The following is a 56,629-nucleotide window of genomic DNA, read 5'->3' as shown; positions in this document are numbered from 1 at the left end:
TGTAGGCGTGGCCGAAGTAGATGTGCCGGTGGCGCAGGGCGGGGGCGCCGGGCCCGGCGGGGAGTTCCTTGAGGCCGAGGACGTACGCGTCGTCGGGGGCCTGTTCGTGCCAGGAGGCGGTGGGGGCGGTGGCGCAGCCGGCGGCGGTGTAGCCGCTGAGGGGGAAGGCGCGCTGGTCCGACTCCTCGACGGTGATCCGGATGCCGGCCGCGACGAGGCGGGCGGCGTCCTGGGGGGTGAGGGGGGCCCGGCGTTCGGTGGGGCGGGCCTCGTGCCGCATCCAGAGGTGAAGGGTGTCCGACATCGTACGGTTTGTCCTGTCTGAAGGCATAGGGGTGACCGACCCCCGGCCTGATCGCGGTCGCGGGGGCTGCGTCGGCTTCCGTCGGGGACGGCCCGCGCGCTAGAGGAGCGGGATCCGTGCGTTCGCCAGCGGGCGGTAGGCGGGGGTCGCGGTGGTGCCCAAGCCTGCCGCGCGCAGTTCGGTGACGACGGCGGTGGCGAGGGCCGTGGCGAGCTCCGCCCCCGGGCAGCGGTGGGCCGCCGCGCCGAAGGTGAAGACGGCCGGATTCACCCTGCCGGGGGTCAGCGCGTGCGGGTCCGGATTGACGGCGGGGTCGCGGTTGGCGGCGGCGAGGAGGACGAGTACCTGCTGTCCGGGCTCCACGGTGGAACCGGCGTGCGTGAAGGGTTCGGCCGCGAAGCGGCGGGTGTTCTGGATCGGGGCGTCATGGCGGACCACTTCGCGCACCAGCGCTTCCGTGTCCTGCCCGTCCGCTCCCCGGGCGAGGGCGACGAGGGTGTTGCCGATGAGCCCGGCGGTGGCGTCGTAGGTCTGGGAGAGGAAGCCGATGGCGTTGGACAGCAGTGGCCCCAGGTGCGGCCACCCGTCCCGCTCGGCGGCCGTGACCAGCTCCCGCAGCAGCCCCCGCGCCGGGGTCAGCGCCGGGCCGAGGAGTCCGCGCAGGCGCTCCGCGGCCACCGCGGCGGCCTTCTGCTGCTCGGGCGTCGCACCGGCGGGGATGCACTGGACGAAGTCGCCGATGGCACGGGCCGCCTCCCGGCCTGCCCCCTCGGTGAGGCCGCTGAGCTCGGCCACCACCCGGGCCGGCACGGCGAACATCAGCTCCTCGTACGGGACGTCACCGCCCGCCGCCAGGGCCTCACGGGTCAGGCGGGCCGCCAGCGAGGCCGCGTACGCGGTGTCCGCGCGGGCCAGCGCCCCGGCGACGATGCCCTTCAGCCGGGCGGCCGGGGCGCCGTCCGTCATCCGCACCAGCTCACCGAACACCTCCCCGGCGGCCGTACCCGCGATCCCGGCCGGGACCGGTTCCGCGACGGGCCTCACCCGCAGCGCGCCACTGCCCAGCACAGCGCGCACCGCCGCCGCGTCGGCGGCCACCCAGGCCCCGAGCGCCTCGTCCCGGGCGAAGGGGCGCTCGGCGACCAGGCGCGCGTAGTAGGGGTACGGGTCGGCGAGGCGGACGGCCTCGACAGGACTGCTGACGGTGGTGGTGCCCATGTAGAGAACTCCCTGCTGCACTGTTGGTACGGGCCGCCGGGTGCGCAAGAGCCCCGACCACGGCAGCCATCGATTGAGTAACCACGACGGCGAGCAGCCGGCTCCGCGAGAGCGGCGCCGGTTCAGGCGCAAAGAGGGGCCGCCGCGCGGGCCGCCCGACGCATGTCGAGGGATCCGGCGATGGCCATTCTCAGCACCTCGGACGTCCCCTCGTAGATCCGCAGCGAGCGGATCTGCCGGTACAGGCGCTCGGTGACCGAACCCTCCACGATGCCCGCCGCGCCCAGGAGTTGCACCGCGCCGTCGACGACGCCCTGCGCGGCCTCGGTCGCGTGGACCTTGGCGATGTTGGAGTGCCGGGCGAAGCGGCGGCTGCCGCGGTCGGTCTCCCAGGCGGCGCGCGCCACCAGCAGCGCGGCCGCGTTCAGCTGGACCTCCATGTCGGCGAGGGAGGCCTTGACCAGCTGGAGGTCGAAGAGCGTGGCCCCGTACGCCTCCCGCGCCAGCACGTGCGCGAGCGCCGCGTCGAAGGCCCGCCGGGCGAAACCGAGGGCCGCGGCCCCCACCGTGGTGCGGAACCGCTCCAGCAGGTCGACGGCGACGACGAACCCCTTCCCGGGCCGTCCGAGCACCGCGTCGGCCGGCAGCCGGCAGTCCTCGAAGGACAGGTGGGCGAAGGAGCGCGGGGCGATCGCGTCGATCCGCTCGGCCCGCAGTCCGGGGGCGCCGGCGGGTACCAGGAACGCCGACAGGCCCAGCGGCCCCGGGCCCTGACCGGTGCGGGCGATGACCACGAACACGTCGGCGATGGTGCCGTTGGCGATCCACGCCTTGCGGCCGTTCAGCACGTACGAGCCGTCCGCCTCGCGCACCGCTTCCAGCCCGACCGAGGCCAGGTCCGACCCGGCCTCCTTCTCGGAGACCGCGAAGGCCCCGATGAGGGTTCCGGCGGCCATGCCCGGCAGGTAGCGGCGGCGCTGCGCCTCGCTGCCGAAGCGCAGCAGCGGGGTCGCGGCCAGCGCCTGGATGGAGAAGGCGAAGTCGGCCAGGTCCTCGGTGTAGGCGAGGGCCTCGCGGCGCAGGCACACCGCGCGGAAGTCGTCCACGGGGGTGCCGCGGGGGTCGAGTTCGCTCAGCCAGCCCGCCGCGCCGAGGACGCGTACGAGGCGCCGTCCGGCCGCGTCGGGGCCGAGGGCGCGGATCTCCTCCCACAGCACCCGGTTGCTGTCGCACCAGGCGCCGGCCTCCGCGGCGAGGCGCCGGTGGGAGTCCTCGTAGAAGGGCAGGGCGAGTACCTCGGGGTCGAAACTCGTCGTCGGTTCCATCGGCTCGCTCCTCAGATGACCAGGTCGGCGGGGGTGGCGGCGGCCTCCGCGGCGGCCGCCGCGCGGACCCGCTTCACCAGGGCGTGCTCGACGAAGAAGGCGAAGGAGGCGTAGCCGCGCCAGATCCGCCGCCATTCGCGCTGGACGGCCTCTTCGCCGGACAGGTGGCGGACGTCGTCGAGGTAGGCGACGACGATGTCGGCGGACTGGCGGGCGTGGCCGGCGGAGAAGTTGTCGATGGACAGGTGGGCCTCTTCGTAGGAGACGTCGAGGCCGTGCCGGCGCAGTTTCTGGATCTCGTGCATCCGCATCGCGCCGAGGCCGAACATCTCGATGCCCAGGTTGTAGCCGAGGATCTCGTTGTAGAGGCTGTCGGGGAACAGCGACAGGCACAGCTGGTGGATGGAGAAGCCGTACAGGTGGTCGGGCAGGTCGCCCTGGTGCAGGAAGGCCTCCTGCCGGATGTGCGGCAGGTCCATGTCCATGCTGGCGAGGACCTTGTGGATGAGGGTGATGTGGTTCTTGTCCATGTCACCGCGGCCCATCTCGTCCGCGTAGATGGAGAAGAGCATGTCGTCGCTGCGCCGCCCGCGCCGGCCGAGGTTGCCGACGCGGTGCGCCCAGGCGCCGTCGATGAGGCTGCCGAGCGCGTACGTCGACTGCTCGAAGACGACCTCGTCGCGGGAGGGGATCTCGGTGAGCGGCTCGTACGGGTCCACGAGCTTGTCCCAGTAGATCCGTTCGACCCGCTCCAGCAGGGCCTCGGGCGTGTACGGGAACCAGGAGGCGTCGGTGAGCAGCCCGCCGGCGCCGTGCTCGAAGAGCAGCTCGGCCTCGGCGAGTCCGGCTTCGGCGCGGGCCCGGGCGGCGGGCAGGACGCCGGGGTGCCGCTCGAAGTTGACGAGTCGGTGGAAGAACCGGCGGTGGTCGCGGGTGTCGGCGAGGGCTTCGGGGCCGCGCACCAGGATGTCGGCGGGCCCGGCCGCGGCGAGCCGCTCGCTCCAGGCGCGGGCGGCGTCCTGCCCGGCGGTGGTGGGGACCAGGTCCGCGCCGGCGGGTTCGCCGTCGGCGACGGACCGCGCCCAGGCGCTGAGGACGGCGGCCTCCCGCTCGTCGAAGACGCCGAACATGGGGCCGCCGAACTTGATGGACTTCAGGAAGCGGCAGGGGCCGCCGTCGCGTGCGGGCCGGATCTGCCGGGCGGTGCGGAACTCTCGGACGAAGGCTGCGGCGTCGAGCTGCCCGTCGTCCAGCCAGTCGGTGAGCCTGCGGGTGCCCAGGCGGACCGCGCGGTGCTGGCGGCCGGCGTGCGGGGCGTGCCGTTCCACGATCCGGGCGACCTTGGCGTCCAGGGACAGTCCGTCGTGCCAGGCGGCGAGTTCGGCGAGGGCGGCGGTGTGCTCGCGCTCCATCCGCACGAGGAGGCGTACGGCGGCCAGGGCGCGGCGGCGGTCCTCGGGTCCGGTCGGGGAGTGGCGGGTGTGGGAGAGGTAGGCGGCGAGGAGGGGGCGTACGTCGCTCTCGGCGATCATCGGCTCGCCGCCGAGCAGGAGTTCGTCGAGGCCGAGGGCGTGGGCGGCGTAGTGGACGCCGACGACCTCGGGGAGGAAGGAGGCGGGCAGCCGGGACAGGGCGAGGTGGAAGGCGCCGTGCAGGGCTGTCAGGGGCAGGGCGCCGGCGTCGTCGAGGAAGGCGGCGGCCTCCACTCCGGGGAGGAAGACGCCCCGGGCGACCAGGGCCCGGCGGCGGCGGGCGGACAGTCCGGCCTCGGCGGTGCCCTCGCCCTGGAGCCGCCAGTGCTGGCCGAAGAGGCGGCCCACGATCTCGGCGGGCTGGGTGGCGGCCTGGGAGAGGGTGTCCAGCCAGCAGCCGCCGGTCAGCGCGAGGGGGGCGCGCTGGCGCAGGACGGCGGCGCGCACCTCGGGGTCGGGGTGGGTGCGCAACGGGTCGAGGACGGCGGCGAGTCCGGCGCGGGCGGCGAGCACCTCGGCGGCGACGGCATCGGCGTCGGCGTCGGCATCGATGTCGGCACCCGTGTCTGCCGCTTCGGCTCCGGCATCCGGTGCGGGGGGCAGGAAGGCGGCGAGCACCCGGCGGGCGGCGAGCAGGACGGCTTCGCTCTCCTGGTCCGAGATCAGCCGGCGGAAGAGGTCGGCGGGCGGCGCTGCGGTGATCCGGGCGGCTTCGGCGGCGCCGGCCGCCGAGGCCTCGAAGGGGCCCGCGGGCAGGGAGGTGGTCAGGTCGGGGAGGGTGAAGGCGGGGGCGTAGAAGCTCCGCGCCATGTCGAGGGAGGTCTCCTCGTCGGGGGTGATGGGCGCGGTCATGTCAGTGGTCCCCCAGATGTGCGGCGTCCGGGCCGGCGGCCGGTGCGGTGGGGTGCGGGAGCTTGCGCAGCAGGACGCCGATCCGCACGCCCGGGACGCTGGACGCCAGCAGGTAGTGCCCGTGGGCCTTGAGGGCTCCGGCGGTGCCGCGGTCGACGAGGTTGATGAGCGGGTCGGCGGCGAAGCAGTGGCCCACGCGCGGGATGTTGTCGAGGAAGAGCTGCTCGCGGGTGAAACCCGCCTGACGTTCCTTCAGGACGACCAGGGGCTTGTAGAGGTTGGCGTGGAGCACTCCGTGGATGTCGCCGATCTTCATGCCGGCCTCGTCGAGGATCCGCTCGTTGACCTCGCGGGCGAGGCCGGAGCTGATCTCGTTGGACCAGTCGAGTCCCGCGGGGTCCTGGGCGCCGGCGCCCGCGACGATCTCGTACGCGTCGTCGCCGAGGGGCTCGGCGCTGACCAGGCAGGAGGCGGCGCCGTCGGTGAAGAGGGCGAAGTTCTCCATGCGGACGGATTCGTCGGTGACCCGGTCGGCGGTGACGACCATGACCCGGCGGTGCATGCCGGAGGCCACGTACGCCTGGCCGGTGCGGATGCCCGCGAGGAGGTTGGCGCAGCGGCCGAGGGTGAGGCCGGTGAAGGCGGCGGCGCCGAGGCCGGTGGCGGCCATGACGTTCTCGACGAAGGCGCCGTGGGTGCGCGGGCCGCCGGGGAAGCGGGTGGAGCACAGGATGAGGCAGTCCACCTCCCCGGGGGAGATCCCGGCGCCGTCGAGGGTGGCGCCGGCGGTCTCGGCGGCGAGGGCCTCCAGGGTCTTGGCGGTGCGGTGGACGGTGCCCCAGCCCCACAGGTCGGCGCGGGGAGGCATCCCGAAGCCGCGGGCGCGCTCCAGGAGGCCCTCGACGGTGGTGTGGTCGGCCGCGGTCTCGCCGAGTACGTAGCGGGGCGCGGACAGGTGGACGGCGGGGGCCTCGGCCGGTGCGGAGGCGGCGGGTGACGCGTACGGAAGGCTCACGGTGCCGGATCGCTCTCTGGGTCGGCGGACGGGACGGGGGCGGCGGCCAGCAGGGCGTTGGCCTCGTCGTACGGGAGGGCGTCCGTGACGAAGCCGAAGGTGCCCGTCCCGGTGATCTCGCGGGCGGCGCGGGTGAGGGCGCCGAGCGCGGCGCGGGAGAGCGCGGAGCCGGTGCTGATCCGGCGTACGCCGAGGGCGCCGAGGTCGGCCACGGACAGCTTGAGGGCGGCGGTCATCAGGACGTTGACGGGCCGTTCGACGGCGGCGCAGACGGCGCGGACCGCGTCGGCGTCCGGCAGGGCCGGGGCGTAGAGCACGTCGGCGCCGGCGGCTTCGTACGCCTTGAGGCGGCGGATGGTGTCGTCGAGGTCGGGCCGGCCCTGGAAGAAGTTCTCGGCGCGGGCGGTGACGGTGAAGGGGAAGTCCAGCCCCTTGGCCGCCTCCACGGCGGCGGCGACCCGTTCGACGGCCTCCTCCAGGGGGCGTACGGGGTCCTCGTCGCGGCCCGTGGAGTCCTCGACGGAGCCACCGACCAGACCCGCGTCGGCGGCGAGCCGGATGGTCTCGGCGACGTCCTCGGGCCGCTCGCCGAAGCCGCTCTCCAGGTCGGCGGTGACGGGCAGTCCGGTGGCGTCGACGATGGCGGCGGCGTTGGCGAGGACCTCGGCGCGGCTGACCCGGCCGGCCCCGTCGGGGCGGCCGAGGCTGTGGGCGAGGCCGGCTCCGGTGGTGGCGAGGGCGGCGAAGCCGAAGGAGGCCAGGATGCGCGCGGTTCCCGCGTCCCAGGGGTTCGGGACGACGAAGGGCCGGGGACCGGCGTGCAGGTCCCGGAAGGCGACGGCGCGCCGGAGCCGGGCGGTGTGGTCGGTGCTCGGGGTGGTGGGGTGCATGGGGTTCCTCGCAGGGGTGCCGGCGTACGCGGCTGGGCGGGCTAGATCAGCTCAACGTACTCAGCGCCGGTACGGGTTGCTCCGGCGGCCGTGCGGGCCAGCGGGCGCAGGACGGAGGTGACGGCGTCCGGCCGGTCCTCGAAGTAGAAGTGGCCGCCGTCCGTCCAGTGCCGGTCGGGCGGTGCGGCGCACTCGCGGGACCACGCGTCGAGCGCGGCGGCGCTGACGTGCGGGTCCTCGGTGCCGTTGAGCAGGGTGACGGGCACGGCCAGCGGGGTGCCGGGCCGGTAGCGGTAACCGGCGACCATGCGGAAGTCGGCCTTGAGGTGCGGCAGGAGGAGTTCCTGCACGGCCTCGTCCTCCAGTACCTCGGGGGGCAGTCCGCCGAAGAAGCCGACGGCCTCGGTGAACGCGCGGCCGTCCAGCCGGGCCGCCTCGACCACGCGGGGGGTGGGCAGCAGGGAGGGGGCGCCGCACCCGGAGACGACGAGCCCGGCGAAGCCGCGTACGCCGTCGAGGCGGCGGGCCACCTCGAAGGCGAGGACCGCGCCGAAGCTGTGGCCGAAGAGCAGGAAGGGCCGGCCGTCGGCGGTGGCGGTGAGGGCGATGGCGGCGGCGGAGCCGTCGGCGAGCGCGGCGAGGGAGGCGGGGGCCGGTTCGCGGAAGCGGTGGCCGCGGCCGGGCGGGCAGACGGCGAGGACCTGCGCGTCGTCCGCCATGCCGGGCTGCCAGCCGAGGAAGGTGCGGGGGTTGCCGCCGGCGTGCGGGAAGCAGAAGACGCGGGTCGAGGGGCCGGGGACCGCGTCGTTCTCGGAGATCAGGAACCAGGGGGAGGCAACCACGAGGATCGGCCATTCCTTCGGCGGTGGGTCAGTGGCGGGAGGTGTGGCAGTGCAGTACGGGGCTCTGGCGGGGGATCAGTTCCAGCCAACGTCGTCGCCGGAGGAGGGCGTCGGCGTGGGGGTGGTGCCCGGCTGCGGGCCGTTCCAGCCGACGTCGTCGCCGTCACCGGCCACGACGTGCTGGTTCGCGACGTTCCAGCCGACGTCGCCGAGGCGCAGGTGACTGCCGGAGTCGGCGGGGAGGGCACCCTGGCCGGTGACGCCGGCGACCGCCGCACCCAGGCCGAGGGCGATGCCCGCGGTCGCGAGTACGACACGGCCGCGGATTCCCGAAACACGGCCTGCCGGACGAGTCACCATGTGGTTCTTCCCCATTTTTCCCAGTCCCCTCGAGTCGTTTCGCCTTTGGCCATTCCGGGAACGCCAAACCGAGGCGGTTTCCGGCGGTGCTGATCTCCGGTGCGCCTTCTCGGTGTTCGTTCCTGCGGTGAGACCAAATCTCTCCTGCCGACTCGAGACCAGGTAGACCTACGATGGCTCCGGTTTACGCATTGCGGGAACCCACGGGGTCTCAACCACCCCAAATGCCTGCATACCGGACAGACAGGGGTGGCAAGTGGACGTAGTCAAATACGTCAGAACCGCACAAAGCGGCGCACCTGAGGAGCTGTACTCGGCTGCGGCAGGGGAACCGCAGGCGTTCTTGCGGGAACTCGCAACGCACCTCGGCCTGCTGGCGCAGGAAGCCGCGCAGCAGGCGGCGGCACCCCCCGCCCCGGCCGCGGCGCCGCCGGCCGACGGGGAGGAGCTGGTCGGGCCCGGGGTCCGCTACCTGCACGGCCTGGGCAGCATCTCGACCGCGATCAACGACGCCCTCGCGTCGGTCCGGCGGGACATCCTCACCGCCCAGCCCGACGGGGCGCGGCCGAGCGCGGTGCTGAAGGAGGCCCTGGAATCCGTGCGGAGGCAGATCGCGGCGGGGATCGCCATGCGGACGCTGTACCAGCACACGACGAGATTCGACGAGGCGACCAAGGAATATGTCCGCACCGTAACGGAATACGGCGCTCAAGTACGGACGCTGGAAGAATTCTTCGACCGTTTGATCATTGTGGACGATGTCGCCTTCATTTCGGCAAACGAGGACCGTACCACGGCGATCTCGATTACCGAACCGACTATCGTACGATTTCTCAGAGACACGTTCGACAAGGCCTGGGACCGGGCGAAACCCTTTCCCTTCGTCCCGCTGCACGCGGCCAAGGCCGCGGACGAGGTGGTTCCGGCCATCCGCGAGTCCATCAGCCGGCTGCTCGTGGAGGGTTACTCCGACAAGGCCATCGCGCGCCGCATAGGAATCAGCGAACGCTCCCTCCAGGCCCACATCGCGGCCATCAAGCAGGACCTCGGCGCCCTGAACCGGCTCCAGCTCGGCTACCTGCTGGGCCGCAACGAAGCCACCTACGTCCTTTGACCGCTCTCCTCGGCGACCCAGGCCAGGTAGGCGGCCGATCCGCCGGCGACGGGCAGGACGATCCACTCGGGCACCTCGTAGGGATGGGTCCGCGCGACCCATTCGGCGAGGGCCGGCAGGCGGTCCCGGGTGGTCTTGTAGGAGACCCGCCACTCGGTGGCGGTCTCGACGCTCCCCTTCCACCTGTATACGGCGGTGAGGGGAGCGTCGACGTGCGCACAGGCGGCGAGCCGCTCCTCCACCGCGCCCCGGGCGAGCCCCCGCGCCCGCTCCTCGTCGTCGACGGTGGTCTGCGCGATCACGATGTCGGTCGCCACGGCTCTCCCTCTCTCCCGGTCCCGCCGACCCTAAGGGTCCCGCCCGGTCCGACGGGCGCGCGGCGCCGGGAAAGGCGGCGGGCAGGCTACGGAAGGTCCTTGACGAACACCAGCCCGTCGCTGCCGGCCAGGCGGGCGGGGTCGAAGGGGAAGTAGCCGAACCAGGCGGAGGCGCGCGGCGCGGGGGGCGGCGCGTCGCCGAACACGGCGGCCAGCCGCCGGGCGTCGACGAGGCAGCGGTCCTCCGGGAGCGCGTACAGGAGCCCTTCGAGGGAGTCCGGCTCCGGCTCCTCCACGCCCCGGTGCCGGATCGTGCCGAGGGCCGTGGGCACGAAGGCGTACTCCTCGCCGAGGCGGGCGTCCACCAGCGCACCGGCGCTCCACCACTCCAGCGGCTCCCCGCCCATCCGCATCGAACTCTTCTCGCGCTGGAGATGGGCGTTGTGGGCGTGGACGAACACCGGTCCCCGCTCGGCGAGGGCCAGCAGGTTACGGGCCATCATCTGGTCCCGGACCCCCACCAGACGGGCCATGCGGGCGGGCGAGTCGTCGGCCATCCAGTGGTGGTAGCGCAGCAGTCCCGTGGCCGTCCGCGCGTACAGGCGCGCCCGGTCCCAGCCGTCGCGCCCGGCGGCCGCGATCAGGTGCGGGGCCTGCTCCTCCACCAGCGCCGCCAAGTCGTCCGCGATCAGCCGCAGTCGGCCGGCGTCGGCCGACCTCCCCACGGACCGGGCCGGGTCCCTCATCGCGGCGGGTTCGGTCCACCGGCCGTCGGCGCCCAGCAGCCGGTCGAGGGTCTCCCCCGTGCAGGGCAGCAGGTCCGCGTCCACCCGGGCGGCGAGGTGGCCGTGGAGCGCGACCAGGGCCTGACGGGGGCTCGCGGCGCCGGTGGTCTCCAGCGGGCCGTCGAAACCGGCGAAGCGCACCCGCTCCCCGGCCGGCCGTCCCTCGTTGTGGGCGCGCATCCAGCGCACCAGCTCGCGGTTGGCCGCCGAGGCGCCCCAGCCGTGGCTGATGCCGTGCTCCACGACCTCGCCGAGGACGCCCTCGCCGGTGGTGACGTGGTCGTCCACGACGAGGCCCCTCAGGCAGTCGCTCTCGATCGCGATGGTCCGGTAGCCCTCCTCGACGAGCTGCCGGAAGAGCTCGTTGCGCAGGTGGAGCAGGGTGTCCTCGCCGTGGGTGGGCTCGCCCAGGGCGAGCAGCCGGGGCCGCTCCGGCAGCAGTCGCAGGACTGCGGCAGCGTCGACGGGATGAACGGTTTCCTTGATGCGGGTCGCCATGGCTTCAACGCTATCGTTGAACCTCCGGTTTAAACTTCTGCCGCTATTCTCGCCTCCCATGGGCCAGAACCTTAAAACCCCCCGGCAGCTGAGGCCGGTCGACCTGGCGCGTGGGCACGGTCTCTCCACCCAGGCGGTCAGGAACTACGAGGAGGCCGGCATCCTCCCGGCCGCCACCCGCTCGCCCCACGGCTACCGCGCCTACACCCCGCTGCACGCGGACGCCCTGCGCGCGTTCCTCGCCCTGGTGCCCGGTCACGGCCACCGGACGGCGGCGGCGATCATGCGGGCCGTGAACCGGGGGGCGGCCGAGGACGCCTTCCGCCTCGTCGACGAGAGCCACGCGCAGCTGCTCGAGGACCGCCGGACCCTCGGCGCCGTGGAGAGCGCCCTGCGCGACCTGGAGCCGGTCCCGCTCCCCGAGTCCGGCGGGACCTTCATCGGCCCGCTGGCGGCGAAGCTCGGGATCCGGCCCGCGACCCTGCGCAAGTGGGAGGACGCCGGGCTGGTACGCCCGCACCGCGATCCCCGTACGGGCTACCGCGTCTACGACGGGGCCGCCGTACGCGACGCCCGGCTGACCGGCCAACTCCGCCGGGGCGGTTACCTGCTGGAGCAGATCGCCCCGCTGATCGGCCGGGTGCGCGCGGCAGGCGGCGTGGAGCCCCTGGAGGCCGCCCTGCACGACTGGCACGGCCGGCTGTCCGCCCGGGGCCGGGCCCTGCTGGCCGGTGCCGCCGCACTGGACGCCTACCTCCGCGCCCGCGGATGACCGGGCGCGGCGCGCGGCCCCGCCCGGCCGGACCCGCTACTTCGCCGCCGCCGTGGCCGTGGCCGCCGTCGTCGTGCCCGCCGCCGTGGCCGCCCGCGCCGCCCGCTGGGGCCGGCGGCGCGAGACCGCGACTCCCCCGAGGCAGATCGCCCCGCCGAGCAGGGTCAGCGGGCCCGGGATCTCGTCCAGCAGCGCCCAGGCGATGAGGATCACCACGGCGGGCACCGCGTACGTCGTGGCGCCCATCTTCCCGGCGGTGGTCTTCGAGAGGGCGTACGTCCAGGTGGTGAAGGCGAGGGCGGTCGGGAAGAGGCCCAGGTAGACCATGTTGAGGGTGGCGGACAGGGGCGCCTCGGGCAACTGGCTCAGGAGCCGGCCGGCGAACGGCAGGGTGCAGACCGTGCCGACGAAGCAGCCGTACGTCGTCACCTGGAGCGGGTTCGCGTACCGCAGGGCGGGCTTCTGCCAGACCACCCCGGCGCCGTAGGCGAGGGCGGCGACCAGGCAGAGCAGCACACCGGTCAGCGACGAGGCGCCGCCCTTCGAGGTGGACATCCCCACGACGAGCGCCCCTGCGAAGGAGACGCCCATGCCGGCCAGCAGCATCGGCGGGAACCCTTCCTTCAGCATCCACCCGCTCAGCAGGGCGATGACGATGGGCCCGATGTTGACGACCATGGCGGCGGTACCGGCGTCCACCCCCTGCTCGCCCCAGTTCAGCGCCACCATGTACAGCCCGAACCACAGCACCCCGGAGGCCAGGATCCCGGGCCAGGCCTGACGCGGCGGCAGGGGCACCCGCTTGACGAGGAGTACGGCCCCCAGCGCGAGCGAAGCCGTCAGGAGCCGGCCCAGCGCGAGCGCCCCGGGACCGAAGTGCTCCGCCGAGGCACGGATGGAGACGAACGCGGAGGCCCACATCACGACGGTGACGGTGGCGGCCGCGAGGGCACGTCGGTCGATTGCGGTTCGGGAGGCACCAGCCGATTGGTCCATACGGGCCAACGTACCGGCGGGCACCGGCACTGCCCAGCAGGTCACGGGCGATCCGGCCGGGCGGCAAGAAGGCCGTCAGCGGGCCGGCAGACGGCTCTCAGCGGGCCGTCAGAACCGCCCGCGCGCGCTCGCCGCCCGGCACTCTCCGTGCACGGCTGCGGGGTCAGCCCGGCGCGGTGAACGCCGCCAGGTCCTCGGCCACCGCCCGGACCACGGCCTCGTGCTGCTCGGCCAGGTAGAAGTGCCCGCCGGGGAAGCTCCGGAAGCCGAACCCCGCCCCCGTCAGCGCCCGCCAGCCCATCGCCTCGGCCACGCTCGCCCGCGGGTCGGACTCCCCGCAGAGCACGCTGACGGGAGTGCGCAGCGGCGGCCCCGGCTCGTACCGCCAGGTCTCGACGGCCTTGTAATCGCTGCGCAGCGCCGGAAGGACCAGCGCCCGGAACTCCGGGTCCGCCAGCAGTGCCGGATCGGTGCCGGAGAGGGAGCGCACCCGGGCGAGGAGGGTGTCGTCGTCCCGCGTGTGGAGGTCCTCCTCGCGCACGATCAGCGGGGAGCGGCGCCCGGAGACGATCAGGCCGCGCGGCGTGTCGCCGGCCGCCTCCAGCCGGCGCGCCAGCTCGTAGGCGAGGACCGCCCCCATGCTGTGCCCGAACAGGACGAGGGGCCGGTCGCGCCACGGCAGGAGCGCCCGTTCCACCCCGTCGGCGAGCCCGGCGACGGTGTCCGGGATCGGCTCCCCCAGCCGCTCCTGGCGGCCGGGGTACTGGACGGTGAGCACCTCGGCGTGGGCGGCCAGGTCGCGGGAGAGCGGGAAGTAGAAGGAGGCGCTGCCGCCCGCGTGCGGGAGGACGACGAGGACCGGTACGTTTCCCGGCGGCGCCGTCGGCGGGTGGAAGCGGCGGATCCAGGGGCTCCCCTGCGCGGTGGTGCTCACAGGGCCTCCCCCGGCCGGTCCGTGAGGAGGAGCTTCTTCTGCGGTTTGCCCATGGCGTTGCGCGGGATCGCGGGGACGAAGCGGACCTCGCGCGGGCGCTTGTGCACCGACAGGTGCGCGGCGACGAAGTCGGTGAGCTCGGGTCCGGTGACCCCTTCGGCGACGACGAAGGCGACGACGCGCTGCCCGAGGTCCGCGTCCGGGACCCCGACGACGGCCGCCTCGGCGACCTTGGGGTGGTCCAGCAGGGCGTTCTCGATCTCGCCCGCCCCGATGCGGTAGCCACCGGACTTGATCATGTCGATGGAGGCCCGGCCGACGATGCGGTGGACTCCGTCCCGCGGGTCGACGGCGGCGATGTCACCCGTACGGAACCACCCGTCCTCGGTGTACGCGGCCGCGGTGGCCTCGGGGCGGCCGAGGTAGCCGGAGAACAGGGTGGGCCCGGTCAGCTGGAGTTCGCCGATCTCGGCGCCCGGCTCGGCCGCGATCCGGGTGCGGATGCCGGACAGGGGGGTGCCGACGGTGCCGGGCCGGACCTCGCCGCCCGCGCGGCCGCTGACGGTGATCAGGGTCTCGGTCATCCCGTAGCGCTCCACGGGGCGGTGGCCGGTGAGGCGCTCCAGGTCCCGGAAGACGGGCGCGGGCAGGGCGGCGCTGCCGGAGACGAGGAGACGGGCCCCGGACAGCGCGGCCGCGTGCTCCGGTTCGGCGGCGATGCGGGACCACACGGTCGGCACCCCGAAGTACAGGCTGCCCCCGGCCTCGGCGTACGCCCGCGGGGCCGGGCGGCCGGTGTGCACCAGGCGGCTGCCGGTGCGCAGGGCGCCGAGGACGCCGAGGACGAGGCCGTGCACGTGGAACAGGGGGAGCCCGTGCACCAGGGTGTCCTCGGCGCTCCACTGCCAGGCCTCGGCGAGGGCGTCGAGGTCGGCGGCGAGGGCGTCGGCGGTCAGGACCACGCCCTTGGGCGGCCCTGTGGTCCCGGAGGTGTACAGGATCAGCGCGGGGTCCTCGGGGCCGCCGCCGCGGGGCGAGGCGGCGGCGGAGCGCCGGGCAAAGTCGACGGCGGTCTCGACGGCGCCGGAGTCCCGCAGGATGTGCTCGCGTTCGGCGGGGCCGGCGTCGGGGGGCAGCGGTACGAAGGGCACCCCGGCCAGGAGCCCGCCGACGACCGCCGCCACGGTTTCGAGGGAGGCGGTCGCCGTCACGGCGAAGGCGGGGGCCCCGGCTACGTCGGCGGCCACGGCCCTCGCCGCGCCGAGCAGTTCCTCGTACGAGGCGGTGCGGCCGGCGACGCCGATGGCGTCCTCGCGGTCGCCGTACGTCCCGTCAAGCGCGGTCAGCACGCGGCAACTCCCTGTCGGTGGCGGGCGGACCCCCAGGCTACGCCGCCGCCCCCGAGGCCCGCCCGAGCGTCCCTCTACGAGGGGCTCGCGCGCGACCGGGCCCGCGCCCTCGGACCCGACCACCGCCGCACCCTGGCCGGCCGCCACCAGCACGTGCGGCACACCGCCAAGGCGGGCGACCCCGTCGCCGCCCTCGACCTGATGACCGCACTCGCGGCCGACCTCGAACGCGCGCTCGGCGTCGGCCGCCCCGACTCCGTCACCGGCCGCGAGCGGCTCGCCGAGCTGACCCGACGGGCCGCGGGACCCGGCGGCGCCCCGGCCTGACGACGGACCCGCGTCCCGTCAACGGGGACACGGGCCCTGCGGGACAGGGGGTCAGATCACGCCCTGGACCAGCATCGCGTCCGCCACGCGTTCGAAACCGGCGATGTTGGCGCCCGTGACGTAGTCGCCCGGGGCGTCGTAACGGGCGGCCGTCTCGTACGCCACCTCGTGGATCGCGCTCATGATGCCGGCCAGCTCCGACTCGACCCGGTCGCGGGTCCAGGCGGTGCGGCCCGCGTTCTGGGCCATCTCCAGGGCGCTGACCGCGACGCCTCCCGCGTTGGCGGCCTTGCCCGGGCCGAAGGCGACGCCCGCCGCCCGGAAGAGGTGGACCGCCTCGGGGGTGGTGGGCATGTTGGCGCCCTCCGCGACCGCCTTGACGCCGTTCCCGATGAGGGCGCGCGCGTCGTCGGCGCCGAGTTCGTTCTGGGTCGCGGAGGGGAACGCCACGTCGGCCGGGACCTCCCAGACCCGCCCGCCCGGCACGAAGCGGGCCGAGGGCCCGCGCCGGGCCGCGTACTCGCTGACGCGGCCCCGCTCGACCTCCTTGATCTGCCGCAGCAGCGCAAGGTCGATGCCCTTGTCGTCGACCACGTAGCCCTGGGAGTCGGAGCAGGTCAGCGGGTTGGCGCCGAGCTGCTGGAGCTTCTCGACCGTGTACAGGGCCACGTTCCCGGAACCGGAGACCACGGCCGTCAGGCCGTCCAGGGACTCGCCCCGGACCTTCAGCATCTCGGCGGCGAACAGGACGCTGCCGTAGCCGGTGGCCTCGGGCCGGATCGCGGAGCCGCCCCAGCCCTGCCCCTTGCCGGTCAGGACGCCGGCCTCCCAGCGGTTGGTGATGCGCCGGTACTGGCCGAACAGGTAACCGATCTCGCGGCCGCCGACGCCGATGTCCCCGGCCGGGACGTCGGTGTGCTCGCCGATGTGGCGGTGGAGTTCGGTCATGAAGGACTGGCAGAAGCGCATGACCTCGGCGTCGGAGCGGCCGTGCGGGTCGAAGTCGCTGCCGCCCTTGCCGCCGCCGATGCCCAGCCCGGTCAGCGCGTTCTTGAAGATCTGCTCGAAGCCGAGGAACTTCACCACGCCGATGTCCACGGACGGGTGGAAGCGCAGCCCGCCCTTGTACGGGCCGAGCGCGCTGTTGAACTCCACCCGGTAGCCGCGGTTGACGTGCACGCGCCCGTGGTCGTCCGTCCACGGCACCCTGAAGATGATCTGCCGCTCCGGTTCCAGGAGCCGCTCCACGAGCCCGGCCTCGGCGTACTCGGGGCGCGCCGCGAAGACGGGGGCCAGGGTGTCCAGGACCTCCCGTACGGCCTGGTGGAACTCGGGCTGGGCGGGGTTGCGGCGCTCGATGTCGGACCGCAGTGCGTCCAGCCTGTGCTTCGGGTCGGTCACGGTCTGATTCCTCTCCGGCGTCCTGGCGGGCGTGCGGGCCCAGCGGGAGGGTACCGCGCGCGGGGGGTGCCCCCGGAACCGGTCATCCGGCCTGTCCGGCACGTGCGTTGGGACCGTGCGATGCCACGGGTGGTGGCGTACGCGCGACCGTGGGATCGGACGGGAACGGCGCGGATCAGCAGCGCACCGGCCGGGATGGGCGAGAATCCGGCCACCGCGGGGCACGGGACGCACCCGCGGCACCTACGGGTACGGGGGGCACATGGAAACGGCACGGCTGGTGTCACTGATCGCCGCGACCATCACGACGGGCCTGGTCGGCGGCCTCTTCTACGGGTTCTCGGTGGCGGTGATGCCCGGCCTGCGCGCCTCGTCCGACCGGACGGCGGTCGAGACGATGCAGCGCGTCAACGTGGCCATCCTCAACGGCTGGTTCCTGCTGGGCTACGTCGGCTCGCTGCTGTTCACCGGGCTCGCTCTGGGCCTGCACCTGCCGGGTGACGGACGCCGCGCCCTGCTGCCGCTGGCCGGCGCGTTCGTCGCGTACGTGCTCGCGATGGCCGTCACCGCCCGGGTGAACATCCCGCTCAACAACGCCCTGGAGCAGGCCGGACCGGTGGACCGGATCACCGATCCGGCCGCCGTGCGCCGCGCGTTCGAGGAGCGGTGGGTCCGCGCGAACGTGTGGCGCACGGTCCTGTGCACGGTGGCGTTCGCGCTGCTGACGTGGGCCCTGGCCCTGCACGGCGGACACGCCTAGCCAGGTCCCGTCGCCTCCGGCCCGCGGACTGGGCCGGGGGCGGGGCCATGCGTCGTTGCCTTCAGCTGCCTGACGACGGGCCCTCGGGCCACGATGCCGAGCTCGGTGCGGGTGCGGTGGACACCCGCACCCACCTGCCCCGGGGTCATCGACGCCCCCCGCGGCGCCCTCGACACCGACCAGTGGCGCGAAGCCGGCTGGATGACCCGAGCTCTCGGCCGCGTCCGACGAGCACCCCGTACGGGGAGGGACCGGCCTCCTCACTTCCGGAAGATCACCCCTTGCCCTCAACCATGCTTGAGGTCGTACGTTTTCCACATGACCTGCATGGTGTGCAGGATCCGCGCCAGAACACCCAGGAGGCCCCCATGACGACCCAGCAGATGACCGACGCCGAACTCGCAGGGCAGCCCGCCGCGTACTGGACCGGTCTCGCCTACGAGGCGCTCATCGCGTTCACCCGGGCCCGGCAGGCCGAGAAGGGCTACACCCAGCCCCAGTTCTGGCTCCTGCGCAACCTGTCGGCCAACGACATCTCCCCCGACGGGGAGGGGATGACCCTGCCGGAACTGCGGGCGGCCATGGCCTCCTACATCCGGCCCGAGGACGATCTGGCCGCGGAGGCCGAGGTACTCCTCCAGCGCGGCTGGCTGACCCGGGACGCCGGACAGCGGCTGTGGCTCACCGAGGAGGGGGAACGGGCCCGGGTCGAGCTCGCGGCGAACGCCCCCGCGATCCGCGCCGCCCTCCACGAGGGCATCGACGACGCGGACTACGTCACCACGATGAAGGTGCTCCAGCGGCTGCTGCACAACGCGGGCGGGCCGGTCGCCTGACGGAGCGCCGGCCCCGTGACGACGCGGCTCGCCCGCGAGGGCGAGGCAGGTGTCGCCCAGGCCTCGGTGCCGCCTCGCCCGCGCGCCGAGTGCTCCTCGAGTCCTCGTCCTGCTCCGCGCCGGCGCGCGGCCGGATTCAGCCGTTCTTGAGTCCGCCTCCACCCGCTGTGAGCAGCATCTCTCCCGCATCACCTCGTGGCAGGACGGATGGGTGAGAAGAAGACGATGGCTGAAGACACGCGTGTTCCCCTCGCGGACGCCGCCGTGCCCGCCGACGGCCGGATCGCCGTCGTCGGCCTGTCCTGCCGCCTCCCGCGGGCACCGGAGCCGGGCGCCGCGTGGCGACTGCCGGACGACGGTGCCGACGCCTTCGACCCCGCCTTCTTCGGGATCTCCCCGCGCGAGGCCGCGTCGATGGGTCCGCGCCGGCGGCTGGTGCTGGAGCTGTGCTGGGAGGCCCTCGAACACGCCGGGATCGTGCCGGGGTCGCTGCGGGGCGAACGCGTCGGCGTGTTCGTCGGCGCCGTGCGCGACGAGCACACCGCCCCCTCGTACCAGAACGGCCCGGAGACCATCGGCCGCCGCACCGGCGACCTGCTGGGCCTGACCGGCCCGAGCGTCACCGTGTACACCGGCCGCGCCTCCTCGCTCGCGGCCGTGCACCTGGCCTGCGAGAGCCTGCGCGGCGGCGAGGCCGGCGTCGCCCTCGTCGGCGGGCTCGGTCCCGAACCGGTCGCCGGGCGCGCCCTCGCGGCGTCCGGGACCCGCGGGTCCGTACGCGGCGAGGGCGGTGGTGTCCTCGTCCTCAAGCCCCTCGCCCGGGCCCTGGCCGACGGCGACCGGGTGCTCGGCGTCATCGCGGCCAGCGGCGTCGACGACGCCGGGGGCGCGGCGCCGACCGCCTCCGGCCCCCGGAGCCGCGAGGACCGCGAGAGCCGCGAGGACGCGCTGCGGCGGGCCTGTGAGGGGGCCGGCGTCGACCCGCGCGGGGTCCGGTGCGTCGAACCGTACGGCGCGCTGGGCATCACGGACCTGATCGGGACGCTGATCGACTTCGGCCGGGACCGCGGCGCGCCGGCGCCGGGACCACGCGCCGGGGCTCCCGGCCGGCGGCTCGTCGCGGGCTGCGACTGCCACGTCGTCCTGGAGGAGGCACCGCGCACCGCCCCGGCCGACGAGCCCGGCGAACGCGAGGAGCCCGCGCACGCGCTGCCCTACACCGTCTCCGGCGCCACCCCGGAGGACCTGCGCGCCCAGGCCCGGCGGCTGCGGAGCTGGCTCGCCGAGCATCCGGACGCGCCGCCGCGGGCCCTCAGCCGGGCGCTCGCCACGACCCGTACGGCGTTCGAGCACCGGGCGGTGGTCGTCGCCGCGGACCGGGAGGAGCTGGCGCGGGGACTGGACGCCCTCGCCCGGGACCACCGGGCAGCCGGCCTGGTGCGGGGGACCGCGAAGGAGCCGCGGGACCTGGCCGTCCTCTTCTCCGGCCAGGGCTGCCAGCGGCCCGGGATGGGCCTCGGGCTGTACCGGGCCTTCCCGGTCTTCGCGGCCGCCTTCGACGAGGTGTGCGCCGCGCTCGGCGGCGGGGTCGGGCGCGCCGTCTTCGGCGGCGACGCCGACGCCCTGAACCGGACCGGTACCGCGCAGCCCGCCCTGTTCGCCGTCGAGGTCGCGCTCTACCGGCTCGTCGAGTCGTGGGGGGTCGTACCGAAGTTCGTCGGCGGCCACTCCGTCGGCGAGATCGCCGCCGCGCACGTGTCCGGGGTGCTGTCCCTGAAGGACGCGGCCGCGCTCGTCACCGCGCGCGGGCGGCTGATGGAGGCCCTGCCCGGGGACGGGACGATGGTCTGCGTCCGGACGGGCGAGGACGAGGTCGCCCCGCTGCTGGTCCCGGGGACCGCCGTCGCGGCCGTCAACGGGCCCCGGGACGTCGTCGTCTCCGGCGCCCGCGAAGCGGTCCGGGCCGTCGTCGGACGGCTCGCCGAACGGGACGTCAAGTCCAAGGCGCTGCGGGTCAGCCACGCCTTCCACTCGCCGCTGATGGACCCGGTGCTGGAGGAGTTCCGGCGGGCCATCGCCGGCCTGGACTTCCGGCGGCCCCGGACCGCCTTCGTGTCCGCGCTCACCGGCGGCATCGTCACCGAGGAGGTCGCGCACCCGGACTACTGGGTCCGCCACGCCCGCGAGACCGTCCGCTTCCACGACGCCGTCCGCGCCCTGGAGGCCGAGGGCGCCGGCGCCGTACTGGAGCTGGGGCCCGACGGCGCCCTCACCGCGATGGCCCGGTCCTGCCTCACCGGCCAGGGCACCGCCGTCGTGGTGCCGGCCCTCTGCCGCCGGGGCGACGAGCCCCGGGCCCTGCTCACGGCGACCGCGAGCCTGTACGCCCACGGCGCCCTCGGCCGGCTGCCGCTCGGACTCCCCGCCGGGACACCGCTGTACGGCCTGCCCACGTACGCCTTCCCGCGCGGGCGCCGCCGGCCGGGCGACGGCCCCGCCGCCCGGGCGGCGCGGTCCCCCGCCGCGGGGTCCGTCCGGACGCGGCCGGCGCCGGCCGGGCGCCAGGGGCCGTACCGGCCCGCGGAGCCGCCCGGCGCGGGCGGGGCCGACGCCTGCGGGATGACGGCGACGGGGCATCCGCTGGCGGCGTTCCGCCTGGACCTGCCCGGGGCGGGGGCCGTCCTGTTCACGGGCCTCGTCCGCGCGGACAGCCACCCCGAGTTCGCCGCGTCCGGGGGTGTCCCGGCGGAGGCTCTCGTGGAGGCCGCGCTGGCGGTGGGCGGCGCGGTCGGTGCCCCGGAGGTCGAGGAGGCCGCCGCGGAGGCGGCCCTGACCCTGCCCGGGCGGGGCGGCGTCCGGCTCCAGCTGCTGGCGGAAGCCCCGGACGGGGCGGGCCGGCGGCGGCTGACGGTGACCTCGCGGGCCGAGGACGCCGACGCGGAGGAGCCGTGGGTACGGCACCTGACGGCCGTGCTGGCCCCGGGACGGGCGCCGTCCTTCGGCCCGGCCCCGTGGCCGCCGCGGGACGCCGAGCCGCTGGAGGAGGCCGAGGAGCACCCGGCGGTGGAGCGGGCCTGGCGGCGGGGCGATGAGTTCCTCGCGGAGGTCGTACTGCCGGCCGGGCTGCACGGGCGGCCGTACGCCCTGCACCCCGCGCTGCTGGAGGCGGCGCTGCACCCGGTGGCGGCCGAGGCGGGGAACCCGCTGACGGCGGCGGCCTGGAGCGGTACGGCCCTGTACGCGACCGGGGCCGCCTCCCTGCGGGTGCGTGCCGTGCGCGGCGCGTCCGGGGTGGTGGCGCTGGAACTGGCCGACGCGGAGGGCGGGCCGGTGGCCGCGGCGACCGTGACCCTGTCCGAGGCGCCGGGCGGGCGGCCCGGACGGCCCGTCACCCCGCTGGCGGTGGTGTGGGAGCGGGCGGCCGGGGCGCCCGAGCCGGTGGGCGCGGGGCCGCGCCTGGCGCTGCTCGGTGTGCCGGGCGGCGGCGACGGCGAGTCCTCGCTGCCGGACGGCGACGGGGCACCCGCGTACGGCGGGCTGCCCGGTCTGCTGGCCGCGGCGGCGGACGGGAGCCCGCTGCCGGAGCTGGTCCTGGCCCGCCGCGCGCGGCCCGCCTCCGGCGCGGAGTGCCGCGGCGGGGGTGTGGCGGCGGCGGTGAACGAGGTGCGGGAGCTGGTCGGTGCCTGGCTCGCGGAGGAGCGGCTGGCCGGTTCGGTGCTGGCCGTGGTCACGGGCGGGGCCGAGGAGGTGCTGCCCGGGGAGGGTGTCGCCGATCTCGCCGGGGCGGCCGTACGCGGCTTCGTGCGCTCGGTGCAGGCGTGGCTCGGCGGTGCGGGAGCGGGCCGCATCGTGCTGGTGGACGTGGACGGCGGTGACGCGAGCCGCGAGGCCCTGGTGCGGGCGCTGGGCGGCGGCGAGCCGGACCTGGCCCTGCGCGACGGTGTCGCGTACGCGCGGCGCCTGGTACGGGCCGGGGCGGTGGTGCCCGGGACGGGCGCCGGCATGCCGGAGGCGGCCCGGCTCACCGGCGCCGTCGAGGGGCCGCGCGCCGAGGAGTGCGCCCGGCACCTGGTGGAGGCGCACGGCGTGCGGCTGGCCGGGCCCGGCGAGGAGGCGGCCGCGGTCGTGCACCTGACGGGTCCGGACGGGCCCTCGCTGGAGGCTTCGGTCGATGCCGCGCTCGCCCTGGAGGGGCACCCGGCCGCGCTGGCGTTCGTCACCACCGTGGGGGCGGCGCTGGGCGCGGGCGGTTCGGAGGACGCCGCGGCGCTGGGCTCGTTCCTCACCGCCCTGGCCGCCCGCCGCCGCGCGGCCGGGCTGCCCGCCGCCGTACTGGGCTGGGGCGCGGACGCCGACGGCTTCCCGGCGGGGCTCGCGTCCCCGGCCGGGGACGGCCCCGGCCTGCTGGGGCACGTGCTCGCGCGGAGCCTGACCCTGGTCGCCGCCCGCGCCGGGGCGGGCCCTCGGGGCGCCGCCGGGGCTCCGGTGCCGGCGCTGCTGCGGAGCCTGGTCACCGAGCGGCCGCGCCGGGCCGCCAACCGGGGTGCGGGCGGCGGGCTTTCGCCGCGCGAGCGGCTCGCGGCGCTGCTCGCGGAGCAGGGCCCGGCGGCGGGCGGACCCGAGCCGTCCGCCGGGGCCGGGCAGTCCGCCGGGGCCGGCACCGACACCGGGGGCACGCTCGCGGGGCTGCTGCGCGGGGCGCACGCGCAGGGCCGTACCGCCGAGGGCGCGGCGCTGCTGATGGCGGCGGCCGAGCTGCTGCCCGGCTACGACTCCCGGTCCGGGGTGCAACGCTGGCCGGCTCCGGCGCGGCTGGCGTCCGGGCGGGAGGGGGCGGCCGGGCTGTTCGCGTTCCCCTCGCTGGGCGCGGCGTCGGGCCCGCACGAGTTCCTCGCGCTGGCGGCGGCCCTGGACGGGCGGCGGGGTCTGACGGTGCTCGCGCACCCGGGCTTCGCGGGTGACGCGGTGCTGCCGCGCGGCCGGCAGGCGCTGGTACGGGCGCAGGCGGAGGCGGTGGCCGAGGCGGCGGGCACCGCGCGGCCGGTGCTGCTGGGGCACTCCTCCGGCGGGTGGGTCGCGCACGCGGTGGCCCGGGAGCTGCTGGAGATCGGCCGTGAGGCGGCGGCGGTGGTGCTCCTCGACACGTACGCGCGGGGCGAGAACCGGCACGGCCTGGCGGTGCTGACGGAGCGTCTGCTGGACCCGGACGGCCCGCCGGGGCTGCCCGACGACGCGCGGCTGCTTGCGATGGGCGGTCACCTGCGGGTGTTCGCCGACTGGACGCCCGAGCCGGCGTCGGCGCCGACGCTGCTGGTGCGCGCCTCGGCGTCCGCAGCCTCGGCCGTGGGCGGCTGGGAGTACGCGGACCACCTCGCGGAGGTGGACGGCGACCACTTCTCGCTGCTGGGCGCGGACGCGGCCGCCGTCGCGGACACCGTGGACCGCTGGCTGCGGGAGATGACCGGCTGAGGGCGGCGTCCCGGCCGGGCCGGTGGCCGGCCGTGTCCGTTCCGCACGTGACGCACGCGCGGAACCGCCGGCCTCCGCAGGAGCGCGTCGCGCCGGCCCGCCTGGGGGCCAGGCGGTGCGACGCGGTCGTACGCCGGTCGAGCGGATCTCCAGCGGTACCGGGGACCGTGGGACACCCACGCCGCCGAGCCGCCGTGCGGGGGCATCCGCGGCGGCGTTCGCCCCTGTGAGGAAGCGTCCCGATGAGCACCGAACCCATGACCCGGCCATCCGCCGGAGAGGACTACGTCTCCGCGGAGCTGTACGCGCGGATCCAGCAGTTCTACGCCGGCCAGATGGCGATGATGGACGACGGGCGGGCCGAGGAGTGGGCCGCCACGTTCACCGAGGACGCGGTCTTCCCGCCCTCGGTCACCAGCCGGGCGGGGCGTGCCGACTCGGCCCGGGCGCACGCCGAGAAGCTCCTCCGGGAGAAGACCGACCTGCGCCACTGGCTCGGCATGCTCGACGTGCGCCCGCAGCCGGACGGCAGCCTGCACGCGCGCGCGTACGTGCTGACCGCGCGCACGGTGCGCGGCGAGGAGCTGCGGATCACGGCGAGCGTGGTGTGCCGCGACCGCCTGGTCGAGGAGGACGGCCGGTGGCGGGTAAGCGAACGGACCCTGCGGCGTGACGGGGCTGCCTGACCGCCCCTCGCGGCACCGGGCTTGACCTCGACTCGGCTTGAGGTTCTACGTTCTGACGTGGGGCCCGGCCGCGGCGCACCGCACCGCCCTTTCCCGACGCATTCCCTGTTGAAATGAGGTACCACGATGTCCGGCAACCCGCTCAAGGTGGGCGTTCTGGTCGGCAGCGTCCGCACCGGCCGCTTCGCCGACAAGGTCACGGACTGGTTCGTCTCCGAGGCCGGCCGCCGCGATGACATGGAGATCCACGTCATCGACCTGTCGGAGCCGGCGCTCGTCGAGGAGCTGAAGCTGAACCTCGACCCGCTGGGCACCCCCGGGGAGGCTCCCGCCCTGGCCTCCCGGATCGAGGGGCTCGACGCGTACGTCGTCATCACGCCGGAGTACAACCACGGTTACCCGGCTTCGCTGAAGCTGGCCGTCGACTACGTGTACAGCGGCTGGCGCGCCAAGCCGGTCGGCTTCGTCTCGTACGGCGGCATGGCGGGCGGCCTGCGTGCCGTGGAGCAGCTGCGGCAGGTCTTCGCCGAGCTGCACGCCGTCACCATGCGGGACACCGTGAGCTTCCACAACGCGTGGGAGCGGTTCGGCGAGGACGGCCGGCCGCACGACGAGGACGGCAGCTCGAAGGCCGCCACCGTGCTCCTGGACCAGCTGGCCTGGTGGGGCGTCACCCTGCGGGACGGCCGCGAGGCGCGCCCGTACGAGGGCTGACCGCTCCGCGCGGACGGCCGGGGCCCGGTGGACAATGACCGTCCGCCGGGCCCCGGCCGCGTCTCAGGCCCGGGCCAGCGAGCCGGAGCGCCTCTCGGGCGGGGTGTCGCGCAGCGAGTCGGCGACCTCCATGACGTAGCGCCCGTACCCGGACTTCCCGAGGAGGGTCCCGAGCCGGTGGCACTGCTCGGGGTCGATGAAGCCCATGCGCAGGGCGACTTCCTCGACGCAGGCGATGCGCATGCCCTGGCGGCGTTCCAGGGTCTGGATGTACTGCCCCGCGTCGAGCAGTGAGTCGTGGGTGCCGGTGTCCAGCCAGGTGAAGCCGCGGCCGAGGTCCACCAGGCCCGCCTTGCCCCGGGCCAGGTACTCCAGGTTGACGTCGGTGATCTCCAGCTCGCCGCGGGGCGAGGGCTTCAGGGCGCGGGCGATGGAGACCACGTCGTTGTCGTAGAAGTACAGGCCCGTGATGGCGCGGTTGGAGCGGGGCTCGGCCGGTTTCTCCTCCAGGGAGATCAGGCGTCCTTCCTCGTCGGCCTCGCCGACTCCGTACCGCTCCGGGTCGCGCACCGGGTAGCCGAACAGCAGGGCGCCTTCGGTGTGCGGCATGTACTGCTGGAGCAGCCGGGCGAAACCGGGACCGTGGAAGATGTTGTCGCCGAGGACCAGGGCGACGGAGTCGTCCCCGATGTGGTCCGCGCCGATGGTGAAGGCCTCCGCGAGGCCGCGCGGCTCGTCCTGCTCGGCGTAGGAGAGGGTGAGGCCGAGCGCGCTGCCGTCGCCGAGGACCGTGCGGAACTGCGGCAGGTCGCGGGGGGACGAGATGATCAGGATGTCGCGGATGCCGGCGAGCATCAGCACCGACAGCGGGTAGTAGATCATCGGCTTGTCGTAGACGGGCAGCAGCTGCTTGGACACCCCCAGGGTGATGGGGTGCAGCCGGGTGCCGCTGCCTCCGGCCAGGATGATTCCCTTCACTGCTCGCCACCTCATGTCGTCTCGGCTTCGTGGCCGCACGGGCCCGCGGCCGCCCAAGGCTGCCGGGCGCCGGTCGAGGACGGGTCGAGGCGGGCCGGGACGGTGTCCGCCGCCTCGGCCGTCGAGCGCCTTTCCAGCGGCGCTGGATCCGCCGCCGCCAGGGTGACTCCGTTGCCACCGGATGGCGCGCCGCCACGAACGAGCGAGGAAAGTGGTACTGATGCCGAGCTTCCCGTCATCGGACACGGATCTGCATGTCAGAGCACAGGAGTTGGCTTCCGTGGCCGTCCGGTACGCGGAGCGGGCCGACGCCGATCGCGCGCTGTCGCGCACCGTGTCCGACGGGATCGTCGACGCCGGCTTCGCCGGGCACTTCGTGCCCGCCCGCTGGGGCGGGCGGGACGGCACCGCGACCGAGCTGCTGCACGCCGTCTCCGCCCTCGCGCAGGGCTGCACCTCGGCCGCCTGGTGCGCCTCGGTCATCGCCGGTGCCGGCCGGATGGGCGCCTTCCTCCCGGAGGAGGGGCAGCAGGAGCTGTGGGCCAAGGGCGCGGACACCGCCGTGGTGGGCGCGCTGATGCCGCGCGGCACCGCCACCGCGGTCACCGGCGGCTGGCGGGTGTCCGGGGAGTGGGACTTCACGAGCGGGGTCGGCTTCTCCGACTGGGCCCTGGTGTGCGCGCTGGTTCCGCAGGACGGCGCGCAGGTTCCGTGGTTCTTCGCGCTGCCCCGCCAGGAGTACCGGGTGGCCGACACCTGGACCTCGATCGGCATGCGCGGCACCGGCAGCAACACCCTGGTGGCCGACAACGTGTTCGTGCCGGCCCACCGGGGTTTCACCCGGCAGGACATGATCGAGGGCCGGAGCGTCGGTTCGGACGCCCGCTGCCACACCGCCCCGCTGCGCCTGCTGAGCGGGCTGCTCTTCGGCGCCCCCGCGCTGGGCGCGGCCCGCGCCGCCCTGCGCGTATGGGCCGAGGACTGCCGGACGGGTGCGGAGGAGGAGGCCCTCGGTCTCCGTACGGCCGCTTCCCGCGCGGTGATCGCCGTCGATGCCGCCGAGTTGCTGCTGGAGCGTGCCGCCCGCGTCGCCGACGCTCCCACGGCGACGGCGCTCGAGCTGGTGCGCAACCCGGCCGACTGCGCGTACGCCGTCGAGCAGTCGGTGGAGGTCGTCGAGCGGCTGCTGCGCGCGTCCGGCAGCTCCGGCCAGCTCGCCGCCCACCCGATGCAGCGGATCTGGCGCGACGTGCACAGCCTCGCGAGCCATGTGGCGCTGCGGTTCGATCCGGCCGCCGGCGCCTACGGGTCGCGGCTGTTGTCCTCCACCGCCGGGCTCGGCGCCCCATGACCCAGACGACGACGCAAGCGATGCCGGCACGCCGGCTGATCCAGGAAAGGCAGCTCGTATGAGCGACTCCACCCCCAGCACCCCGCGCACCGCGGCGGAGCCCTTCGTCTCCGCCGAGCTCTACACGCAGGTGCAGCAGTTCTACGCCCGGCAAATGGGTCTCCTCGACGACGGCTTCCCCGACGCGTGGGCGGAGACGTTCACCGAGGACGCCGTCTTCCAGGAGGCGAGCCGTCTGGACGAGCCCCTGCGCGGCCGCGTCGCCATCCGGGACTCCTCCCGGGCCCGCAAGAAGCGGCTCGAGGCCGACAAGATCGACTTCCGGCACTGGCTGGGGATGCTCGACGTGCGCCCGCAGGCGGACGGCTCTCTGCACGCCCGCAGTTACGCGCTGGCGATGCGTACGAGGACCGGCGGCGAGCTCGACATCTTCGCCAGTGTCGTGTGCCACGACCGCCTGGTCCTCGTCGACGGCACCTGGAAGGTCGCCGAGCGGGACCTCCACCACGACGGCTCCGGCCGCGACTGACGAGGCTGAGGAGCTTTCGTGAAATTCGGGATCGTCTTCTTCCCCACTGTCGGCCCCGCCGACAAGTCCGCCCAGCAGTACTTCGACGAGGCGCTGCGCCTCGTCGACCTCGCGGAGGAGCTGGGCTTCGACCACGTGAAGATGGTGGAGCACTACTTCTTCTCGTACGGGGGCTACAGCCCCGACCCGGTCACCTTCCTCGCCGCCGCGGCGGGCCGTACCAAGCGCGTGCGGCTGGGGACCAGTGCCACCATTCCCGCCTTCCAGCACCCGGTGAAGCTGGCCGGCAAGCTGGCGATGCTGGACAACATCTCGAACGGCCGGGTCGACGCCGCGTTCGGGCGGGCGTTCCTGCCGGACGAGTTCAAGGCGTTCGGCATCGACATCGACGAGTCGAAGGACCGTTTCGTCGAGGGCGTCGAGGCCATCAAGCGGCTGTGGACCGAGGAGAACGTGGTCTTCGACGGCCGGTTCCACCAGTTCGGCCCGGTCACGCTGCTGCCGCGGCCGGTGCAGGCCCCGCACCCGCCGGTGTTCGTGACCACCGCGCGCAGCGCCGAGTCCTGTGCCGAGGCGGGCCGCAACGGCCACAACCTGCAGACCGTGCCGAACGTCATGTCCACCGAGGAGCTGCAGAGCCGGCTGGCGCTGTACCGCGCCGAGTGGGCCGCCTCCGGCCGCACGCCCGGCACGGAGCAGATCCACTTCAGCTACCCCTGCGTGGTCTCCGAGGACGGCGAGGAGGCCCGCGTCAAGGGCCGTCTCGACGACGACCGCAACTCGGCGGCCATCCGGGACGCCGTCGCGTCCTGGGGCACCACCCGTTCCGAGGCCTATCCGGGCTACGAGAAGCTGGTGGAGGCCACCAGGACCTCCCACTTCGAGAGCAAGATGGAGCAGCAGAAGCTGCTCATCGGTGCCCCCGACCAGGTACGGGCGCAGCTCGAGCAGATCTCCGAGTGGTTCGGTGACGACATCACCATCAGCCTCGGCGTGCACTCGGGCCACCTGTCCTTCGAGGACGCGGCCACCACGATGCGGCTGATGGCCGAGCAGGTCATCCCGAAGCTGGGGGCGGGCGCGTGAGCCAGGACGAGCGCGTCGTCACGGTCATCGGTGCGGGAACGATCGGGCTGGGCTGGATCGCCCTGTTCCTGGGCCACGGGCTCAACGTACGGGTCAACAGCCGGCGCGAGGACGCCCCGCGGATCGTGGCCGAGGGCCTGGAGCTGTTCGGGCCGTACCTGCCGGAGGGCAGCGCGGACCCGGCCGGCTTCGCCGAGCGGCTCAGCTTCGAGCCGGACCTGGAACGGGCGGTGGCGGACGCCGACGTCATCGTCGAGAACGCTCCCGAGAACCTGGAGCTGAAACAGGAGCTGTACGAGCGGATCGGCAAGGCGGCCCCGGCCTCCGCGCTGCTCCTGTCGTCCACCTCCACCCTGAACCCGGACGACATGGGCGCCCGGATGGCCGACTCCAGCCGACTGGTCGTGGGGCACCCCTTCAACCCGCCGCACGTGGTGCCGCTGGTGGAGGTCGTGGCCGGCGAGCGCACCTCCGCGCGGGCGGTGGAGGAGGCCGTCGCCTTCTTCACGTCGGTCAGCCGCAAGCCCGTCGTCCTGCACAAGCCGATCATGGCGTTCGCCGCGAACCGGCTCCAGTCGGCGCTGCTGCGCGAGTCGGTGCACCTGGTGCGCGAGGGCGTCGTCACGCTGGAGGAGCTCGACCAGGTGGTCACCCACTCCATCGGGCTGCGCTGGGCCACCGTGGGGCCGTTCCTCGCCTTCCACCTGGGCGGCGGCCAGGGCGGCCTGCGCAAGTGGCTGGGCACGCTCGGCTCCAACCTGGAGCGCGGCTGGGAGGGGCTCGGCCGTCCCCCGATGGACGACGAGACCATACGCTCGCTCATCGAGCAGGCCGAGGCGGCGTACGGTTCGAAGACGTACGAGGAGCACGTGCGGGAGCGGGACGCCAAGCAGACGGCGATCCTGCGCTCCCTCGCCGAGGTGAACGACCGGGCGTGACCCGCGCGGGGGCGTGACCCGCGCGGCACACGGAAGAGTCCCGGTACGGCCCGACAGGCCGTACCGGGACTCTTCCGTGTCCGGGGACGTCAGGCGCCCGACGGGGCGGCCGTGCGCGGCCGGCCGGCGGCGCCGTCCTCGGCGGGGACCCGGGCGGCGGGGGGCGAGGCCTGCGGGACGGGGCTGAGGAGGCGGGCCTGAAGCTGCTTGAGCTCCAGGGAGGGCTCCAGGCCCAGTTCGTCGGCGAGCAGCCGGCGTACGTCCTGGTAGGCCTGGAGGGCTTCGGCGCGCCGACCCGCCGCGCCGAGGGCGCCGATGAGCTGGCTGTGGAACCACTCGTTGAGCGGGTACTGGTTGATCAGCTTCCGCAGCTCCGGAATGGACTCGCGGTGCCAGCCGAGCTGCTCCTCACAGGCGATGCGGATCTCGAACGCCCGGATGCGCAGCTCCTCCAGGTGCACGATGTGCCCGGCGAGCAGGTCGCCCGCGGGGAAGTTCGACAGGGCCGGCCCGCGCCAGAGGTCGAGCGCCTCGCGCACCGTCCGCAGCGCGGTGAGCGGGTCCCCCTGGCTCAGCTCTCCGCGCGCCTGGGAGACGAGCCCCTCGAATATCCGGATGTCCGTCTCGGAATCGTCGACACGGATCGCATAACCGGGCGGGCTGGTGATGATCAGTGGGCGGTCCGCCGGTACCAGCCGTTCGTTCACGAACATCCGGCGTGCGTGGTAGATGTACGTCTGCAGCGTCGTCACGGCGCTGCGCGGCGGTTTTTCGCCCCACAGTTCCCGTATGAGCGCGTCGGCCGTGACGATTTCGTTGGGTCTCGTGAGCAGCAGGGCCAACGTCTGGCAGACCTTGGGGGTTCCCGGGCGGTAGGCCCTGCCGTCGTCCGTGACGATCTCAAAGGGTCCAATGAGATTGAAACGCATGGATGGTAGCTCCTCGTCAGCAAGACAGCGGCAATTTCCGAACGGTCATCGACGGAGTTTGGAATGCGATAGGCAGTCCGCCTGAGTTATAAGAAGTCTCTTCCAGGTCTCCGACGCACGTCAACCAACCGAATGTCAGGGCGCCGTCAACTTGCGTCAGAATTGCGCCGCATTTCCCCGGATTCGCGGAACCTGAGCCAGGAAAGCAAAAAAGGCGGCCGCCCTGCCGGAGAAATCCGGCAGGGCGGCCGCCTTTGTGCGGACTACCTGTTTTCCGAAATTACCTGTTCCTACTCGCCGAGCAGGTACCGGATGTGCTTGACCAGCTCGCCGATGTCCTCGCGCAGCAGGCTGTAGTGGTCGGCGTCGAGGTCGATGACCGTCGGCGGCTCGGCCGAGTAGCCGCTGCTGTTCTCGAGGAACGAGTAGTCGTCGCCCTCGGCCTTGAAGATGCTGATCGGCGCCTGGAGGGTGCGCTCGGCCAGCTCGCGGAACGAGTACTCGAATTCGTAGGTCTGGCCCACGACCGAGATGATCCGCTTGGCGAGGTCGACGTCGATGCCCTTGAGCTCGCTGATGAACTCGGCGAAGGACGCCTCGTCCGTCACGGTCTCCAGGCACTTCTCCAGGTCCGGGCCGGAGATGGTGCCGGTGAACACCGAGAAGAGGATCGTCGTGTAGGCGCGGTTGGCGAAGGACGCCTCGCGGCCCCACACCTTGCCGTTCTCGGCGCGCACCTTCGGCGAGCCCGGGGCGATCAGGAAGAGGTTGTCGACCTTCTCGCCCGCCTGCTCCAGCTGGTAGGCCGTCTCGAACGCCACGCGGGCGCCGAAGGAGTAGCCCCACAGGGTGTAGGGGCCGGTCGGCTGGAGCTCCTTGATGGCCTCGATGTCCGCCTTGGCCATCTCGACGATGGTCTCGTACGGGGTCTCGCCCTCGTTGATGCCGTACGACTGGACGCCGTAGAACGAGCGGCCGAGACCGATCTCGCCGGCCAGGGTGCGCAGGTTCATCGGGTAGCCGCCCAGGCCCGGCCAGCACAGCACCGGCTTCTGCTTGCCGGTCTCCGCGTGCAGGCGCACCAGGCGCGAGGACTCCTGGGCGACCTCGCGCTCGAGGCGGCGGGCGAGCTTCTCGACCGTCGGGGACTCCAGGACGGTCTGCAGCGGCAGGGAGACGCCCAGCCGCGAGTTGAGCTCGCGGACCAGGCCGACGGCGATCAGCGAGTTGCCGCCCGACTCGAAGAAGTCGTCCTGGACCGAGACGCTCTCGCGGCGCAGGGCCTTGCCCCAGATCTCCGCGATCTCCTTCTCGGTCTCGGTGCGCGGGGCGACGAAGGGACGCTCCACCAGCTCGGCGTTGACCTGGTCGGAGACGGCCAGCGCCTTCACGTCGATCTTGCCGTTGGCCGACAGCGGCAGCCGCTCGAAGACCACGACCCGGTTGGGGATCATGTAGTCGGGGAGGAAGCTGACGAGGTCGTCGCGGATCAGCTCCGCCGGACCGCGCATGTGGACGCTGTCCTCGCGCATGCCCTCGTGGCCGAGCTGCTCGTCGCTGACGCGGCCGCCGACGAAGAAGTACATCGGACCGCCCTCGACGCCGTTCTCGGCGAGGACGGCGTCCATGCGGCGGGAGGCCGGCAGCGGGTTGCCCGTCTTGGAGCTGTAACCGGAGGACATGAAGCCCAGGTTCAGCCCGTTCATCATCAGGTGCTGGAGCTTCTTGCCGAGGGTGATGTAGTGCAGCCACTCCTCGGGCGCCCGGCTGTAGACGCTGATGCCGAAGCTGGCGGCCTGGTACACCGACTGGTTGATCGCGATGACGTGCTTCTTGAGGACGATGTCGTCGGAGAAACGATTCAGCGCACCGTTCTCGTAGCGGTACTGGCCCTCGGGCAGGCCGGCGACCTTGCCGCCGTGCGTCTGGACGTAGACCTCGGCGTGGTCCTCGCGCTCGCCCGCGTTCGGGACGAGCTCGAAGGTACCCAGGTAGTAGTCCTCGTCGGCGACGTCGAGCAGCTCGCGGACGGCCGGCTCGTAGGCGCGGTCCTGGATGTCCAGGCCGTAGGCCGGCAGGACCTGCTCGAAGAGGCCGACGATGTGGCCGGTCTCGATCTCCAGGACTTCCTGGATGTTGTTCTTGTAGACCGGCTCGATGCCGCTCTTCTTGCCGATGAAGTGGATGTGCGCGGTCGGCTTGCCGGTGGCGGCCTTCTCGCTGATCAGCACGAGCTGGTGACGGACCGGCTGGTAGTAGTAGTAGCCCGGCTGCAGCCCGCCGACGCCCTCCAGCTCGAAGTACATCTGCGTCGCGTACAGCGCGCCCGGGGAGGCGTAGCCGTACTTCGGGAGCAGCCGCTCCTCGCTGACGTACTGGCCGAACCAGCGCAGGATCTGGCCCAGTTCGGCCGGCGCCAGGTCGGCCGCCTTGCGGGAGTAGGCCGCGGTGACCTTGGCGCCGAGCAGCTTCAGCAGGTCGTCCTGGGTGACGGCGCCGCCCTCGTAGAAGCGGTACGTCTTGCGGGCGAAGACCCGGGCGCGCTGCTCGGGGGTGGGCGCGGAGCCCTCCAGGTCGAAGGCCTGGCGGGCGGCCAGCTCGGCGTCGTCGCGCAGGCCCGGGTTGGACAGCTGCGCCTTGACCTGGAGCTTGCTCTTCTTCGACGCGTGGTGGGAGCCGTGGTTGCCCTGGTCCATCAGGGCGGCTTCCTTCTCGCTCAGCTCGACGCAGGCGATCAGGTTCTGGAAGCCGGTGCGGCCGTCGTTCTTGACGATGACGGCGGCGTTGCGGACCCAGTCGTGGTTCTCGATCGCCAGGGAGATCTCGTCCAGCTCGACGCGGTAGCCGCGCAGCTTGACCTGGTTGTCGGCGCGGCCGGCGAACTGCACGGTGCCGTCCGGGTTCCACTGGCCCAGGTCGCCCGTCTTGTACAGGCGGGTGGGCGCGGCGCCCTCCTCGAGCTGGATCTCGAGGAAGCGCTCGGCGGTCAGGTCGGGGCGGTGCAGGTAGCCGCGCGCCAGCTGGATGCCGCCGATGTACAGCTCGCCGATCTCCCCGACGCCGACCGGCTTCAGGGTCTCCTTGTCGAGGATGTGGTACGTGGTGCCGTGCACCGGGCGGCCGATGGAGATGGACTGCGGTCCCTCTTCCAGGTCGGCGGGGTCCACCACGAAGGAGGAGGAGTTGATGGTGGTCTCGGTCGGGCCGTAGACGTTGATCAGCGCCCGGCCCGGCATCTCCTGCGTGGTCTGGATCGCCAGCAGGCGGGAGAGGGCCTCGCCACCGCTGAAGATCTGCTGGAGGGAGACGCACTCGCCGAACTTCTCGGTGTCGAGCAGGCCCTGGAGCAGCGTCGGGACGCACTGGAGGGTGGTCACGCCGTGCTTGACGATGGTCTCGATGAGGCCCTCGGGGTCGGCGTAGACGCCCGGGGCGCCCATGACGACGGTGGCACCGTTGGCCGGGGAGAGGATCTCCCACTGGGCGGCGTCGAAGCTCATCGGGGTCTTCTGCAGGACGACCTTGCTGCGGTCGATCGCGTAGGTTTCGCGCAGCCAGCCGAGCTGGCTGACGATGCTGCCGTGCTCGATCATCACGCCCTTCGGCTTGCCCGTGCTGCCGGAGGTGTAGATGACGTACGCGAGGGAGTCGGGCCGGGCGCCCTCGGCGGCCGGGAGCTCGTGGCCTTCCGGGAGGACGAACGCCTCGGACTCGCGCAGGGTGACGACCCGGACGTCCTGCGGGGCCAGCTCGCGCAGGCGGGACACCAGGCGCTGCTGCGCCAGGATGATCTTCGCCTGGCTGTTCTCGATCATGTAGCGAAGCCGGTCCTCGGGGTACTCCGGGGAGAGCGGCAGGTAGGCGGCTCCGGCGCCGAGGATGCCCCACGCACCCACCATCAGGTCGATGGAAGGCTCGACGAAGAGGCCGACGCAGTCGTCGGTGGAAACACCGAGGTGTCTCAGGTACTCGGCCAGGGCCGAGCTCCGGGAAGCCAGCTCACGGAAGGTGAGCTTCTCCTCCCGGTAGGCGACGGCGACCGCGTCGGGGTGCTCGGCCACGCGCTCCGCGAGCAGGCCGGGCAAGGTGTTGGTGCCGCGCAGGGTGGGCTCGAGCACGCTGGTCTCCTGAAGAGTCATTTCCCGCTTCCTTAAGTTCCGTTTGTGAAGCAGCGGGTGCGTCGGCCGCCCCCGCAGGCCGGGCTCCGCGAGGCAGCGAGCCCGGTGGGCGACGCCTCACCGCCAACGTGGGGGCGGTGTCCGCGCGGGGCGGACACCGCGGAAGCGGTGCGGCGTCAGTGGCCGAGACGACTGCTCGGCCGGATGAAACCGAAGAACTGAGGGGCGCAAGGGCAAAGCCTCACCACCCGGAAAGACCGGAACGGCGCGGTGCGTGCGGCCGCCTCCCCCTACGGACGGACGGGCCCTCCCCGGGCCGCCCGTCCGGGCGATCACCGGCTCCGCAGGAGCCGGGTTACTGACCCGTTGTCGAACACCTCCCTGGTGGCACCCGCGATGAGCGGGGCGATGGAAAGGACGGTCACCTTGTCGATGCCGAGTGCTGCGGGCACCGGAAGGGTGTCGGTGAAGACGAACTCGCTGACGCGCGAGTTCTTCAGGCGGTCCGCGGCGGGGCCCGAGAGCACCCCGTGCGTGGCCGCCACGATGACGTCCCGGGCACCCTGCGCGAACAGGGCGTCGGCGGCGGCGCAGATCGTGCCGCCGGTGTCGATCATGTCGTCGACCAGGACGCAGACGCGGTCGCGGACCTCGCCGACCACCTCGTGGGCCGTGACCTGGTGGGCCACGTCCTTGTCGCGCCGCTTGTGGACGATGGCCAGCGGAGCGCCGAGGCGGTCGCACCAGCCGTCGGCCACGCGCACGCGGCCGGCGTCGGGCGAGACGACGGTGAGGTCGTCCCGGTCCACCCTGGAGCCGATGTGGTCCGCGAGGACCGGCATGGCGAACAGGTGGTCCACCGGACCGTCGAAGAAGCCCTGGATCTGGTCGGCGTGCAGGTCGACCGTCAGGATCCGGTCCGCGCCGGAAGTCTTGAGCAGGTCCGCCACCAGGCGGGCCGAGATGGGTTCCCGGCCGCTGTGCTTGCGGTCCTGGCGGGCGTACCCGTAGAACGGCAGGATCACCGTGATGCTGCGGGCCGAGGCCCGCTTCAACGCGTCGACCATGATGAGCTGTTCCATGATGGACTTGTTGATCGGGGCCGTGTGGCTCTGGATCACGAAGCAGTCCGCGCCGCGCACGGAGGCGTGGTAGCGGATGTAGATCTCGCCGTTGGCGAAGTCGACCGCCTTCGTCGGGACCAGGGTCGTGCCCAGCTCGGCCGCGATGGCCTCGGCCAGCTCGGGGTGTGCGCGCCCCGAGAAGAGCAGCATCTGTCGGGAGCTCACGCGGCGCCGGCCCCTTCGAGCGTCGGGTAGTCGGTGTAGCCGGTGTGGTCGCCGCCGTAGAACGTGCTCTGGTCGGCCTCGGCCAGCGGGGCGCCGGTGCGGATGCGCTCGGGCAGGTCCGGGTTGGCGATGAAGGACGCGCCGAAGGCGACGGCGTCGGCCAGGCCGGCCTCCACGGCCTCGGTGGCGGTCCGGGCGTTGACGACGCCGTTCTCCGGGTGGGGGCACAGGATGACCGCGCCGCTCCACCGCGGGCGCAGGGCCGCGATGTGATCGCGGTTGCCGAGCTCGAGGACGTGCAGGAAGGCGAGGGGCGGCAGGGCCGCGAGGAGCGCCTCGTAGACGGCGTGGGTGTCGCCCTCCACGATGTCGTTGAACGGGTTCGAGGGCGAGATGCGCACGCCGACGCGGTCGGCGCCGATGCGCTCGCAGACCGCCTCGATCACCTCGACCGGGAAGCGGACGCGGTTCTCGACGGAGCCGCCGTACTCGTCGGTGCGCTGGTTGGTGTTCTCCGCCAGGAACTGGTGGAGCAGGAACCCGTTGCCCGCGTGGACCTCGACCCCGTCGAAGCCCGCCTCGATCGCGAGCTCGGCGGAGTCCGCGAACTCCTCGACGATCCCGGCGATTTCCCCGGCCGTCAGGGCGTGCGGTTCCAGGTAGTCAAGCGGACCCTCGGGGCCGTAGGCCTGGCCGGCCGCGGTGACGGCGGACGGGGCGACCGACCGGTGGCCGCTCGGGTACAGCGAGGGGTGGCCGATGCGGCCGCAGTGCATGAGCTGCGCGGCGATCAGACCGCCGCGGGCGTGCACGGCTTCGGTGACCGGCTTCCAGGAATCGGCCTGCTCACGGGTGTGCAGACCCGGGCTGTTGCCGAAGCCCTGACCGGTGACCGACGGCTGGACGCCCTCGGTGATGATCAGGCCGGCCCCCGCACGCTGACCGTAGTAGGTGGCCATCAGTTCGGTGGCCAGACCCTCGCCGGTGGCCCGGTTGCGGGACATGGGCGCCATGACCACTCGGTTGCTCAGGGCCAGCTTCCCCAGATTGACCGGCTCGAACAGCTTCTCGGACATGTGTGTGTCTCTCCAGACTGAGGTCAACGTGGTGCGGGGGCGGTTCGTGTGCGCTCAGCGGCCCGCGAGCTCCGCGAGGTGGGCGGAGTGCGCGACGGCCAGGCGGCCGGCGGCCTCGGCGCAGGAGGCGAGGACGGCCATGTTGGCCTTGGCGGAGCGGCCGTCCGTGGCGGCGTCGACCGCCCGCATCAGGTACTTGGTGATGGCCTGGCCCGAAACGCCGTCCCGGGTGGCCTCGGCGACGGCGGCGCGGATGGCCGTGTCCACCTCGGCGGAGTCGATGGCGTCCTCCTCCCTGACCGGGGTGGTGATCAGGAAGGAGCTGTTGTTGCCGAGGGCCCAGTGGGCCTCGATCGCACGGGCGATGACCTGCTCGTCGTCCAGGCGGTGGGGGGCCTTGTGGCCGCTCGTACGGCAGTAGAACGCGGGGAAGTCGTCCGAGCGGTAGGCGACGACGGGGACGCACTGCGTCTCCAGGTACTCCAGGGTCAGGCCCAGGTCCAGGATCATCTTGGCGCCCGCGCAGACGACGGCGACCTTGGAGCGGGTGAACTGGATCAGGTCCGATGACACGTCCCAGGTCTCCTGGGCGCCCCGGTGCACGCCGCCGATGCCGGCGGACGAGAAGAACGGGATCCCCGCGAGCTCGGCCGCCACGACCGAGGAGGCCACGGTGGTGGCTCCCGGGCCGCCCTGCGCCAGGACGACGGGCAGGTCCCGGCTGGACACCTTGGGGATGCCCGGCAGGGAGGCGAAGCGCTCGATGTCGGCGTCCGACATGCCGACGCGGATCTCGCCGGCCTCGATGCAGATCGTCGCCGGCACGGCGCCCCCGGACCGTACGGCGTCCTCCACCTTGCGGGCGGTGGCGGCGTTGTCCGGGTAGGGCAGGCCGTGGGTGATGACGTTGCTCTCGAGGGCGACGACGGCCTTGCCCTCGTGGAGGGCCTCTCGGACCTCCTCGGTGTAGACGACGGGGATGCCGCTGCTCGCGCTCATCGGGATGTCTCTCAACTCTCGTTCCAGTAGCCGGGCCGCTTGACCAGGAGGTCGCGGCGGGCCGCTATCTCGGTGAGGACCTGGGCGTCCCAGTCCTCGGGTGCCACCGGCTCCAGGGAGATGGAGACGGTGTCCTCGCCGGTGGCGAAGGTCCGTGTCACGGCGGCGGTCACCGCCTCGTCGATCGCCCTCAGCTGTTCGGCCGTGAAGTCCCTCGGGTAGTGCCTGATGTGGATGTGGGGCACGGACTCGGTCCTTCCACGGTCTGGGTGTCTGGGGGGTGGGTGGCACACCGCGGACGGGGGAGGCCGCGGTGTGCCACCACCGCTCCCCACCCTGCTCCCGGGGGGCAGGGCCGGGCGGGGAGTCGTGGGCGGGGATCCGTCGCGTTACGTTCTGACGGATTCCCGCGAGGTCTGTCGGGCCGGCTCCGGCCCGGGCTCCTTCTTGCCCGTCTTCGGCTGGGCGAGGACCACCGACGCGACCACCGTCAGCGCTCCGACGATCTGGAGCGGTGAGAGCGCCTGGTCGAGGACGAAGTAGCCGAGGAGGGTGGCCGTCAGGGGCGAGGCGAAGCTCAGGAAGGACACCGCCAGGGCGGGCAGCCGCTGCACACCGCGGAACCAGATCGCGTAGGCGACCAAGGCCCCGATGATGCCCAGATAGGCGAAGCCCCAGAGGTTCTCGGCGGTGATCTCGGCGGGCAGGCCCTCGCCGATCAGCGCGACCGGCAGCAGGACCAGGCCGCCGACGGTGAGCTGCCAGCCCGTGAAGGGCAGCAGGCCCACCCCTTCGGGCCGTCCCCAGCGCTTGGTCAGCACGATGCCGGAGGCCATGCTGAGCGCGCCCAGCAGACCCGCGACGACACCGGTGGCGTTGAGCCCGGCGTTCGGCTGGATGACGAGCAGCGCCACACCGGCCGTGCCCAGGGCGCAGGCGGCCAGGTGGATCCGCCTGATCTTCTCCTTGAGCAGCACGGCGCCGAGCAACAGCACGATCATCGGCTGGATCGCCATCACCAGCGCCGCGACACCGCCCGGCAGGTTGTAGGCGGCCACGAAGAGCAGGTAGAAGAAGGCGCCGATGTTCAGCACGCCCAGCACCAGGGCGCGCCACCACCAGATGCCCTTCGGCAGCGTCCGGCCGATGGCCACCAGGATGAGGCCGGCGGGCAGGGCACGGAGCAGCGAGGCGAGCAGGGGCCTGCCCTCGGGCAGTAACTCCGTGGTCACCAGGTAGGTGGACCCCCAGACCGCCGGGGCGAGCGCGGTGAGCGCGGAGTCCGCGAGCGTTCGGCTGCTTCTCATCAGGCCGCTGCCGAGTCGGTCGTGCCGAAGTAGCGGTCCCCGAAGTCGCCGATGCCCGGGATCATGAACGCGTTCTCGTTGAGGCGTTCCTCGATCGACGAGGTGACGATCGTGACGGCCGGGTGCTTGGCGTGGACCGCCGCGATGCCCTCGGGCGCCGCGAGGAGGTTGACGAAGACGATGCGCTCCTCGCGCACGCCGGCCTCCAGGAGGACGTCGATGGCCGCGTTGGCGCTGCCGCCGGTGGCGAGCATCGGCTCCAGGGCGAGGATGTGCCGGTCGGCGATGTCCTCGGGGAAGTTCTTGTAGTAGAGGTGCGGGAGCTTGGTGACCTTGTTCCGCTGGATGAGCACCTTGCCGACGGTGATGTCGGGGATGACCTGGCGCAGCTCGTCGAGCATCGAGTCACCGGCCCGGATCACGGGTACGGCACACAGTTTGGTGCCGAACTTGAGTCCGTCGTACGTCTCCCCGACCGGCGTGACGGCATCGTGCTGGTCGAACGGCAGCCGGTCGAGCGCCGATTCGATCAGGAGGCGGATGATGCGCCTGGAGTAGAACACGAAGTCCGCGCGGGACGCACTGCGGTCACGGATGATCGTGTGCATGGCCCGGAGCTGGTTGGTCTGCGGCAGCGGGTGGACGTTGTGGTGGCCGGTCGCCATGGGAAACCTGTTCCTGGTCGGTCGTGGAGACGGGCTGCGGCCGAGCCGGGGCCCAGGGGGCCCGGATACCGCAACCGTGTGGTCGGGTGCCGAGGTCAGGAGCCTGCGATCTCGGCGAAGGCCTTGCGCGACTCCGCCACGAACTTCGCCACCTTCGCCCGGTCCTTGCGCCCGTCAGAACCTTCGAGGCCGGTGTGGGCGTCGACGGCGGCGGGCTTGACGAAGCGGATCGCGTCGGCGACGTTGTCCGCGTTCAGGCCGCCGGCCATCATGAGGGGCTTCGGCGAACGGCGCACGAGTTCGGCGCTGACGTTCCAGTCGTGGGTGAGACCGGTGGCGCCCTTGGCGCCGGTCGCCGGGTCGAAGGTGTCGGTGATGAACATGTCCACCACCTCCGCGACCTCGTCGACGAGCTGGAGGAGCTCCTCGGCGTTGTCCTCCTTCACGACCAGGCTCTTGAGCACGTACAGGTCCGGACGGTTGGCCTTCAGCTTGCGCAGCTGCTCCGGCTCGACGTCGCCGTGGAGCTGGACGGCCTTGACGCCGAGCTGCGTGGTGAACGCGCTGATCTCGTCGGCGTCCGTCATGTAGCTGATCAGGACGCCTTCCTGAGGTGCGGTCAGGCCCGCGATGATCTCCGTGGCCGCGGCCTCGGAGATGTCGTCCTTGCCCGACGGAAGGCGGAGCGGGAAGCCGAACCAGTCGCAGCCTTCCTCGGCCAGGAGCTTGGCCTCCTCGGCGTCGATGATGCCGGCGACCTGCACCAGGTCCTTCACGTCACTCATGCGCGTTCCTTTTGTGGGATGAGGCAGATGATCAGAAACCCGCCGGGAACCGTGCGGAGGTGTCCCGTATGAAAGGTTTCGCCGGTCATCTCTGGATGCTCATCAAAAGGCTCGTAGGTCGCGGTCCGTGGGTCAACGGGCCCTATGTCACGTATGCGTCAACCTTCTGCAGATCCCGGTCAGGCGGCGTCACGGCCCGGCCAATCGTCACGCCACGGGCGAGCAGGCATTCCTCCAGGTGGGACAGGACCCTCAGGTGGTAGGAGCGGGCGGCCCAGCCCAGACTGATGTTGTGCCCAGCATGGGCCTGCCGGGCCACCTCTGGGGAGGCCGCCATCAGCGGAGTCAGCAGTTCCTCCAGGGCCTCCCCGTCATGTCTCCACCACAGTTCCTGTTCGGCGAACGTGAAGCGCACGGGCACCCTCACCCCGGCCGCCACGGCGGGGTACATTTCCGGCCACTCCAGCGTCTCCCGAGCCTCCCGGGCGGGGACCGGCCGCAGCAGCCGCTGCCCGAGCCGGAAGGCGTCCGGCGGGTAGAACCGCAGCGCCCCCCAGTGCCGGCGCCATTCGCCCGGCAGGTCCGCTCCCGGCAGGCGCCAGGGCTCTACGGCGAAGCGCCGGCCGATGCCGGAGACGTCCACGCCGAACGGGGCGATGTCGCCCGCCGCGGCGGCCGCGGCCGACAGCGCGAGCCGACCGCCGTTCGAGTGGGCCACCAGGAAGCAGCCCGCGCCCAGCTCGTGCCGGCGGGCGAAGCCCTCCAGAGCGGCGAGCAGGGTCGCGGTCTGCCCGGCGAGGTCCTGTCCCTCGGGCAGGACGGCAGCCGAGGCCCCGTACCCGGGCCGGTCCAGGGCAAGTACGGCGTAGCCCAGCGAGGCGCCCAGCTCCAGCAGCGAGAGCCCGGGCCGGGCCCGGCTGTCGAAGTAGCCGGCGCTCATCCCCGCGCCGTGCAGGGCCACCACGAGGGCCCGGGGCGCCGGCTGCGCGGGCAGGGCGAGCAGCCCGGAGAGCGGAATCCCGTCCGCGTCGAGGATGACGGGGCGGACGGGAGGCGGGCCGGGGGACGGTGAGGAGGGCATGCGGGTTCTCTCCTGGGTAGGGACGGGCTCAGCGGCCGTGGCGCGCGGCCCGTCTCCGGGCGACGGCGAGGGCCCAGACGGCCCGGCGGCGCAGCAGCGTGGCCAGGGGCGGGGCGGGGAGCCGCAGCGACTCGTGTGCGTGTGCGCGTACGGGGTCCCGCGCGGGGACCCAGTAGCCGGCGATCTGAACGGCGTTCACCGGGTGCTCACAGCTGGACTCCGGTGAGCTCGGGCAGGCGGACCCCTGAGTCCCATACGACGTGGAACGCGACGTGGTTCAGCCGCCAGCCGGCCTCCGTGCGTACGGCGCCGGCCTCTGAGTAGCCGCCGACGTCGAAGCGGGCCTCGGGGCCGTCCGCCCCGTGGTGGACGTGGGTGGTGAGCTGCTGGGCCCGTAGGGTGGCCCGGTCGCCGTCGAGGACCACGGAGTGGTTGGTGCTCAGGTGGTGCGTACGTGCCCACCGCTGCCGGGCCTCACGCTGGAAGGCGGCGAAGGCCTCGATGCCCGTGCACACGCCGATCGGGAAGGCGAAGGTCGCGTCCTCGGTGAAGAGCGCGGCGAAGGCGGTCTCGTCGTCGCCGGTTCCGTCGTGGGTGTCGAGGGCCGTGATGTAGCGGTCGAAGAGTTCGCGTAGTTCGGCACGGTCGCGCAAGACCTGGATCTGGTCGCGCAGGGCCGCGATGTCGTCATGGGTCGAAGGCATGGCCTCTCCAGATGGCGGACTTCATGGGCGTGGGGCGCCGGGCGGACCCGGCGCCCCACCGCTGGTGCGTTCAGAGCACGCGGGCGCCGCCGCGGACCGCCTCCACCAGCTCCGCCTGGCGCAGGGCCGGGCCGTCCGGGGCTGCCGTGCCCGTGCGGACGGCGGCGGTGAACGCGGTGACGGCGGCCAGCACCTGGTCGTCGGGGGCGAGGACGATCTCCTCGGCGCCGGTGCGGCGTTCGAGCCGGACCAGGGGCGGGTGGCCGGCGGGCGGGGTGAAGGCCCGGTCGACGGTGATGCGCCCTTCGCTCCCGGTGATCTCGTAGGCGGACCGGTAGCCGTGGTCCAGGCCGAAGGCGAGCTGCGCGCAGACCCCCTCGGGGGTGCGCAGCAGCGCCGTCCCTCCGGTGTCGACGCCGCGGCCGGGGCCGCCCCGGACCAGTACGGCGGCCTCGGCCTCGAGGCGGTCCCCGAGGAAGTGCAGGGCCGCGCGGACGGGGTAGACGCCGGTGTCCCACAGGGCGCCGCCGCCGAGCGCGGCGTCATAGCGGATGTCGGAGTCGGGCAGCCGGGGGATGGAGAACTCCGCCCGGAAGGAGCGCGGTTCACCGATCGCCCCGTCGGCCACGAGCGCCCGTACCGCGGCGTGCTGGGAGTGGTGGACGAACATGACGTTCTCCCTCAGCACCCGCCCGGTCCCCTCGGCCAGGGCCATGAGCCGCCGTGTGGAGGCGAGGTCGGTGGTGAGGGGCTTCTCGGCGAGGACGTGCTTGCCCGCGCGCAGCGCCGCCTCCACCCATTCGGCGTGCAGGGCGGCCGGGAGCGGGACGTACACGGCGTCGATGTCGTCCCGCTCCAGCAGGGCCGCGTAGCCGGTGACGGCCTCGCAGCCGGACTCCGCGGCCGTGGCGCCGGCTTTGGCGGCGTCGCGGCTGGCGACCGCGACGAGCCGGGCTCCCGGGGCCGCGCGCAGAGCGGGCAGCATCCGGCGGCGGGCGATGTCGGCGCAGCCGAGCACGCCGATACGGACGGGGTCCATCAGAGGCGCACCGCTCCCGAGGTCAGGCAGGAGAGCAGTGTGCGCGCCTGCACGTTGAGGTAGTGGTTGTGGCGCAGCAGGGCGGTGAGCTGACCGGTGGTGGCCCACAGGTAGCCCGGCGGCGCCTCGAGCGGGGCCTGGTCCTCGTCGGTGTCGACGAACAGGTAGCGGCTCTCGGCGTTCAGGAACCGGCCGCCCTCCTCGGAGTGCAGGGCCTCGTAGCGGATCCGTGCCGGGTCGGCGCCGAGGACCAGGTCGAGGAAGCGGGGCCGCTCGGCCGGCGGCAGGTGCGCGTAGTTCGAGGGGGTGTACTGCACCGTGGGCCCGAGCTCCACCGTGTCGAGGAAGCCGCCCTCGACACGGGCGTGGACAAGCAGGTGCGGAACTCCGCCGATCCTGCGCGTCAGGAACGCGGTGACGCCCTCGCCCTTCGGTTCGAACAGGGGCTGCGTCCAGCTGGCGACCTCACGGCTGCCCGCGTGCACGCCGACCGCGACGACGCCGAAGTAGCGTCCCTCTTCGTGGTCGATGGAGTGCTCGCCCCGCACCCAGCCGGGCAGGCCGGCGAGCGGGACGCGTTCGGCGCTGACGTCGTGCCGGGCGCGCTCGGTGGTGAACCAGGACCGCAGCGCGGTGTCGGAGTGGAGGCTGACGCCCTCGGCGTCGGGGAAGGGGGCGCAGGCCAGCACGGTCCGCGCGTCCATGTTGATGACGTTGTCCTGGAGCAGCAGCTCACCGATCTGGCCGAGGGTGAGCCAGCGGAAGTCGTCGTGCTCCGGTACGTCTCCGATGGCCTCGACCAGCATGTTGCGGTTGCTCTTGCGGAAGAACCACGAGCCGTGCTCGGACTGGAGGACGTCGGCGAGGACCCGGCCGCGGCGGGGATCGGTGAAGTACTCGACGTAGCGCACGTCGGCGCCCTTGTGGGCCTTGGTGTAGTTGCTGCGGGTGGCCTGCACCGTCGGCGACACCTGGAGCAGGTTGCGGTTGCCGGGCTCCATCTTGGCCTGCATCAGGAAGTGCAGGACGCCGTCGAACTCCTTGACCAGGATGCCGAGGATGCCGACCTCGGGCTGGCGGATGATCGGCTGGTGCCACCGCTGCTCCCGGCCGTCGGTGGAGGTGGCCACCCGCAGGCCCTCGACGGTGAAGAACTTCCCGCTGCGGTGCCCCAGGTTGCCCGTCCGCGGGTCGAAGGACCAGCCGTCCAGCTCCGTGAAGGGGATGCGGTCCACCCGGAAGCGGTGTGCCCGGCGGCGTTCCTCCAGCCAGGAGTGGACGTCCGCGGTGTCGCGCACCAGGCCGGTGCGGGCGGCGGCCGACCGGGTGAAGCGGGAGGGGAGTTCCGCGTCGCGCCGGGGCCGCAGCGCGGGTGCGACGGGGGCGGGGGAGACGGTGGGAGCCGTCACGAGCGGCCTCCCACGAACTCCTTGACGGACGCGATGACGTAGTCGAGCATCTCGTCGGTGAGCGCCGGGTACACCCCGATCCAGAAGGTCTGGTCGGTGATGATGTCGCTGTTGGTGAGGTCGCCGACGATGCGGTGCGGCTGGTCGATGTACGCCGGGTGGCGGGTCAGGTTCCCGGCGAACAGCCGCCGCGTGCCGATCTTGCGGTCCTCCAGGAAGTCCACGAGGGCGGCCCGGGTGTAGGGCGCCTCGGGGTCCACGGTGATCGCGAACCCGAACCAGCTCGGGTCGCTGCGCGGGGTGGCCTCCGGCAGGATCAGGTGCGGTACGCCCTCGAGGCCGTCGCGCAGCCGGCGCCAGTTGCGGCGGCGGGCGTCGCAGAAGTCGTCGAGCTTGTCGAGCTGGGTGAGGCCCAGGGCCGCCTGGATGTCGGTCGCCTTCAGGTTGTAGCCCACGTGGGAGAAGATGTACTTGTGGTCGTAGCCCTCGGGGAGGGTGCCCATCTGGTACTTGAAGCGCTTGAGGCACTTGTTGGTCTCGCCCGGCTCGCACCAGCAGTCCCGGCCCCAGTCGCGCAGCGATTCCACGATCCTCGCGAGCGCCAGGTTGGAGGTCAGGACGCAGCCGCCCTCGCCCATGGTGAGGTGGTGGGCCGGGTAGAAGCTGACCGTGGTGATGTCGCCGAAGGTGCCCGTGAGCTGCCCGTCATAGGTGGAGCCGACGGCGTCGCAGTTGTCCTCGATCAGGAACAGGTCGTGCTCCTGCGCGAGCTGCGCGATCTCGGCGACCTCGAAGGGGTTGCCGAGGGCGTGGGCGATCATGATGGCGCGGGTCTTGGGGCCGATGGCGGCCGCCACCCGGTCGGCGGTGGTGTTGTAGGTGCCCAGCTCGACGTCGACGAAGACGGGCACGAGGCCGTTCTGGATGATCGGGTTGACGGTGGTGGGGAAGCCCGCCGCGACCGTGATGACCTCGTCGCCGCGCTGGAGGCGCCGGTCCTCCAGCAGGTGCGAGGTGAAGGCCGTCATGGCCAGCAGGTTCGCGGAGGAACCGGAGTTGGTCAGATGGGCCTTGCGGTGCCCCAGCTTGCGGGCGAACCGCGATTCGAACCTGCGCGAGCTGGGTCCGGCGGCGATCCGCATCTCCAGGGCCGCTTCGACCAGGGCGGCGCGGTCGCGCTCGTCGAGGACCGCGCCGGCCGGCCAGATCTCCGTGGTGCCTGGAACGAAGGGCCCGTCGTTCTGGGTGTCCTGGTGGAACTTCGCGGTCTCATCGAGGATGAGTCCCTTGTGGACGTTCATGACGGGATCCCTTCACGGCCCTCGGGGCCGGAGTTGTCGGTGCGGTGCTTGACGGACTTCCACCAGCCCGGATTGTCGCGGTACCAGGCGACGGTGTCGGCGAGGCCCTGCTCGAAGGGGACGCGCGGCGCGTACCCCAGCTCCTCGCGGATCTTGGTCTCGTCGAGGGCGTAGCGCAGGTCGTGGCCCTTGCGGTCGGCCACCCGGCGCACGGCGGAAGCGTCGGCGCCGCACAGGGCGAGCAGCCGCTCGGTGATGTGCAGGTTGGTCTGCTCGTTGCCGCCGCCGATGTTGTAGACCTCGCCGGCCCGGCCCCGGTCCAGGACCAGGGCGATGGCCCGGCAGTGGTCGTCGACGTGCAGCCACTCCCGGATGTTGCGCCCGTCGCCGTACAGCGGGACCTGCCGGCCCTCCAGCAGGTTGGTGACGAAGAGCGGGATCAGCTTCTCGGGGTGCTGGTAGGGCCCGTAGTTGTTGGAGCAGCGGGTGATGGAGACGTCGAGCCCGTGCGTGCGCCAGTAGGAGCGCGCGATGAGGTCGGAGGAGGCCTTGGACGCGGCGTACGGGGAGTTCGGCTGGAGCGGCCACTCCTCGGTCCAGGCGCCCTCGGCTATGGAGCCGTAGACCTCGTCGGTGGAGACGTGGACCACGCGCCCGACCCCGGTGGCCAGAGCGGCGTCCAGCAGGGTCTGGGTGCCGCCGACGTTGGTGCGGACGAACTCGGCCGCCGAGTGGACGGAGCGGTCGACGTGCGACTCGGCCGCGAAGTGCACCACCGCGTCGTGGCCGGGCAGCAGCTCGCGCAGCAGTGCCTCGTCGCAGATGTCGCCGTGGACGAAGTCCAGCCGGGGGTGGGCGGCCGGGAGGTTCTCCCGGTTGCCCGCGTAGGTGAGCTTGTCGAGGACGGTGACCCGGTCCTCCTCGTGGCCCGGGTATCCGCCGTCGAGGACGGTCCGGACGAAGTGCGAGCCGATGAAGCCGGCGCCGCCGGTGACCAGCAGCCTCATACCGCCTCCTCGAAGAGCGTCCGTCCGAGGACGAGGTCCGACATGTCGTTTCTCCTTGGAAAGAAGGAAAGAGGGTGGGAGGTGGAAGGAAGCGGACGCCGTCAGGCGGACCGCGCCTCGGCGGAGTTGTCGCGCCAGGTGCGCGGACCGAGGAAGCCGCGCACGCGCTCGGGACGGCGCCAGCCCGCGAGGACGGGCCCGCCGCCGGCCGTGCCGCCGTGCTCGCCCTCGTACGCCGCCGCCCGGGCGAGTACGACGGCGGTCAGCGCCGCCAGTTCCTCGGCGTCGGGCTTTCCCTTCACCACACGGATGAGGTGGCCGGACTCCGTGGTCTCCACAGGACTCTCCTCGTCTCGCGGTGTGCCGCCGGTGCTCACTGCGGCGGGTTCCCGTGCTTGCGGGCGGGCAGGTCGGCGTGCTTGGCGCGGAGCATGTCCAGGGAGCGGATCAGGACCGCACGGGTGTCACGGGGATCGATCACGTCGTCGATCAGGCCGCGCTCGGCCGCGTAGTAGGGGTGCATCAGTTCGTCCTTGTACTCCGCGATCCGCTGCGCCCGTACGGCCTCGGGGTCCTCGGCGGCGGCGATCTCGCGCCGGAAAACCACGTTGGCCGCCCCCTCGGCGCCCATGACGGCGATCTCGTTGGTGGGCCAGGCCAGCGCCAGGTCGGCGCCGATCGAACGGGAGTCCATGACGATGTACGCGCCGCCGTAGGCCTTGCGCAGCACCAGCGAGATGCGCGGCACGGTCGCGTTGCAGTACGCGTACAGCAGCTTGGCCCCGCGCCGGATGATGCCGTTGTGCTCCTGGTCCACGCCCGGCAGGAACCCGGGCACGTCGACCAGCGTGACCAGCGGGATGTTGAAGGCGTCGCAGAACTGGACGAACCGCGCGCCCTTCTCGGAGGCCTCGATGTCCAGGACGCCCGCCATGGCCGCCGGGTTGTTCGCGACGATGCCCACCACGTGCCCGTCGAGGCGGGCCAGGGAGCAGACGAGGTTGGGCGCCCAGGCCGGGTGCACCTCGAAGTGGTCCCCGTCGTCCACGACCTCCTCGATGACCTTGCGGATGTCGTACGCCTGCCCGGGCTGGAGGGGCACCAGGTCGAGCAGCGCCTCGTTGAGCCGGTCGGCCGGGTCGCCGGAGCGCTCCACGGGGGCCAGTTCCCGGTTGTTGGAGGGCAGCAGCGCCAGCAGGTAGCGGACCTCGGCGATGCAGGTCTCCTCGTCGTCGTACGCGAAGTGCGCGACGCCCGAGGTGGCGGAGTGGACGTCCGCGCCGCCCAGCCCGTTCTGGCTGATCTCCTCGCCGGTGACGGCCTTGACCACGTCGGGGCCGGTGATGAACATCTGCGAGGTCTCGCGGACCATGAAGACGAAGTCCGTCAGGGCCGGGGAGTACGCGGCTCCGCCGGCGCACGGGCCGAGCATCACCGAGATCTGCGGGATGACCCCCGAGGCCCTGGTGTTGCGCTGGAAGATGCCGCCGTAGCCGGCGAGGGCGGAGACGCCCTCCTGGATACGGGCGCCCGCGCCGTCGTTGAGGGAGACCAGCGGGGCGCCGGCCGCCTCGGCCATGTCCATCACCTTGTGGATCTTGCTGGCGTGGGCCTCGCCGAGCGCGCCGCCGAAGATGCGGAAGTCGTGCGCGTAGACGAAGACCGTGCGGCCCTCGACCGTGCCCCAGCCGGTGACGACACCGTCGCTGTGGGGCTTCTTCGCCTCCAGCCCGAAACCGGTCGCCCGGTGCCGGCGCAGGGGCTCCACCTCGGTGAAGGACCCCTTGTCCAGCAGGAGCGCGATCCGCTCGTGCGCGGTCAGTTTGCCCTTGGCGTGCTGGCGTTCGGTCGCGCCCTGGTCACCGTTGCGCGCGGACTCCTTGATCCCGTTGAGTTCGTCGATCCGGGACCGGATCGTGTCCTCCGCTCGGGGCATGTCGTGCACCCTTTCTGTGGGGGTCGATGGTCAGACTGCGGTGCCGGTGAAGGCGTTCACGGCCCCGGCCAGCCGGTCCGCGGTGTCCGTGGAGTGGACCCGGGCGCCCGGCAGGATCCGCCGGACCAGCCCGCCGAGCACCCGGCCCGGCCCCACCTCCACGAACCGGTCGGCGCCGGAGGCCGCGAGCGTCCCGACCGCCTCGGTCCACCGCACCGGGCTGGTGAGCTGGCCGCGCAGGGCGACGACGGCGTCGGCGGCCGACGTCACCCACCCGCCGGTGACGCCGGACACCAGCGGCACGGCCGGATCGCGGAACTCCGTCGCGATGAGCGTCTCGGTGAACTCCGCCTCGGCCTCGCCCAGCAGGCTGGAGTGGAACGGGCCGCCGGTGCGCAGCCACTCCACCCGGGCCCCGGCCGCCCGGGCGGCGTCGGCGGCGTGGGCCACCGCCCCGGCCTGGCCGGAGACCACGGTCTGACGGGGCTCGTTGTCCCCCGCCACCTCGACCACCTGGCCGGTGGCCGCCCGGGCCTCGGCGCACATCCGGGCCAGGTCGGTGCGGGCCAGGCCGATGACCGCCGCGGTGGCGCTGCCGATGCGGTCCCCGACCGTCGCGACGAGCTCGCTGCGGAGCCGGACCAGCCACAGCGCCTCGGTCCACTCCAGGACGCCCGCGGCCACCAGCGCCGCGTACTCGCCCAGGCTGTGCCCGGCCACGGCGTCCGGCCGCAGGCCCTCGCCGCGCAGCACCTCCAGTACGGCCAGGCTCGTCAGGAAGATCGCCGGCTGCGCCACCGCCGGGTCCTCCAGGTCCCGGGGGGACCCGTCCAGGCAGAGCCGGGTCAGCGGGAACCCGAGCAGGTCGTCGGCGGTGCGGTAGTAGGTGTCGGCGAGGTCGGGTCGCAGGGCGAGCAGCTCCCTGCCCATGCCGGCGCATTCGGAGCCCTGGCCGGGGAAGACGAAGGCGGTGGTCATCCGGTCACGTCCTTACTTGCGTTCAACTGGCGAGGACCGTGTGGTGCGGTCCGGGGGCGGCGGCGCCGCACACGGTGTTGCCCGCGGCCAGCCAGGTGTCGGGCACCCACCTGACGTCGACCACCTTGGGAGCCGGCCCCGCCACCGCCACCGCGGCGGCGTGCGTGGAGTCGGCCGGAACGCCGACCATGGTCCAGCCGTCCGGGTGGCGGCCGTGGTCGGTGCCGAGGTAGTCCTCGGCGGGCGATCGGCTCAACCCTGTACCGAGCCCCTTGAGAAACGCTTCCTTGCGCGTCCAGATCTGGCCGAACAGCTGCCGGCGCTCCTCGCCCTGCTCGGCCTCGGCTATCTCCAGCTGCTCGTCGGGGTGCAGCGCCTTGGAGCAGATGTCCACCGTCTCGGCGCCGGGGAGTTTCTCCACGTCAACGCCGAGCGGCGTGGTGCCGACGCCGACCATGGCCACGCCCCCGCTGTGCGAGAGGGAGTAGTGCAGCGGCGGGGGCGGCGGGGACAGGGCGGGACGGCCGTGCGGCTCGCCGCAGCCCGGGCAGGGCTCGCGCATGAAGCGGACGTCCTGGGGCAGGGTCGCCGTGTACCGTCCGAGCAGTCGGCGCACCGCCACGTGGGCGGCGGCGTACAGCAGGCCGTCGGACCGGCGGATGAAGGAGTCGGTGCGCTTGCGCTCCTGCTCGTCGAGTTCGCCGATCGCGAGCGCCTCGGCGTCCGCCCCGGTGGGACGGCGGATCAGCCAGAGGTCGACGCGGTCGGCGGAGAGGGTGAAGTCGGGCCGGTCGAGCCCCTGGTGGTTGACGACCGGGCGGACGGCCGGCAGGAGGGTCGTAGTGCTCATGCCGGCACCGCTGCCCCGTGCAGGTGGGCCTCGGGGCCGAACTGGCCGACGAGGCAGTCGATGAGTTCCTGGGCACTGTTGGCGAGCAGCAGCCGCTGGAGGTTCACCTCGACGCCCAGCGTGTTCTCCATCCGGTACTGGAGTTCGATGCCGGAGATCGAGCCGATCCCGAGGCAGCCCATGGGGCGGCCCGTGGTGTCGACCAGGTGCGGCTCGATGCCGAGGATCCGGCCGAGCTCCTCGCGCACGTACTGCTCGAGGATCCGGGTGCGCTCGCGCGGCCCGGCGGTCGCCAGGACGGCCATGTCGGGCGGGGTCATGTGGACCAGGCCGTTGTCTGTCTCGTACGTCTGTGACATGTGAAGTGTGTTCATGATGCTTTCCGGGTCGGGGCGGACGGGGCTTCCCCCGTCCGCCCGTGGTCGGGCATACGGGGCCGGGCGTCAGGCCTGGTAGGGGTTCTTTGCGCGGCCCTCGCGGAGGGTCGCGCCCCACCAGACGAGCTGGTCGAGCAGGACCTTGGCCGCGCTCTGCGGTCCCTCCGGCTCCTTGGGCTGCCCGTCCTCGCCGAACTGCTCCCACGCCGAGTGGAAGCTGATGCCGTCGCGGACGGTGACGGCGTGCAGCTCGGCGAAGACCGGGCGCAGGTGCTCGACCGCCCGCAGGCCGCCCGCCAGACCGCCGTAGGAGACGAAGCCGACCGGCTTGGCGCGCCACTGGGTGTAGTGCCAGTCGATGAGGTGCTTGAGGGAAGCCGGGAAGCTGTGGTTGTACTCCGGCGTCACGATCACGTACGCGTCGGCCTCTTCGAGGCGCGGCGAGATCGTGGCGAGCGCCTCGGCGGTCTCCGGGGAGGGGCTGTGGGACAGGGCGGCCGGCAGGTCGTGCTCCGTCAGGTCGATCACGTCGACGACGAGGTCGTCCCGCTGACGGGCCTGCTCGGCGAACCACTGGCCGGGCACCGGCCCGAAGCGGCCCTCGCGGACACTGCTGATGACGACGGCCAGCCGCAGGGGTTCCTTCGACATGGTGGGTCCTTTCATGAACGGGTTGTTGGTGAGGAAACGTGGGCGGAGCGGGTGAGGCCGCCGAGGGCGACGCACGCCCCGGCCGCTCCGACTGCGGTGACCAGCCAGAGCGCCGAAGCCCGGCCCACGGTGGAGAGCGCGGAGACGGACGCCGTGGTCAGCACGGCGCCTGCCTGCACGCAGGTCTGGTAGAGCCCTCCCGCCGCCCCCTGGAGCTCCGCCGGCACCGAGCCCGTCGCCTGGAGGTGGAGGGCGGTGAAGGCGAGGACGAAGGCGGCGCCGACGCACACCATGGCGGGCAGCAGACCGGCGGTGCCCGGCTCGGCGCCCGGCGCCCTCGGGTAGAGCGCGTAGCCGATCGGCGCGAGTACCGCTCCGGCGGCGACCGCTCGCGCCGGGCCCAGCCGGACGGCGATCCGGCCGGAGTACAGCGCGCTCAGCGCGAGCGGGACGGCGGCCGGCAGGAACGCGAGCGCCGTCTGCCAGGCGCTGCGGCCGGCCCCCTGCAGGTGCAGGGTGGCGATGAGGAGGAAGCCGACGTACGAGCCGTTGAGCGCGGCGGCGCCGAGCGCGGAGCGCAGCAGCGCCGTCTGCCGCAGCAGTTCGGGGGGCACCAGCGGTCGCGGCGACCGGCGTTCGGCCGTGACGAAGACGGCGCCGAGCAGCAGCGCCGCGGCGAGGGCGGCCGCCGCGAGGAGCCGCTCGCGGCCGGAGCCGGCGAGGTTCGCGAGCGCGTACGCGAGCAGCAGGAGGCCGCCGGTCAGGCTGAGGCCGCCCGTCGGCGCGTGCCAGTCGGGCGCGCGGGGCCGCGCGGCGGGCCGGTCGCGCGGTATCAGCCGCAGACCGGCCGCCAGGAGCAGCAGGGCCACGGGGGCCGGGAAGGCCAGGGTCCAGCGCCAGCTGATCCCGGTCAGCAGGCCCGACAACAGCAGCCCCGCGCAGAAACCGGCGGCTCCGAAGAAGGAGTAGAGGGACACGGCCCGGCGGCGGGCGGCGCCCTCCGGGACGGTCGAGGTGATGATGGCCAGTCCGGTGGGAGCGGTCAGCGCGACGCAGAAGCCCTTCACCACACGGGTGGCGGTCAGCAGGGCCGCGCTGTCCGTCAGGGCACCGGCCAGCGAGGCGGCGGCGAAGACGAACAGGGCGGCCAGGTAGACCCCGCGTCGGCCGAGCCGTTCGACCAGGCGGCCGCCCAGGAGCAGAAGCCCGCCGAAGCCGGCGGCGAAGCCGCTGACGGTCCACTGGAGCTGCGGGACGGAGAGCCCGAGGCCGGCGCCGACGGCCGGCAGCGCCACCAGGGTCGCGGACACCTCCAGCGCGTCGACCAGCATGTTCGCGGCGAGTACGGCCACCAGGGCCCATCGGGCGCCGGGCCGCTCGACGCCCGGCGGAGTTGTCGTCGAGGTCAACATGCGCGCGTTCCGCTCGGTGAGGAGGAGGGTGAGGGGCGGGGGGGGCCGGGGGGCGGGCCCCCCCCCCCCCCCCCCCCCCCCCCCCCCCCCGCCCCGTCGCCGGCGTGGCGTGGGTTGTGCCGGCGGTCCAGGGGGTTCCGGGCGGTTCGCGGACGGCTCAGCCGAGCAGCGTGCCGCCCGTGGCGTCGACGAAGGAGCCGGTGATCCAGCGGGCCTCGTCGGTGGCGAGGAAGGCCACCACGTCGGCGACGTCCTCGGGCTCGCCGATCCGGTTGAAGGCGGACAGCGACGCCATGTGTTCGACGGCCTCGGGGATGCCGAAGACCGGATTGTCGTTGCGGGTGATCCCGGGGGCCACCGAGTTGATGGTGATGCGCCGGGGTCCGAGCGCCTTCGCGAAGTGCAGCGCGAGCTGTTCGAGCGCGCCCTTGCTCATCGCGTACGCGATCTCGTCCGGGTTGGCGACGCGGGTCAGGCCGGAGGAGATGTTGATGATCCGGCCGCCGTCGGGCATGTTCCGCAGTGCCCGCTGGATCAGGAAGAACGGTGCCTTCGCGTTGACCGCGAAGATCCGGTCGAACTGCTCCGGGGTGACCTCGTCCGCCCCGACGCCGCCCATCACTCCGGCGTTGTTGACCAGGATGTTCAGGTCGGTGCTGCCGGTGCGTTCCAGCAGGTCGGCCTCCAGCGCGGTGAAGAGGGTGTCCACGTCGCCCTGGACGCCGAGTTCGGTGCGCACCGCGAAGGCGCGGCCGCCGTCCCTCTCGACCGAGGCGACGACCTCGCGGGCGGCCGCCTCGTCCCGGGTGTAGTGGACGGCGACGAGCGCGCCCTCCTCCGCCAGGCGCAGCGCGGCCGCGCGGCCCATGCCCCGGCTCGACCCGGTGACCAGGGCGGTCCTTCCCAGGAGCCTGTCCATACCGTTCCTCCGGTCCCTCGGTGCCGGTACCGACCGCAACGCCCTCACCCGGCCGCGCGGAGCGGCCTGCTCCGGGGTGCCGGACGACAACGGACCGAACCACCGCTCCAGGGCGGCCGTGATGTCACCGTCCGGCGCGTCGCCCGACCAGACGACGTGACCGTCCGGCCGGACCAGCAGGGCCGTGGTTCCCACTCCGGACGCCGGGTCCGCCGCGGCGGCGGTGGCGACACGCACCCGGTCCGTCCACGGCCCGGCGGCGGTGCGCAGCTCCCTGCCCCGGTCCTCGTCACCGGGCGCGAGGAGCAGCAGGCCGCGGCCCCGGCGCAGCAGTTCGAAGGTCGTGGCCGGGCCCTCGTCGCCCACCGCGTCGGCCTGCGGGATCCGCATGCCGAGCAGCGGGGTGCCGCCCGCGTCCGCCGGGTAGCGGACGTCCAGGCCCGAGATCATCCCGGCCAGGTGGGCGCGTACGTCCTCGTGGCCGGTCAGTTCCGCGAAGACCTCGCGGACCGCGTCGACCTCGGGGCCGCCGAGCAGCAGCAGCGCCTGTGTCCTGATGTTGCTCTGGACGGCCTGCCCGACAGCGTGCCGTTCCTCGTGGTAGCTCTCGAGCAGTTCTTCGCGGCCGTGCCCGGCCACCGCGGCCCCCAGTTTCCAGCCGAGGTTGAAGGCGTCCTGGAGGCCGAGGTTCAGGGCCTGGCCGCCGATCGGCATCTGCTGGTGCGCCGCGTCTCCCGCGAGCAGGAGCCGGCCCCGGCGGTAGCTCGTGGCCTGCCGGGACGCGTCCCCGAAGGAGTTCACCCAGAGCGGGGTTCCGCCGCTGATGTCCTCGCCCGTGATGCGCTTCCAGGTGTCGGCGACCTCTTCGAAGGAGGGCTGGCCCCGGCGGGGTTCCGCGCCGAATTCGTGCACCATCACCCGGGTCACGCCGTCGGGCCGCCGGGCGGAGACGACGAGGCCTCCCTCCAGCCGCTCGAAGCGGCGGTTGGGGATGTCGATGCCCGTCACGTCCGCCCGGAGCAGTTCGCGCCCGGCGTCGTTGCCCGGGAACGCGAAGCCGCCCAGCCGGCGTACGGCGCTGTTCTCGCCGTCGCAGCCGACGGCGTACGCGGCCCGGACGGTCGTGGCCGTCCCGTCCGGGCCGCGCACCTCGGCGGTGACCAGGTCCCCGGCGACGGTGATCCCGGTCAGTTCGTGGCCGCGCCTGATTTCCGCGCCCAGGTCCGCGGCCCACTCGCCGAGCACTTCCTCCAGGCGGGTCTGCGCGACCTTCCACTGGCCCGGGTAGGGGCCGGGGAGGCCCAGGCCGAAGGGGATCCCCCCGAAGTGGCCGGCCGCGTCGTTCGGGATGTCGCCCAGTCCGTCGAGCAGTCCCCGGGTCGCGAGGATCTCCATGGTCCGGGAGTGCAGGGTGGAAGCACGTGATTCGGTGGTCGGCGCGGTGAGCTTGTCGAGGACCACCACGTCCGCCCCCGCCAGCCGCAGTTCCCCGGCGAGCAGCAGCCCGACGGGGCCCGCGCCGACCACGATCACCTGGGTTTCGGTGTAGTCCCCAGCCATGATCAGTCCTTGTTCCGGGTGCGTTCGGCGTAGTTCTTGGCGTGGTTGAGGGTGGCGCGGCTGTTGGTGCTCAGCGCGGTGTGGACGTATTCCTTGGCGTCCTCGACCGTGGCTTGCTC

The 56,629-nt window shown here is 73.2% G+C and carries 51 protein-coding genes and 1 pseudogene (1 of these 52 cut by a window edge); 12 read left to right on the top strand and 40 right to left on the bottom strand.

Annotated features, from left to right (window positions below):
- The 8 genes from ACFY7H_RS29160 to ACFY7H_RS29125 all read right to left on the bottom strand — a co-directional run.
- A protein-coding gene (locus ACFY7H_RS29160; protein WP_388943977.1) for a saccharopine dehydrogenase crosses the window boundary here: on the bottom strand, positions 1-304 show its 5' end (the start). 767 nt of this gene lie to the left of the window's left edge; only the first 304 of its 1,071 coding nucleotides appear in the window; its start codon is at positions 302-304; its stop codon lies off the left edge, out of view.
- A 99-nt stretch (positions 305-403) separates the two neighbouring features.
- Positions 404-1,522 (bottom strand): cytochrome P450, encoded by a 1,119-nt coding sequence (locus ACFY7H_RS29155; RefSeq protein WP_388943974.1) that lies wholly within the window; start codon positions 1,520-1,522, stop codon positions 404-406.
- 122 nt (positions 1,523-1,644) lie between these two features.
- Positions 1,645-2,847, bottom strand: coding sequence for an acyl-CoA dehydrogenase family protein (locus tag ACFY7H_RS29150; protein WP_388943971.1), 1,203 nt, complete (start codon positions 2,845-2,847; stop codon positions 1,645-1,647).
- An 11-nt stretch (positions 2,848-2,858) separates the two neighbouring features.
- Positions 2,859-5,171, bottom strand: a complete 2,313-nt coding sequence (locus ACFY7H_RS29145; protein WP_388943968.1) for an iron-containing redox enzyme family protein — start codon at positions 5,169-5,171, stop codon at positions 2,859-2,861.
- Position 5,172: 1 nt separating this feature from the next.
- The gene (locus ACFY7H_RS29140; RefSeq protein WP_388943965.1) at positions 5,173-6,186 is read right to left on the bottom strand and encodes a 3-oxoacyl-ACP synthase; all 1,014 of its coding nucleotides are present in this window, start codon (positions 6,184-6,186) and stop codon (positions 5,173-5,175) included.
- A complete protein-coding gene (locus tag ACFY7H_RS29135; protein WP_388943962.1) occupies positions 6,183-7,076 on the bottom strand; it encodes an oxaloacetate decarboxylase in 894 nt (297 codons plus the stop codon). Before ACFY7H_RS29135 ends, ACFY7H_RS29140 begins: the two co-directional genes overlap by 4 nt.
- 41 nt (positions 7,077-7,117) lie before the next feature.
- A complete protein-coding gene (locus tag ACFY7H_RS29130; protein ID WP_388943959.1) occupies positions 7,118-7,918 on the bottom strand; it encodes a thioesterase II family protein in 801 nt (266 codons plus the stop codon).
- 75 nt (positions 7,919-7,993) lie between these two features.
- Positions 7,994-8,278, bottom strand: a complete 285-nt coding sequence (locus ACFY7H_RS29125) for a hypothetical protein (protein WP_388943956.1) — start codon at positions 8,276-8,278, stop codon at positions 7,994-7,996.
- Between the two features lie 256 nt (positions 8,279-8,534).
- On the opposite strand from ACFY7H_RS29125, the gene ACFY7H_RS29120 reads away from it, so the two are divergent.
- Entirely contained in the window at positions 8,535-9,392 is an 858-nt protein-coding gene (locus ACFY7H_RS29120; protein ID WP_388943953.1) for a LuxR C-terminal-related transcriptional regulator, read from the top strand.
- On the opposite strand, the gene cutA is transcribed toward ACFY7H_RS29120, so the two are convergent.
- Positions 9,380-9,709, bottom strand: coding sequence for a divalent-cation tolerance protein CutA (gene cutA, locus ACFY7H_RS29115; protein WP_388943951.1), 330 nt, complete (start codon positions 9,707-9,709; stop codon positions 9,380-9,382). The two genes, ACFY7H_RS29120 and cutA, sit on opposite strands and share 13 nt — an antisense overlap.
- An 86-nt stretch (positions 9,710-9,795) precedes the next feature.
- Complete coding sequence (locus ACFY7H_RS29110; RefSeq protein WP_388943947.1) at positions 9,796-10,992, bottom strand: erythromycin esterase family protein; 1,197 nt, start codon at positions 10,990-10,992, stop codon at positions 9,796-9,798.
- Positions 10,993-11,050: 58 nt separating this feature from the next.
- Here ACFY7H_RS29110 and ACFY7H_RS29105 point away from each other — a divergent pair, with 58 nt between their 5' ends.
- Complete coding sequence (locus tag ACFY7H_RS29105) at positions 11,051-11,764, top strand: MerR family DNA-binding transcriptional regulator (RefSeq protein ID WP_388943944.1); 714 nt, start codon at positions 11,051-11,053, stop codon at positions 11,762-11,764.
- Positions 11,765-11,800: 36 nt separating this feature from the next.
- Here ACFY7H_RS29105 and ACFY7H_RS29100 read toward each other — a convergent pair whose 3' ends face one another.
- The 3 genes from ACFY7H_RS29100 to ACFY7H_RS29090 all read right to left on the bottom strand — a co-directional run bounded on the left by ACFY7H_RS29100 (position 11,801) and on the right by ACFY7H_RS29090 (position 15,043).
- The gene (locus ACFY7H_RS29100) at positions 11,801-12,760 is read right to left on the bottom strand and encodes a DMT family transporter (protein WP_388943941.1); all 960 of its coding nucleotides are present in this window, start codon (positions 12,758-12,760) and stop codon (positions 11,801-11,803) included.
- Positions 12,761-12,923: 163 nt separating this feature from the next.
- Positions 12,924-13,694, bottom strand: a complete 771-nt coding sequence (locus tag ACFY7H_RS29095) for a thioesterase II family protein (protein WP_388943938.1) — start codon at positions 13,692-13,694, stop codon at positions 12,924-12,926.
- Positions 13,691-15,043 carry an AMP-binding protein gene (locus tag ACFY7H_RS29090; RefSeq protein WP_388943935.1) on the bottom strand — a complete coding sequence of 451 codons (1,353 nt, stop codon included), beginning with the start codon at positions 15,041-15,043 and terminating at the stop codon, positions 13,691-13,693. The genes ACFY7H_RS29095 and ACFY7H_RS29090 overlap by 4 nt, the downstream gene beginning before the upstream one ends.
- 153 nt (positions 15,044-15,196) lie before the next feature.
- Between ACFY7H_RS29090 and ACFY7H_RS29085 the strand changes: the two genes are divergently transcribed.
- Positions 15,197-15,370: a hypothetical protein gene (locus tag ACFY7H_RS29085; RefSeq protein WP_388943933.1), complete on the top strand. Its 174-nt coding sequence runs from the start codon at positions 15,197-15,199 to the stop codon at positions 15,368-15,370.
- A 51-nt stretch (positions 15,371-15,421) separates the two neighbouring features.
- On the opposite strand, the gene gdhA is transcribed toward ACFY7H_RS29085, so the two are convergent.
- Complete coding sequence (gdhA, locus tag ACFY7H_RS29080) at positions 15,422-16,771, bottom strand: NADP-specific glutamate dehydrogenase (RefSeq protein WP_388943930.1); 1,350 nt, start codon at positions 16,769-16,771, stop codon at positions 15,422-15,424.
- A gap of 262 nt (positions 16,772-17,033) precedes the next feature.
- Here gdhA and ACFY7H_RS29075 point away from each other — a divergent pair, with 262 nt between their 5' ends.
- The 5 genes from ACFY7H_RS29075 (at position 17,034) to ACFY7H_RS29055 (ending at position 25,236) form a co-directional block, all read left to right on the top strand.
- Positions 17,034-17,531 (top strand): DUF1772 domain-containing protein, encoded by a 498-nt coding sequence (locus ACFY7H_RS29075; RefSeq protein ID WP_388943927.1) that lies wholly within the window; start codon positions 17,034-17,036, stop codon positions 17,529-17,531.
- Positions 17,532-17,899: 368 nt separating this feature from the next.
- A complete protein-coding gene (locus ACFY7H_RS29070) occupies positions 17,900-18,367 on the top strand; it encodes a MarR family transcriptional regulator (protein ID WP_388943924.1) in 468 nt (155 codons plus the stop codon).
- A gap of 225 nt (positions 18,368-18,592) precedes the next feature.
- Positions 18,593-23,836: an acyltransferase domain-containing protein gene (locus tag ACFY7H_RS29065; RefSeq protein ID WP_388943922.1), complete on the top strand. Its 5,244-nt coding sequence runs from the start codon at positions 18,593-18,595 to the stop codon at positions 23,834-23,836.
- A gap of 242 nt (positions 23,837-24,078) precedes the next feature.
- Positions 24,079-24,522, top strand: a complete 444-nt coding sequence (locus tag ACFY7H_RS29060; protein ID WP_388943920.1) for a nuclear transport factor 2 family protein — start codon at positions 24,079-24,081, stop codon at positions 24,520-24,522.
- Between the two features lie 126 nt (positions 24,523-24,648).
- Positions 24,649-25,236, top strand: a complete 588-nt coding sequence (locus ACFY7H_RS29055; RefSeq protein WP_388943917.1) for an NADPH-dependent FMN reductase — start codon at positions 24,649-24,651, stop codon at positions 25,234-25,236.
- Positions 25,237-25,299: 63 nt separating this feature from the next.
- Here the strand turns inward: ACFY7H_RS29055 and rfbA are convergent, their stop codons facing one another.
- A complete protein-coding gene (gene rfbA / locus ACFY7H_RS29050) occupies positions 25,300-26,214 on the bottom strand; it encodes a glucose-1-phosphate thymidylyltransferase RfbA (protein WP_388943914.1) in 915 nt (304 codons plus the stop codon).
- Between the two features lie 280 nt (positions 26,215-26,494).
- On the opposite strand from rfbA, the gene ACFY7H_RS29045 reads away from it, so the two are divergent.
- From ACFY7H_RS29045 to ACFY7H_RS29030, 4 genes are read left to right on the top strand one after another with little or no spacing between them, the layout of a single operon-like run.
- Positions 26,495-27,565 (top strand): hydrolase, encoded by a 1,071-nt coding sequence (locus tag ACFY7H_RS29045; RefSeq protein ID WP_388943911.1) that lies wholly within the window; start codon positions 26,495-26,497, stop codon positions 27,563-27,565.
- Between the two features lie 58 nt (positions 27,566-27,623).
- On the top strand, positions 27,624-28,094 hold the full coding sequence (locus tag ACFY7H_RS29040; RefSeq protein ID WP_388943908.1) for a nuclear transport factor 2 family protein: 471 nt from the start codon (positions 27,624-27,626) through the stop codon (positions 28,092-28,094).
- 18 nt (positions 28,095-28,112) lie between these two features.
- Entirely contained in the window at positions 28,113-29,180 is a 1,068-nt protein-coding gene (locus tag ACFY7H_RS29035; protein WP_388943906.1) for an LLM class flavin-dependent oxidoreductase, read from the top strand.
- Positions 29,177-30,118, top strand: a complete 942-nt coding sequence (locus ACFY7H_RS29030; protein ID WP_388943903.1) for a 3-hydroxyacyl-CoA dehydrogenase NAD-binding domain-containing protein — start codon at positions 29,177-29,179, stop codon at positions 30,116-30,118. The genes ACFY7H_RS29035 and ACFY7H_RS29030 overlap by 4 nt, the downstream gene beginning before the upstream one ends.
- Positions 30,119-30,207: 89 nt before the next feature.
- On the opposite strand, the gene ACFY7H_RS29025 is transcribed toward ACFY7H_RS29030, so the two are convergent.
- The 25 genes and pseudogenes from ACFY7H_RS29025 to ACFY7H_RS28905 all read right to left on the bottom strand — a co-directional run.
- The gene (locus ACFY7H_RS29025; RefSeq protein ID WP_388943900.1) at positions 30,208-31,047 is read right to left on the bottom strand and encodes a BTAD domain-containing putative transcriptional regulator; all 840 of its coding nucleotides are present in this window, start codon (positions 31,045-31,047) and stop codon (positions 30,208-30,210) included.
- Positions 31,048-31,337: 290 nt separating this feature from the next.
- Positions 31,338-35,186, bottom strand: a complete 3,849-nt coding sequence (locus ACFY7H_RS29020) for an amino acid adenylation domain-containing protein (protein WP_388943897.1) — start codon at positions 35,184-35,186, stop codon at positions 31,338-31,340.
- Between the two features lie 311 nt (positions 35,187-35,497).
- The gene (locus tag ACFY7H_RS29015; RefSeq protein ID WP_388944078.1) at positions 35,498-36,439 is read right to left on the bottom strand and encodes a ribose-phosphate diphosphokinase; all 942 of its coding nucleotides are present in this window, start codon (positions 36,437-36,439) and stop codon (positions 35,498-35,500) included.
- 11 nt (positions 36,440-36,450) lie between these two features.
- Entirely contained in the window at positions 36,451-37,530 is a 1,080-nt protein-coding gene (locus ACFY7H_RS29010) for an alkene reductase (RefSeq protein WP_388943894.1), read from the bottom strand.
- A 54-nt stretch (positions 37,531-37,584) separates the two neighbouring features.
- Entirely contained in the window at positions 37,585-38,529 is a 945-nt protein-coding gene (locus ACFY7H_RS29005; RefSeq protein WP_388943893.1) for a pseudouridine-5'-phosphate glycosidase, read from the bottom strand.
- Positions 38,530-38,540: 11 nt separating this feature from the next.
- A complete protein-coding gene (locus tag ACFY7H_RS29000) occupies positions 38,541-38,774 on the bottom strand; it encodes a tautomerase family protein (protein WP_388943890.1) in 234 nt (77 codons plus the stop codon).
- A 144-nt stretch (positions 38,775-38,918) separates the two neighbouring features.
- The gene (locus ACFY7H_RS28995) at positions 38,919-39,836 is read right to left on the bottom strand and encodes an EamA family transporter (RefSeq protein ID WP_388943886.1); all 918 of its coding nucleotides are present in this window, start codon (positions 39,834-39,836) and stop codon (positions 38,919-38,921) included.
- Positions 39,836-40,501: a uracil phosphoribosyltransferase gene (gene upp, locus ACFY7H_RS28990; RefSeq protein WP_388943883.1), complete on the bottom strand. Its 666-nt coding sequence runs from the start codon at positions 40,499-40,501 to the stop codon at positions 39,836-39,838. The genes ACFY7H_RS28995 and upp overlap by 1 nt, the downstream gene beginning before the upstream one ends.
- 95 nt (positions 40,502-40,596) lie before the next feature.
- Positions 40,597-41,286 carry a phosphoribosylanthranilate isomerase gene (locus ACFY7H_RS28985; protein ID WP_388943880.1) on the bottom strand — a complete coding sequence of 230 codons (690 nt, stop codon included), beginning with the start codon at positions 41,284-41,286 and terminating at the stop codon, positions 40,597-40,599.
- Positions 41,287-41,428: 142 nt separating this feature from the next.
- Entirely contained in the window at positions 41,429-42,367 is a 939-nt protein-coding gene (locus ACFY7H_RS28980) for an alpha/beta hydrolase (RefSeq protein WP_388943877.1), read from the bottom strand.
- 28 nt (positions 42,368-42,395) lie between these two features.
- Positions 42,396-42,566 (bottom strand): hypothetical protein, encoded by a 171-nt coding sequence (locus ACFY7H_RS28975; RefSeq protein ID WP_388943874.1) that lies wholly within the window; start codon positions 42,564-42,566, stop codon positions 42,396-42,398.
- Between the two features lie 7 nt (positions 42,567-42,573).
- Positions 42,574-43,071 (bottom strand): nuclear transport factor 2 family protein, encoded by a 498-nt coding sequence (locus ACFY7H_RS28970; protein WP_388943871.1) that lies wholly within the window; start codon positions 43,069-43,071, stop codon positions 42,574-42,576.
- Between the two features lie 70 nt (positions 43,072-43,141).
- Entirely contained in the window at positions 43,142-44,110 is a 969-nt protein-coding gene (locus ACFY7H_RS28965) for a Gfo/Idh/MocA family protein (RefSeq protein ID WP_388943868.1), read from the bottom strand.
- On the bottom strand, positions 44,110-45,519 hold the full coding sequence (locus ACFY7H_RS28960; RefSeq protein WP_388943866.1) for an NDP-hexose 2,3-dehydratase family protein: 1,410 nt from the start codon (positions 45,517-45,519) through the stop codon (positions 44,110-44,112). Before ACFY7H_RS28960 ends, ACFY7H_RS28965 begins: the two co-directional genes overlap by 1 nt.
- On the bottom strand, positions 45,516-46,820 hold the full coding sequence (gene rfbH / locus ACFY7H_RS28955) for a lipopolysaccharide biosynthesis protein RfbH (RefSeq protein ID WP_388943864.1): 1,305 nt from the start codon (positions 46,818-46,820) through the stop codon (positions 45,516-45,518). Before rfbH ends, ACFY7H_RS28960 begins: the two co-directional genes overlap by 4 nt.
- Positions 46,817-47,827 (bottom strand): dTDP-glucose 4,6-dehydratase, encoded by a 1,011-nt coding sequence (gene rfbB / locus ACFY7H_RS28950; protein ID WP_388943862.1) that lies wholly within the window; start codon positions 47,825-47,827, stop codon positions 46,817-46,819. The genes rfbH and rfbB overlap by 4 nt, the downstream gene beginning before the upstream one ends.
- A 101-nt stretch (positions 47,828-47,928) precedes the next feature.
- Positions 47,929-48,165, bottom strand: coding sequence for an acyl-CoA carboxylase subunit epsilon (locus tag ACFY7H_RS28945; RefSeq protein ID WP_388943859.1), 237 nt, complete (start codon positions 48,163-48,165; stop codon positions 47,929-47,931).
- A 35-nt stretch (positions 48,166-48,200) separates the two neighbouring features.
- On the bottom strand, positions 48,201-49,763 hold the full coding sequence (locus ACFY7H_RS28940; protein WP_388943857.1) for an acyl-CoA carboxylase subunit beta: 1,563 nt from the start codon (positions 49,761-49,763) through the stop codon (positions 48,201-48,203).
- A gap of 30 nt (positions 49,764-49,793) precedes the next feature.
- Entirely contained in the window at positions 49,794-50,741 is a 948-nt protein-coding gene (locus tag ACFY7H_RS28935) for an ACP S-malonyltransferase (protein WP_388943854.1), read from the bottom strand.
- A gap of 22 nt (positions 50,742-50,763) precedes the next feature.
- A complete protein-coding gene (locus ACFY7H_RS28930) occupies positions 50,764-51,591 on the bottom strand; it encodes a 4'-phosphopantetheinyl transferase family protein (RefSeq protein ID WP_388943851.1) in 828 nt (275 codons plus the stop codon).
- Entirely contained in the window at positions 51,588-51,950 is a 363-nt protein-coding gene (locus ACFY7H_RS28925) for an acyl carrier protein (protein WP_388943847.1), read from the bottom strand. The genes ACFY7H_RS28930 and ACFY7H_RS28925 overlap by 4 nt, the downstream gene beginning before the upstream one ends.
- Positions 51,951-52,034: 84 nt before the next feature.
- The gene (locus ACFY7H_RS28920) at positions 52,035-52,619 is read right to left on the bottom strand and encodes an NADPH-dependent FMN reductase (RefSeq protein WP_388943844.1); all 585 of its coding nucleotides are present in this window, start codon (positions 52,617-52,619) and stop codon (positions 52,035-52,037) included.
- An 11-nt stretch (positions 52,620-52,630) separates the two neighbouring features.
- Positions 52,631-54,031 carry an MFS transporter gene (locus ACFY7H_RS28915; RefSeq protein ID WP_388943842.1) on the bottom strand — a complete coding sequence of 467 codons (1,401 nt, stop codon included), beginning with the start codon at positions 54,029-54,031 and terminating at the stop codon, positions 52,631-52,633.
- A gap of 157 nt (positions 54,032-54,188) precedes the next feature.
- Entirely contained in the window at positions 54,189-56,510 is a 2,322-nt protein-coding gene (locus tag ACFY7H_RS28910) for an SDR family oxidoreductase (RefSeq protein ID WP_388943839.1), read from the bottom strand.
- A 2-nt stretch (positions 56,511-56,512) separates the two neighbouring features.
- Positions 56,513-56,629: pseudogene (locus ACFY7H_RS28905) on the bottom strand (cyclase); the annotation flags it as partial.

Origin of the sequence: Streptomyces sp. NPDC012794, from assembly GCF_042901085.1 — a bacterium.
In the GTDB taxonomy this organism is placed as follows: Bacteria; Actinomycetota; Actinomycetes; order Streptomycetales; family Streptomycetaceae; genus Streptomyces.
The sequence above is the reverse complement of the archived record's forward strand: the minus strand, read 5'-3'. Positions and strand labels throughout refer to the sequence as shown.

Coding starts and splice junctions, on each gene's coding strand:
- ACFY7H_RS29105 (WP_388943944.1), top strand. CDS start 11,051: ATGGGCCAGAACCTTAAAACCCCCCGGCAGCTGAGGCCGGTCGACCTG.
- ACFY7H_RS29135 (WP_388943962.1), bottom strand. CDS start 7,076: ATGCACCCCACCACCCCGAGCACCGACCACACCGCCCGGCTCCGGCGC.
- ACFY7H_RS29055 (WP_388943917.1), top strand. CDS start 24,649: ATGTCCGGCAACCCGCTCAAGGTGGGCGTTCTGGTCGGCAGCGTCCGC.
- rfbH (WP_388943864.1), bottom strand. CDS start 46,820: ATGAACGTCCACAAGGGACTCATCCTCGATGAGACCGCGAAGTTCCAC.
- ACFY7H_RS29070 (WP_388943924.1), top strand. CDS start 17,900: ATGACGACCCAGCAGATGACCGACGCCGAACTCGCAGGGCAGCCCGCC.
- ACFY7H_RS28920 (WP_388943844.1), bottom strand. CDS start 52,619: ATGTCGAAGGAACCCCTGCGGCTGGCCGTCGTCATCAGCAGTGTCCGC.
- ACFY7H_RS29040 (WP_388943908.1), top strand. CDS start 27,624: ATGAGCGACTCCACCCCCAGCACCCCGCGCACCGCGGCGGAGCCCTTC.
- ACFY7H_RS28995 (WP_388943886.1), bottom strand. CDS start 39,836: ATGAGAAGCAGCCGAACGCTCGCGGACTCCGCGCTCACCGCGCTCGCC.
- ACFY7H_RS28965 (WP_388943868.1), bottom strand. CDS start 44,110: ATGGACCCCGTCCGTATCGGCGTGCTCGGCTGCGCCGACATCGCCCGC.
- ACFY7H_RS29075 (WP_388943927.1), top strand. CDS start 17,034: ATGGAAACGGCACGGCTGGTGTCACTGATCGCCGCGACCATCACGACG.
- ACFY7H_RS29155 (WP_388943974.1), bottom strand. CDS start 1,522: ATGGGCACCACCACCGTCAGCAGTCCTGTCGAGGCCGTCCGCCTCGCC.
- ACFY7H_RS29125 (WP_388943956.1), bottom strand. CDS start 8,278: ATGGTGACTCGTCCGGCAGGCCGTGTTTCGGGAATCCGCGGCCGTGTC.
- upp (WP_388943883.1), bottom strand. CDS start 40,501: ATGGCGACCGGCCACCACAACGTCCACCCGCTGCCGCAGACCAACCAG.
- ACFY7H_RS28925 (WP_388943847.1), bottom strand. CDS start 51,950: ATGTCACAGACGTACGAGACAGACAACGGCCTGGTCCACATGACCCCG.
- ACFY7H_RS28940 (WP_388943857.1), bottom strand. CDS start 49,763: ATGCCCCGAGCGGAGGACACGATCCGGTCCCGGATCGACGAACTCAAC.
- ACFY7H_RS29110 (WP_388943947.1), bottom strand. CDS start 10,992: ATGGCGACCCGCATCAAGGAAACCGTTCATCCCGTCGACGCTGCCGCA.
- ACFY7H_RS29010 (WP_388943894.1), bottom strand. CDS start 37,530: ATGTCCGAGAAGCTGTTCGAGCCGGTCAATCTGGGGAAGCTGGCCCTG.
- rfbB (WP_388943862.1), bottom strand. CDS start 47,827: ATGAGGCTGCTGGTCACCGGCGGCGCCGGCTTCATCGGCTCGCACTTC.
- ACFY7H_RS29025 (WP_388943900.1), bottom strand. CDS start 31,047: ATGCGTTTCAATCTCATTGGACCCTTTGAGATCGTCACGGACGACGGC.
- ACFY7H_RS28910 (WP_388943839.1), bottom strand. CDS start 56,510: ATGGCTGGGGACTACACCGAAACCCAGGTGATCGTGGTCGGCGCGGGC.
- ACFY7H_RS29015 (WP_388944078.1), bottom strand. CDS start 36,439: ATGCTGCTCTTCTCGGGGCGCGCACACCCCGAGCTGGCCGAGGCCATC.
- ACFY7H_RS28985 (WP_388943880.1), bottom strand. CDS start 41,286: ATGAGTGACGTGAAGGACCTGGTGCAGGTCGCCGGCATCATCGACGCC.
- ACFY7H_RS29100 (WP_388943941.1), bottom strand. CDS start 12,760: ATGGACCAATCGGCTGGTGCCTCCCGAACCGCAATCGACCGACGTGCC.
- ACFY7H_RS29005 (WP_388943893.1), bottom strand. CDS start 38,529: ATGAGCGCGAGCAGCGGCATCCCCGTCGTCTACACCGAGGAGGTCCGA.
- ACFY7H_RS28980 (WP_388943877.1), bottom strand. CDS start 42,367: ATGCCCTCCTCACCGTCCCCCGGCCCGCCTCCCGTCCGCCCCGTCATC.
- ACFY7H_RS28930 (WP_388943851.1), bottom strand. CDS start 51,591: ATGAGCACTACGACCCTCCTGCCGGCCGTCCGCCCGGTCGTCAACCAC.
- ACFY7H_RS29020 (WP_388943897.1), bottom strand. CDS start 35,186: ATGACTCTTCAGGAGACCAGCGTGCTCGAGCCCACCCTGCGCGGCACC.
- ACFY7H_RS29150 (WP_388943971.1), bottom strand. CDS start 2,847: ATGGAACCGACGACGAGTTTCGACCCCGAGGTACTCGCCCTGCCCTTC.
- ACFY7H_RS29065 (WP_388943922.1), top strand. CDS start 18,593: ATGGCTGAAGACACGCGTGTTCCCCTCGCGGACGCCGCCGTGCCCGCC.
- ACFY7H_RS28915 (WP_388943842.1), bottom strand. CDS start 54,031: ATGTTGACCTCGACGACAACTCCGCCGGGCGTCGAGCGGCCCGGCGCC.
- ACFY7H_RS29145 (WP_388943968.1), bottom strand. CDS start 5,171: ATGACCGCGCCCATCACCCCCGACGAGGAGACCTCCCTCGACATGGCG.
- ACFY7H_RS28970 (WP_388943871.1), bottom strand. CDS start 43,071: ATGCCTTCGACCCATGACGACATCGCGGCCCTGCGCGACCAGATCCAG.
- ACFY7H_RS29060 (WP_388943920.1), top strand. CDS start 24,079: ATGAGCACCGAACCCATGACCCGGCCATCCGCCGGAGAGGACTACGTC.
- ACFY7H_RS28935 (WP_388943854.1), bottom strand. CDS start 50,741: ATGACCACCGCCTTCGTCTTCCCCGGCCAGGGCTCCGAATGCGCCGGC.